The sequence below is a fragment of the Occallatibacter sp. genome, assembly GCF_049582745.1.
Lineage (GTDB): Bacteria > Acidobacteriota > Terriglobia > Terriglobales > Acidobacteriaceae > Telmatobacter.
The window spans coordinates 1-50,838 of the sequence record NZ_JBAUUO010000173.1; the positions used below are offsets into that span (position 1 = coordinate 1).

47 protein-coding genes are annotated in these 50,838 nt (G+C 58.5%); 19 read left to right on the plus strand and 28 right to left on the minus strand.

The features are described from left to right. Positions 1-122 precede the first annotated feature (122 nt). The 5 genes from WCA10_RS24590 to WCA10_RS24610 all read right to left on the minus strand — a co-directional run bounded on the left by WCA10_RS24590 (position 123) and on the right by WCA10_RS24610 (position 6,976). Complete coding sequence (locus tag WCA10_RS24590; RefSeq protein WP_472825191.1) at positions 123-1,553, minus strand: glutamine synthetase family protein; 1,431 nt, start codon at positions 1,551-1,553, stop codon at positions 123-125. Between the two features lie 98 nt (positions 1,554-1,651). Further along, positions 1,652-2,626 (minus strand): serine/threonine-protein kinase, encoded by a 975-nt coding sequence (locus WCA10_RS24595; protein ID WP_472825192.1) that lies wholly within the window; start codon positions 2,624-2,626, stop codon positions 1,652-1,654. A 90-nt stretch (positions 2,627-2,716) separates the two neighbouring features. Beyond that, positions 2,717-3,520, minus strand: coding sequence for a PP2C family protein-serine/threonine phosphatase (locus tag WCA10_RS24600; RefSeq protein ID WP_472825193.1), 804 nt, complete (start codon positions 3,518-3,520; stop codon positions 2,717-2,719). Positions 3,521-3,730: 210 nt separating this feature from the next. Continuing rightward, on the minus strand, positions 3,731-5,536 hold the full coding sequence (locus tag WCA10_RS24605) for an APC family permease (RefSeq protein WP_472825194.1): 1,806 nt from the start codon (positions 5,534-5,536) through the stop codon (positions 3,731-3,733). Positions 5,537-5,785: 249 nt separating this feature from the next. Then, on the minus strand, positions 5,786-6,976 hold the full coding sequence (locus tag WCA10_RS24610) for a porin (RefSeq protein ID WP_472825237.1): 1,191 nt from the start codon (positions 6,974-6,976) through the stop codon (positions 5,786-5,788). Between the two features lie 698 nt (positions 6,977-7,674). On the opposite strand from WCA10_RS24610, the gene WCA10_RS24615 reads away from it, so the two are divergent. Further along, complete coding sequence (locus tag WCA10_RS24615) at positions 7,675-9,111, plus strand: sensor histidine kinase (RefSeq protein WP_472825195.1); 1,437 nt, start codon at positions 7,675-7,677, stop codon at positions 9,109-9,111. After that, entirely contained in the window at positions 9,108-9,872 is a 765-nt protein-coding gene (locus WCA10_RS24620) for a response regulator transcription factor (protein ID WP_472825196.1), read from the plus strand. Before WCA10_RS24615 ends, WCA10_RS24620 begins: the two co-directional genes overlap by 4 nt. Positions 9,873-10,011: 139 nt before the next feature. On the opposite strand, the gene WCA10_RS24625 is transcribed toward WCA10_RS24620, so the two are convergent. From WCA10_RS24625 to WCA10_RS24635, 3 genes are all read right to left on the minus strand, one after another. Continuing rightward, the gene (locus WCA10_RS24625; RefSeq protein ID WP_472825197.1) at positions 10,012-10,377 is read right to left on the minus strand and encodes a VOC family protein; all 366 of its coding nucleotides are present in this window, start codon (positions 10,375-10,377) and stop codon (positions 10,012-10,014) included. 69 nt (positions 10,378-10,446) lie between these two features. Further along, positions 10,447-10,998, minus strand: a complete 552-nt coding sequence (locus WCA10_RS24630; protein WP_472825198.1) for a DUF4199 domain-containing protein — start codon at positions 10,996-10,998, stop codon at positions 10,447-10,449. A gap of 165 nt (positions 10,999-11,163) precedes the next feature. Beyond that, positions 11,164-11,628 (minus strand): helix-turn-helix transcriptional regulator, encoded by a 465-nt coding sequence (locus WCA10_RS24635; RefSeq protein ID WP_472825199.1) that lies wholly within the window; start codon positions 11,626-11,628, stop codon positions 11,164-11,166. Between the two features lie 174 nt (positions 11,629-11,802). Between WCA10_RS24635 and WCA10_RS24640 the strand changes: the two genes are divergently transcribed. Further along, complete coding sequence (locus WCA10_RS24640; RefSeq protein WP_472825200.1) at positions 11,803-12,186, plus strand: nuclear transport factor 2-like protein; 384 nt, start codon at positions 11,803-11,805, stop codon at positions 12,184-12,186. Between the two features lie 143 nt (positions 12,187-12,329). On the opposite strand, the gene WCA10_RS24645 is transcribed toward WCA10_RS24640, so the two are convergent. Both WCA10_RS24645 and WCA10_RS24650 read right to left on the minus strand, forming a co-directional pair. Beyond that, positions 12,330-12,878 carry an adenine phosphoribosyltransferase gene (locus WCA10_RS24645; protein ID WP_472825201.1) on the minus strand — a complete coding sequence of 183 codons (549 nt, stop codon included), beginning with the start codon at positions 12,876-12,878 and terminating at the stop codon, positions 12,330-12,332. Positions 12,879-13,143: 265 nt separating this feature from the next. After that, on the minus strand, positions 13,144-13,452 hold the full coding sequence (locus tag WCA10_RS24650; RefSeq protein ID WP_472825202.1) for an acylphosphatase: 309 nt from the start codon (positions 13,450-13,452) through the stop codon (positions 13,144-13,146). Between the two features lie 127 nt (positions 13,453-13,579). On the opposite strand from WCA10_RS24650, the gene WCA10_RS24655 reads away from it, so the two are divergent. Beyond that, positions 13,580-14,170: an anthranilate synthase component II gene (locus WCA10_RS24655; RefSeq protein WP_472825203.1), complete on the plus strand. Its 591-nt coding sequence runs from the start codon at positions 13,580-13,582 to the stop codon at positions 14,168-14,170. Between the two features lie 5 nt (positions 14,171-14,175). Next, positions 14,176-15,204 carry a hypothetical protein gene (locus tag WCA10_RS24660; RefSeq protein ID WP_472825204.1) on the plus strand — a complete coding sequence of 343 codons (1,029 nt, stop codon included), beginning with the start codon at positions 14,176-14,178 and terminating at the stop codon, positions 15,202-15,204. 153 nt (positions 15,205-15,357) lie between these two features. On the opposite strand, the gene WCA10_RS24665 is transcribed toward WCA10_RS24660, so the two are convergent. The 4 genes from WCA10_RS24665 to WCA10_RS24680 form a co-directional block, all read right to left on the minus strand. After that, on the minus strand, positions 15,358-16,458 hold the full coding sequence (locus tag WCA10_RS24665; RefSeq protein WP_472825205.1) for an acyltransferase family protein: 1,101 nt from the start codon (positions 16,456-16,458) through the stop codon (positions 15,358-15,360). Between the two features lie 371 nt (positions 16,459-16,829). Then, the gene (trpE, locus tag WCA10_RS24670) at positions 16,830-18,359 is read right to left on the minus strand and encodes an anthranilate synthase component I (protein ID WP_472825206.1); all 1,530 of its coding nucleotides are present in this window, start codon (positions 18,357-18,359) and stop codon (positions 16,830-16,832) included. A gap of 161 nt (positions 18,360-18,520) precedes the next feature. Next, a complete protein-coding gene (locus tag WCA10_RS24675) occupies positions 18,521-20,515 on the minus strand; it encodes a serine hydrolase domain-containing protein (protein WP_472825207.1) in 1,995 nt (664 codons plus the stop codon). Between the two features lie 117 nt (positions 20,516-20,632). Next, complete coding sequence (locus WCA10_RS24680) at positions 20,633-21,823, minus strand: EAL domain-containing protein (protein WP_472825208.1); 1,191 nt, start codon at positions 21,821-21,823, stop codon at positions 20,633-20,635. Between the two features lie 567 nt (positions 21,824-22,390). On the opposite strand from WCA10_RS24680, the gene WCA10_RS24685 reads away from it, so the two are divergent. Next, a complete protein-coding gene (locus WCA10_RS24685; protein WP_472825209.1) occupies positions 22,391-23,662 on the plus strand; it encodes a Glu/Leu/Phe/Val family dehydrogenase in 1,272 nt (423 codons plus the stop codon). A gap of 94 nt (positions 23,663-23,756) precedes the next feature. Here the strand turns inward: WCA10_RS24685 and WCA10_RS24690 are convergent, their stop codons facing one another. From WCA10_RS24690 to WCA10_RS24700, 3 genes are all read right to left on the minus strand, one after another. Continuing rightward, positions 23,757-24,152 (minus strand): PIN domain-containing protein, encoded by a 396-nt coding sequence (locus WCA10_RS24690; RefSeq protein WP_472825210.1) that lies wholly within the window; start codon positions 24,150-24,152, stop codon positions 23,757-23,759. Continuing rightward, on the minus strand, positions 24,149-24,406 hold the full coding sequence (locus tag WCA10_RS24695) for an AbrB/MazE/SpoVT family DNA-binding domain-containing protein (RefSeq protein WP_472825211.1): 258 nt from the start codon (positions 24,404-24,406) through the stop codon (positions 24,149-24,151). The genes WCA10_RS24690 and WCA10_RS24695 overlap by 4 nt, the downstream gene beginning before the upstream one ends. 120 nt (positions 24,407-24,526) lie before the next feature. Next, complete coding sequence (locus WCA10_RS24700) at positions 24,527-25,939, minus strand: PP2C family protein-serine/threonine phosphatase (RefSeq protein ID WP_472825212.1); 1,413 nt, start codon at positions 25,937-25,939, stop codon at positions 24,527-24,529. Between the two features lie 43 nt (positions 25,940-25,982). Here WCA10_RS24700 and WCA10_RS24705 point away from each other — a divergent pair, with 43 nt between their 5' ends. Continuing rightward, positions 25,983-26,447 (plus strand): NUDIX hydrolase, encoded by a 465-nt coding sequence (locus tag WCA10_RS24705; protein ID WP_472825213.1) that lies wholly within the window; start codon positions 25,983-25,985, stop codon positions 26,445-26,447. 208 nt (positions 26,448-26,655) lie between these two features. Next, positions 26,656-27,309 carry a CDP-diacylglycerol--glycerol-3-phosphate 3-phosphatidyltransferase gene (pgsA, locus tag WCA10_RS24710; RefSeq protein WP_472825214.1) on the plus strand — a complete coding sequence of 218 codons (654 nt, stop codon included), beginning with the start codon at positions 26,656-26,658 and terminating at the stop codon, positions 27,307-27,309. Positions 27,310-27,493: 184 nt separating this feature from the next. Here the strand turns inward: pgsA and WCA10_RS24715 are convergent, their stop codons facing one another. Then, the gene (locus WCA10_RS24715; RefSeq protein WP_472825215.1) at positions 27,494-28,321 is read right to left on the minus strand and encodes a class I SAM-dependent methyltransferase; all 828 of its coding nucleotides are present in this window, start codon (positions 28,319-28,321) and stop codon (positions 27,494-27,496) included. A gap of 453 nt (positions 28,322-28,774) precedes the next feature. Between WCA10_RS24715 and WCA10_RS24720 the strand changes: the two genes are divergently transcribed. After that, positions 28,775-31,192: an ADOP family duplicated permease gene (locus WCA10_RS24720; protein WP_472825216.1), complete on the plus strand. Its 2,418-nt coding sequence runs from the start codon at positions 28,775-28,777 to the stop codon at positions 31,190-31,192. 85 nt (positions 31,193-31,277) lie between these two features. On the opposite strand, the gene WCA10_RS24725 is transcribed toward WCA10_RS24720, so the two are convergent. From WCA10_RS24725 to argJ, 3 genes are all read right to left on the minus strand, one after another. Continuing rightward, positions 31,278-33,128: a capsule assembly Wzi family protein gene (locus WCA10_RS24725; protein WP_472825217.1), complete on the minus strand. Its 1,851-nt coding sequence runs from the start codon at positions 33,126-33,128 to the stop codon at positions 31,278-31,280. Positions 33,129-33,223: 95 nt separating this feature from the next. Continuing rightward, positions 33,224-34,177: a thiamine pyrophosphate-dependent enzyme gene (locus WCA10_RS24730; RefSeq protein WP_472825218.1), complete on the minus strand. Its 954-nt coding sequence runs from the start codon at positions 34,175-34,177 to the stop codon at positions 33,224-33,226. A 91-nt stretch (positions 34,178-34,268) separates the two neighbouring features. Then, positions 34,269-35,498 (minus strand): bifunctional glutamate N-acetyltransferase/amino-acid acetyltransferase ArgJ, encoded by a 1,230-nt coding sequence (argJ, locus tag WCA10_RS24735; protein ID WP_472825219.1) that lies wholly within the window; start codon positions 35,496-35,498, stop codon positions 34,269-34,271. A gap of 85 nt (positions 35,499-35,583) precedes the next feature. Here argJ and WCA10_RS24740 point away from each other — a divergent pair, with 85 nt between their 5' ends. Continuing rightward, positions 35,584-36,411 carry an ABC transporter ATP-binding protein gene (locus WCA10_RS24740; protein WP_472825220.1) on the plus strand — a complete coding sequence of 276 codons (828 nt, stop codon included), beginning with the start codon at positions 35,584-35,586 and terminating at the stop codon, positions 36,409-36,411. Positions 36,412-36,513: 102 nt separating this feature from the next. On the opposite strand, the gene WCA10_RS24745 is transcribed toward WCA10_RS24740, so the two are convergent. The 5 genes from WCA10_RS24745 to WCA10_RS24765 form a co-directional block, all read right to left on the minus strand. Next, positions 36,514-37,203, minus strand: a complete 690-nt coding sequence (locus tag WCA10_RS24745; RefSeq protein WP_472825221.1) for a DinB family protein — start codon at positions 37,201-37,203, stop codon at positions 36,514-36,516. 119 nt (positions 37,204-37,322) lie between these two features. Continuing rightward, complete coding sequence (locus WCA10_RS24750) at positions 37,323-37,790, minus strand: LIC_13387 family protein (protein ID WP_472825222.1); 468 nt, start codon at positions 37,788-37,790, stop codon at positions 37,323-37,325. Positions 37,791-37,861: 71 nt separating this feature from the next. Then, positions 37,862-38,365: an SRPBCC family protein gene (locus WCA10_RS24755; RefSeq protein WP_472825223.1), complete on the minus strand. Its 504-nt coding sequence runs from the start codon at positions 38,363-38,365 to the stop codon at positions 37,862-37,864. Next, entirely contained in the window at positions 38,325-38,684 is a 360-nt protein-coding gene (locus WCA10_RS24760) for an ArsR/SmtB family transcription factor (RefSeq protein ID WP_472825224.1), read from the minus strand. Before WCA10_RS24760 ends, WCA10_RS24755 begins: the two co-directional genes overlap by 41 nt. 77 nt (positions 38,685-38,761) lie before the next feature. Further along, positions 38,762-40,348 carry an amidase gene (locus WCA10_RS24765; RefSeq protein WP_472825225.1) on the minus strand — a complete coding sequence of 529 codons (1,587 nt, stop codon included), beginning with the start codon at positions 40,346-40,348 and terminating at the stop codon, positions 38,762-38,764. A 160-nt stretch (positions 40,349-40,508) separates the two neighbouring features. Here WCA10_RS24765 and WCA10_RS24770 point away from each other — a divergent pair, with 160 nt between their 5' ends. From WCA10_RS24770 to WCA10_RS24800, 7 genes are all read left to right on the plus strand, one after another. Beyond that, on the plus strand, positions 40,509-40,925 hold the full coding sequence (locus tag WCA10_RS24770) for a hypothetical protein (RefSeq protein ID WP_472825226.1): 417 nt from the start codon (positions 40,509-40,511) through the stop codon (positions 40,923-40,925). Between the two features lie 112 nt (positions 40,926-41,037). Further along, entirely contained in the window at positions 41,038-41,502 is a 465-nt protein-coding gene (locus tag WCA10_RS24775) for a C39 family peptidase (protein WP_472825227.1), read from the plus strand. Beyond that, the gene (locus WCA10_RS24780; RefSeq protein ID WP_472825228.1) at positions 41,463-43,217 is read left to right on the plus strand and encodes a tetratricopeptide repeat protein; all 1,755 of its coding nucleotides are present in this window, start codon (positions 41,463-41,465) and stop codon (positions 43,215-43,217) included. The genes WCA10_RS24775 and WCA10_RS24780 overlap by 40 nt, the downstream gene beginning before the upstream one ends. Positions 43,218-43,436: 219 nt before the next feature. Then, positions 43,437-44,318, plus strand: coding sequence for an aldo/keto reductase (locus WCA10_RS24785; RefSeq protein ID WP_472825229.1), 882 nt, complete (start codon positions 43,437-43,439; stop codon positions 44,316-44,318). A gap of 88 nt (positions 44,319-44,406) precedes the next feature. Further along, positions 44,407-45,630: an acyltransferase family protein gene (locus WCA10_RS24790; protein WP_472825230.1), complete on the plus strand. Its 1,224-nt coding sequence runs from the start codon at positions 44,407-44,409 to the stop codon at positions 45,628-45,630. Then, complete coding sequence (locus tag WCA10_RS24795) at positions 45,618-45,890, plus strand: DUF1905 domain-containing protein (RefSeq protein WP_472825231.1); 273 nt, start codon at positions 45,618-45,620, stop codon at positions 45,888-45,890. The genes WCA10_RS24790 and WCA10_RS24795 overlap by 13 nt, the downstream gene beginning before the upstream one ends. Before the next feature lie 487 nt (positions 45,891-46,377). Further along, positions 46,378-46,872: a ferritin-like domain-containing protein gene (locus tag WCA10_RS24800; RefSeq protein WP_472825232.1), complete on the plus strand. Its 495-nt coding sequence runs from the start codon at positions 46,378-46,380 to the stop codon at positions 46,870-46,872. 52 nt (positions 46,873-46,924) lie between these two features. Here WCA10_RS24800 and glgA read toward each other — a convergent pair whose 3' ends face one another. Continuing rightward, on the minus strand, positions 46,925-48,379 hold the full coding sequence (glgA, locus tag WCA10_RS24805; RefSeq protein ID WP_472825233.1) for a glycogen synthase GlgA: 1,455 nt from the start codon (positions 48,377-48,379) through the stop codon (positions 46,925-46,927). A gap of 157 nt (positions 48,380-48,536) precedes the next feature. On the opposite strand from glgA, the gene WCA10_RS24810 reads away from it, so the two are divergent. Both WCA10_RS24810 and WCA10_RS24815 read left to right on the plus strand, forming a co-directional pair. After that, positions 48,537-49,292 (plus strand): GNAT family N-acetyltransferase, encoded by a 756-nt coding sequence (locus tag WCA10_RS24810; protein WP_472825234.1) that lies wholly within the window; start codon positions 48,537-48,539, stop codon positions 49,290-49,292. Positions 49,293-49,705: 413 nt separating this feature from the next. Then, on the plus strand, positions 49,706-50,245 hold the full coding sequence (locus WCA10_RS24815) for a hypothetical protein (RefSeq protein WP_472825235.1): 540 nt from the start codon (positions 49,706-49,708) through the stop codon (positions 50,243-50,245). Between the two features lie 13 nt (positions 50,246-50,258). On the opposite strand, the gene WCA10_RS24820 is transcribed toward WCA10_RS24815, so the two are convergent. Continuing rightward, complete coding sequence (locus WCA10_RS24820; protein ID WP_472825236.1) at positions 50,259-50,561, minus strand: TIGR03435 family protein; 303 nt, start codon at positions 50,559-50,561, stop codon at positions 50,259-50,261. Positions 50,562-50,838: the final 277 nt, after the last annotated feature.

Here is a 50,838-nt window from a genome sequence, read left to right on the forward strand (position 1 = left end):
GGGGAAACAGAAGCGTCTGGTTGACCGTGTCAGGTATGAAGTTCTGGCCCATGGCTCGAACATAAAACAGAACCGGCTCCCTACGCTATAGGCTCCGTCACGAATCTATGCCCGACACACACCTAGAACAGGTTCCAGAGCGACTGGTTGTAGACCTCGTGGTGGAATTGCACTTCAGGCGCCTTGACGAACGTGCCCAGGTCGCGGGCGCAGCGATTGGCAGCGGCCTGCTTCAGATCCGCAAACCGGCCCTGCACGTCTGAACCAAGGATCTCGGCGATCCACTTAGACCCCTTGAAATCGTCGATGGCTGCCTGGATATGATCGGGCAGGTAGCGCTCGGCCTGGCGCAGGTTTTCAATCTTGGCGGTCGAGCCGTCCACGCCCGTCTTGAAGATCGAATAGAGAGCGAGGTAGGGATTCGCATCCGGCGCGACTGAGCGCACTTCCACGCGCATTGAGCGGGAGTTTCCGATCGGTACACGCACCATCGAACCGCGATCGGTGGCAGACGCCTTGATCTGGTTCGGCGCTTCAAAGTGCGGGTCGAGACGACGGTAGGCATTCACACTGGGATTAAGGATCAGGCAAATGTCCAGCGCGTGCGTCAGGATGCGATCAATAAATTCCCAGCCGAAGGTGGAGAGCATCTCCTGGCCCTTCGGGTCCCACATCAGGTTGACCTTGTCTTTCGAGACGGAGACGTTGGTGTGCATGCCGCTGCCGTTGACACCGACGACCGGCTTGGGAAGAAAGCATGCGGTGTAGCCCATGTTGTTCGCGATCTGGCGGCAGAGCAACTTGTAGAGCTGAATCTGATCTGCGGCCGCGACAACTTCGCCGTAGCCGTAGTTGATTTCAAACTGGCTGGGCGCAACCTCCGGGTGATCCTTCTCGTTCTGGAAGCCCATGGCGCGCTGCACTTCAGCAGCTGTGTCGATGAATTGACGCAGCGGATCGAGGGGCAACACATGATAATAGCCGCCGGTGTTGATGAAATCGAATTTGAGCGTCTCGTGGTATCTACGTTCCGCGTCTTTGCCGGCAAAAAGAAAGCCTTCAATCTCGTTGGCAGCGTTGAGCGTGTAGCCCTTCTCTTTGTAAAGCCGGTCGGAGTAGCTCTTCAGCACACCGCGGAGGTCGCCGGAATAAGGCGTGCCGTCCTTGTCGATGACCGTGCCGAAAACCAGCACCTTGCCGTTGCCGAACACGTCGGCGGGCACCCAGTAGAAGGCGCTCCAGTCGATGCCCAGGCGCAGGTCGCTTTCTTTCTGCGCGGTAAAGCCGCGAATCGAGGAGCCGTCGAAGGTCAGATTCTCATGGGCGCCCAGCAGAAACTTCTTGTCATAGTCCAGCAGGTGCAGACGGCCTTCGAGGTCTGAGAACAATACCGTCACTGCTTTGATGTGCTTTTCGTCCGTCAGGTACTTGATCCGCTTATCGCGAACCTCCTCGAGCGGCAACCGGCTGATGCGGTCTGCCTTGGCTTGCAGGTTCAGTTCTTCAAGCTCCTCGTACGAGAGGGCAAGAAAATTCCGATAGTCCGATGACATAGCTCTCCTTCCAACTGACACGTGTGCTGTTGGGCATTCAGTGATAAGTCTAAGGTTCCCCGTATAAGGAATCCGTGAAGATTGCCGCGTGGAGTTGCCTACCGGTGCCGTGCAACAAGCACCATCAATAACAGGATAACAACTGGAATCAGGGCGAGAGCACTATAGTAAAGGACCTGGCGCGTCGTGTGCGATTTCCGCTTGTTCCAGTCTCGAAATTCAGCGCGGTCTTCGACGCCGACTCCGTCCAAATGCTGCAGATCATGTGCAAATTCCTTGGCACGCGGATATCGGTTCTGCGGGTCGCGTTCGAGCGCCCGATACAGCACCTCCTGCAATTGCGGCGAGATCGACGGATCGGCCACAGAAGGGGGCAGCGGATGGTTTAGCATCCGGTCGTTCATGATCTCGATCGGAGACGATCCCGAAAAAGGCAGCCTGCCCGTAAGCATCTCGTACAGGATGACGCCCATGGCATAGATGTCCGAGCGCCCGTCGCCCCGCTTGCCCTTCACCTGCTCGGGCGAGATATAGTCCGCGGTCCCCAGTGTGGCAGTGAAGTTCGCGTAGGTAAGGCGTCGAGCCCCCGCATCTCCGGCTATTCCAAAATCGATCAGCTTGATGTTGTCGTTCGGGTCGACCATGATGTTCTCCGGTTTCAGGTCCCGGTGAACAACGCCCTGCTCGTGAATGTATTCGAGCGCTTCAAGCACTTCGACGGCGATGCGGACGGCGCGGTCTTGCGGCATGCGGCCCTCGCCGAGGATAGTGCGCAGCAGCCTGCCGTCGCACCACTCCATCACCATGTAAATGCGCGACCGTTTCTCTCCGCCGTAGACCCGCATCACCATGGGGTGGTGGAGCTTTTCGCCAATGTCCGCTTCGCGCTTGAATCGATCGAAGAGGATCGGATCGGCTTCCATGTCCGGGTGCGGAATCTTCAGGGCGACCACACGATTATCGCGCGTATCCACAGCACGAAAAATCGAAGCCATGCCGCTCCGCGCCACCGGCGCTTCAATGCGGTATGCGTCGATTTGCGAGCCGGCTTCTATGGTGTCGAGTATGCCCATCGGGCGGCGTTCTCCAATGCATGCGTTTCTTCTACTCTAGCGGGATTTAGCGGCGTATCTCTAAGGATTTCGTAGCTTTGACGAAGGGATTTACGAGGGCAGCCGGTAGGGACGGCCACGGTACATGCCGACCTGTTCGACCGAACGGATGCGAACAACCTGCGCGGAGGTGTTGTCGTTGCCGTCGATCTCGACAGCGCGCGCAACCAATTCCTGCGCGATCTCATCGATCGGCTTGTTTTGCGACACGATGGAGGCGATTGTCGCTTCGGGCATCTCATCGTGTAGGCCGTCGGAGCAGAGCACCAGCACGTCGCCGGGCATAACAGTCAGCGCCGAGGTGTCGGGCGAGACAAACATCTCGGGTCCGAGTGAGCGGATCAGCACGTGGCGCGAATCGGATGTCGCGACCTCGGCGGCTGAAATCACACCCATCTTTCGTTGCTCGTTGACCCACGTATGATCCTGCGTGATCTGCTTTGCGACGCCCTTGCGCACCAGGTAGCAGCGCGAGTCGCCCACGTGCGATACAATCGCCTGATCGTGGCGCAGGGCGCATGCCACGGCCGTCGTCGCCATCTTCTTTCCCCTGAATTCCTGGGCCAGCGTTCGGTCGTGGACAGCGGCATTCGCATGCTGCACCAGGCGTGGCAGCAGGCTGATCAACATGGCGCCGCCTTGCGCCTTTTCGAATTCCTGTACAAGAACCGAGACCGCCGTGGATGAAGCGATTTCGCCCAGGTCCATTCCCCCCACCCCATCGGCTACGACAAAAAGATAACCGTGAGAACGGGCCTGGTGGCGGGAACTTGGAATAAAAGATCCCATCGCATCTTCGTTGTTCGTGCGTACTTTGCCGGGATCGCTTGCCTGACCAAACACGATATCCAACATGGACCGGTCGCCTCAATTGGGGGTCCCCACGAACGGGTCCTTTGTTCGTGGGGTGATCTTACGCATCTTGCGCAATGGGGGATTCTTTAGTTCAGAAGTTCAAGTCCTACAGAAACGACCGGGTGGTTTCCCATCTGCGGCCTTCTGAATCGAGCCGAGAAGAATATCCACCCAGTGTCTGCATTTCGTTGATGAACGACGGCTCCCTGCCTACGTGGTGACGTTCTTGGTTTCCAGCAGGACAGCCTTACCTTTTGCCTTAGACGATCGAAGGAAATAGACCGCTCCGTAGAGGCCCCAGACACCCGCGATGCCAAGTGCTGTGAGCGGTTCCATTTTCGTACCGAGGTTAAAGAACGGCCCGGCCACGTAGAAGCCCATGCATACCAGGTTGGCTATCAGGCCGAATCCCGGAATCAGAGTGTGTTTCAGGAAGCTATGGTCGGGCCGCTTGTGAAACGCCACGATGCACAGGAAGCAGCTCAACGCATAGAGAATGAACGTGCCGAAGTTCGAGGTCAACGTAATCGCCAGCAGCGAGTTTGGCAATGCTGCCATCTTGTCATGCGTCGAATATCCAAAGCTGGAAAAGATGCCGTGCGGCAACGCCGCAATCGTTGCATCGGTCGGCGCGCTGGCATCTGCAAATACCAACGAAACAGCAATGACGCCGATCACCGCTGAGATTACGGCCAGGGTCCAGATAGCCTTGCGAGGCGACAGCGACTCGGCATGAAGGATGCCGAAGTGCTCCGGAGCTTCGTCGTCTTTGCCCATGGCATAAGTTACGCGGGCGCCGGTATTCATGCAGCTCAGCGTGGTACCGATGAGCGCCAGGAACACCGTAATCGCCTCGGCGAACATGAAGTACTTGCCGTGGCCCGGGCCCAGCAGCCAATCGCCCACAATGATCATCATGTCGCCGATGGGGGCCGCGGAGCTTGCCGCGCTTTGCATGGTGTAACCAGAATTGAGGAAGTAGTTGGCGCAGAAATACTCAATCAGATAACAGACCAACCCCTGGATCAGCAGCGAAGCGATGACTGCGATGGGAATATGTTTGGTTGGATTTTTGGCCTCGCCGCCCATCGAAGTTACCGATTCGAATCCGACCAGGATGAGGATCGCGACAGTAGCCTGAATGAACATCCAATTCAGGTTGTGCGGCACCACTACCGAGACAGCCGAGGTATGCGTCAGCATGTTTCCGCTGGCATCCTTATCGGGATAGGTAATCACGTAAGGCACTGGCTTGCCGGCCGAATCCAGCAGAGGCTGCGGCGTGCCGCTCGCATCGCGAACGGTTGCACCCGTCTTATCGGTGGCGAACTGATACGTATAGGTCGAGAGCGTCTGCGTGTCGTACTGGAAAGCCGTGGGGCCGGTTGAGCCCGTCGGGTGGCTCACGCGATATCCCAAAGCAAGCACGCTGAAGACAATGAGGGCCGAGATCTGTACGACGTTGATAGCGATGTTTACCGCTGTCGATGCGCCAGCTCCCTTCGCGGCGATCCATGCCACAAAGAACGAGAACACGATTGCAACCAGTCCCATGAAGACCGGTCCGGGGTTTGCGCCGCTGATGAAGCTCGGATAGAAGAAGCCAACCACGTAACCCACAAATACGCCGGTGACGCCCACCATCACGCCGGGATAAACCCAGTAGTAAAGATGCGAACCCCAGCCCACGACGAACTTGGCAACGCGGGCATACTTGAACGCCTTGTCCTTCGATAGCAGCGCTTGTTCCGCGTAGTAGTAGCTCGAGCCAGTGCCCGGATAGAGCTTCGAAATCTCGGCATAGGCTACCGCGGTAGCCAGGCAGAGCAGCAGCGCGGCAAAGATGCCGGCCCACATTGCCGGCGCAGTGGAAGGCTGACCCGCCACGCCCGTCGTCGCCTGGATGAAGAACGTTAGCCATAGAAAGGCGCCCGGAGCAATCAGCGCCATTGCGTTACTGGTCAACCCGGTAAGTCCCAGAGTTGCCTGCATCTGTGGTGCTTTCTGATCTGCCATAAACATTCTCCTGGAAATTGAAATTCTGAGAGTCTGTTCCCGTCGCTTGAGAGGCGGGATGTTTTTAAGCCTCGCCAGTTGAGAATCGGCTGAGAAATTCATGTTTCTGGATGACTTGAATGCTATGGAAGCACTGATGAAGATGAAATGAAGAACGATTCAAGAAGCCCCCATTCTGAGGCGGATTGGCGCTCAGTTCGGGGGCCTCATCAATTACCAAAACTCCTCCGTTGCTCGTGCCGGCGCAACCTATCTCTTGGGCCCGAAGAAAGCCACGAATCCAACCGTTGCGGTTGCCTGACCCTTCACAAGGTTTCCGTCTCCCTTGTGAAAGAAATCGGTATCCGACCAGTCCTTGCGGATTTCAACCCGCGAAAGAAGTCCCTCGGCCCACTTGTACTCGTAGGTGCCCGTGAACTCCTGCACATGCTGGATCGCGCCCGTCGAGTATCCATTAGGGTCGTTGAAGTACTCGTAGCGCCCAGAGAAAGCCGATGTGCCGGTAGCCTGTTCGCGAACGGCGAACGCCACGCCCTGCCAGTGATTCAACGAGCTATCGATTCCTTCGCCCGTATCGAAATGATTGCGATTCTGACCGTAGTCATAGTTGATATAGGCGCTCAGTTTCGTGCTAGGCGTCAGCAGCAGGGTGGTGTCGATCAGGTTGCGATACCCACTCTGCGTGTTCACATTGGACGGACCCGTGTAATAGTTCACGTTCCACGTGTACTTGGGCTTTACCAGCGCATTCGTAAGCCCGATCGTCACTCCGCCGTTGCTGGCAGTCACGCTATTCCATCCGTTGACCACCTGTACTCCAATGGTGTCGACCTTCGAAACGGGCATCGACGTGCGCAGACCGAAGTGGAAGTACGGGATCGCCCACGCGAACAGAATCGAACGCGAGTAATTCCAGTTGTCCTTTGACTCGATCACTTCAGCGCCTGCCGAAGTTACAAACTTGCCGAAATCGAGTTCAAGACCCTTTGTCTTCGGCGGTTTCAAGCTCAAAAATGCCTGCTCGATATAGTCCCCCTGATCGTGCGATCCGCCATTGACGAGGGTGTTCGCCCGTCCGAAGAAGAGGTCGACGTGCGCGCCCACCGGATCGGGATCGTGGTTCAGGGTCAGACGCGCTTCACTCAGGTTGAACTGGTCGGTCTTGTCGTTGAAGTTATAGAGATCATTCGCCTGGCCATTTGCCAGGGCGCTCGGACGATTGTAGTTGTATCCGTAATAGCCATCGATCAAGCCGCTGATGTCCATGGGGCCCACGCTCCACGTTGGAGCGGCAGGCGCAGCCGCTGGAGCCTGGTCGGCTGGTGCTGCGGGAGCAGATGCCGCTGCCGCCGGCGCTGTCTGAGCGCCCGCCACGACGGCTGTAGCAAGCACCGCGGCGCTCAACGATTGGAGAACGATGTGATTCACCTTGCTGAACATCGACACAATTCCTCCTGAACAAGATTTGGGTATGAATCGAATGAGGCTTTATGTGAGAAGTGAGGTTGTTGACTCAATCTCTTTGCTGCGGATTACCTTTCAGTCGGGTAGGGAAAGTCGCAAGACGATTGCGCTTTCGGCAAGAAAAAGATCGTGAAGTCGCGCGCGTTGAGCGCTGCTCCCTTTAGGGTTCCGAATCGCTGCGGCTTGTTATTAGTAATGCAAACAATGCATAAAGAAGAGATGAAGATTACGGAAAGAAATCATATAGAGACGGCGCATCTGCGGTTGCAGAGCCCGGATCGACTCTCCGCTCGATGAGGCACGGACGGCGCGTGCGATGCTCTCTATTACGCCTGGCCGGATAAAAATCAAATGAAGAACTGTTAATATCGTAGAAACAATCTTCCCGCGCAAGATGCCCCCTTCTGGGAACAAAAGGTGCACGCGGGAAGGCTCTCTCTGAATCGGCAGTTCGTTGCCCAATGGTTGCAACGCCGATGGAGAGAGTCACCTTTCGAGCGAAGCCATACAGGTCGAACTTCATCCCGATCTACTGGCGTTGTTTGTGCTCAGTTGCTGCCAGAGCGATTCCGCCTCATGGCGTTCGATGGAAAGGCCGGTAACGGTTGTCTGGAACCTACATCCCGCTCCGCGCAGGGTTTGCGTCACGACGTTCCCGAGGCTCCGGGCTGCGGGTGCTCCTGTTCTCCACGGAGTGCGCCCTCGGCATCCTCTCCGTGGTGCTCGTCGGCGTCTTTGCGCACTGGCTCCAATGGCTGCTTCCGGTCGCCGTAGTGCTCTATCTGCTTATCATCGTGCCCACCGCTCTCTGGTGTGGATTCTGGCAGGCGGTAATCGTCTCCCTTTCCGCAGTGTTCGTGCAAAGCTACTTTGCCGCGCGTCTTGGCAGGCTGAATCCAGCCACCGATCCAGCCAACTCCGTCGCCCTCGTGGCGTTCATTCTCACCGCCCTGGTCATCAGCCGCCTTTCTGCGCGCGTCACTGAGCACGCACGCGAAACCGATTCGTGGGGCGGCCAGATGCAGGACCTCTACGAGTTCACGCGGCGCACGCTGCAGATGAATCTCCACGTCGAACCCGGCGCACAGCTCGTCGAACTGGTGCATGAAATATTCGCTCTCGAGGCCGTCGTTATCTTCGACGCGGATCTGCACCAGACCTACCAGGCCGGCTTCTGGAACCTCGATCCGCAGGAACTGGCCCAAAACGTTTATTTTTTTGAGACATCCGACGACGATCCGGAGACAGGTATTGCGCGCCGCGTGGTTCGTCTTGGAGCAGCACCCATCGGTGCGGTTGTCCTTCGTGGCGACACCAGTCCGTTGACCAACAATGCAATTGCATCGCTGGTTGCCATCACCTTCGACCGCTACCGCGCCTTCGCCAACGAAAGCCGCATCGAGACTGAGCGTCAGACCGAGCAGCTTCGCTCCACAGTGCTTGACGCGCTGGCGCATGAATACAAAACGCCGCTCACCGCCATTCGCGCCGCCTCCACCGGACTCTCGGAGATGGGCAAGCTTTCCGCAGGCCAGGGCGAGCTTGTCTCCCTCATCAATGAGCAGGCCGACCTGCTCAACGATCTGACGACGCGCCTGCTGACGACCGCGCGGCTCGATGCCGGCGAAGTCACCGTTCACGCATTGCCCGTCGGCGTCGCCGCCCTGATTGACGAAGTCGTTGCCAGCCTCAGCGAGCGGCTGGCCTCGATGAAGGTCGCGATCGATCTCCCCGACGACAACCTCGTACTCTGCTGCGATCGCCGCCTGATGACGATGCTTTTGTCGCAATACATCGACAACGCCTGCAAGTACGCGATCTACGGCACCACCATTACCATTCGCGCCGTCCAGGCGAAGGCCGAGGTCATCTTTTCGGTTCACAGTTTCGGCCCGGTCATTCCCATTGCCGATCGCGAACGCATCTTCGACCGCTACTATCGATCTTCGGGCTCAGCCAATCGCGCCACCGGCACCGGCATCGGTTTGTCGGTGGCCAAGCGCGCGGCCACCATCCACGATGGATACGTCTGGGTCACCAGCGACCATGATGAAGGCAACGCGTTTTACGCGGCTATCCCATCTCAGGCACGAAAGAGGGAATCCAAATGAACCAGAACCCAATTCGCATTCTGATCGTCGATGATGAAACCTCCATCCGCCGCGCGCTCAGGCCTCCCCTCGCCGAGCTTGGATTTCAATTCAGCGAAGCGTCGCGGGGAGAAGAGGCACTCCAGTTGCTGCGCGCCAGCCCCTACGACGTGGTGCTTCTCGACATCAATATGCCGGGCATCGGCGGAATTGAGACCTTGCGCCGCATCCGTGCATTCGCGCCCCGGCTGCCCGTGCTGATGCTAACAGTGCGCGACGGCGAAGGTGAAAAGGTGGAAGCGCTGGAACTCGGCGCCGACGACTACATCACCAAGCCCTTCAGCACCCGCGAGCTGATTGCGCGCATTCGTACGGCGGTCCGCAGGGTGCATGCCCCGGCACGCGCCGAAGATGCGCCCATCGAAATCGGAGAGATTCGCCTCAACCCCTCGAAGCGCAGCGTGACCCGGCGTGGCCAGCCCATCCACCTCACACGCAAGGAGTACGACATTCTCTACACCATGATGAGCCGCGCCGGCCGTGTCGTTTCCTACGCCAAGCTGCTCACCGCCGTCTGGGGCGCCGACTGCCGTGAAGAGGTGGAGTATCTGCGCACCTTCATTCGCCAGCTGCGCAAGAAGATCGAGGACGATCCATCCAACCCCGTCTACCTGCTCACCGATGTCTACGTCGGCTATCGCTTCGCCGACGCGCAGATGTTGCAGGTCGAGCTCGAGGCCGGCGGAACGGACGCGCGCGAAGAAGTCCCGGAAAGCCGCTGATCAGACTCGCGGCAGCCGGCATCAGTGAGATTCGTCCGGCAGGGGACATGAGCGAAATCATGAAAGCAAGCGATCAGCGGCGACGAAAGAACACGGCGCGTTGAGAGCCAGCCGATCTGAAGCTGGATCGGCCTCTGCGTTATTCGGTTGCGATAGGCTGCCAAAGCTCGACGCGGTTTCCCTCCGGATCGGTGATCCAGCCAAACTTTCCGAACTCATAGCTTTCGCGTTTTGGATCGACGGTGACACCCTCGCCTATCAATCGATCCCGCACACCATCCAGGTCGTTCACCTGGAGATTGATCATGGCTTTCTGCGACGGAGGGAAGTAGTCATTGTCTTGCTTGAAAAGGGCGAAGACGATTTTGGGATGTTGCGTCGGGGCAGAAAACGCGTATGCTCCCTCGGACTTCACCAGACCGAGATGCTCCTCGTACCACTGATACAGAGCCTTTGGATCATTCGCCCGCAGAAATACACCGCCAAAGCCAGTGATTGAAGCCATGCGATCTCCTTGTTGAACTGACAGTATAGAAGACAGAAGGTCGGGCTCTCGCCCCCGGCCTTTTTTGATCTATGTGGTCATGACTGCGCCAGCGGCAGCGGGTTCGACAGGGACTTTGCGCCGGAGCACTGCAGCGGAAATGAGCGTAATGATAAGGCCGACGGGCAGGGGCTCCATGAAGGTGTAGGCCATGTTGACGAAGGGGTTCTGGTAGAGCCGCTGAGATCGCTCGATGTCAGCGACCTTCGCGGCGGCGGTGGCGGGGTCAAGTCCGGACGCCTGCACCTTGTGAATCTGCGCGGCGAAGTAGCTGTCCATGAAGTGAGGCATGAAGTTGAAGTAGAGGACCTCCCACGTGGCGACGTAGCAGGCGGTTGTGATGAGGGCGATCAGGATGCCGCAGGTGAAGGCGCGGCCGAAGGAGATTTGCCCCTCGAGGGTATTGTCGCGGTAGCTGCGGATGCCGAAATAGATCAGCAGGAACGACGCCACCATGATGGTGTAGCCGAGAACCATGCTGTGGCCGGAGCCGATCTTGTGGGCGAGCAGAAGCGAGCTGTCCATAAGAACGGAGATCATGACGCCGGAGATGAGGCCGAAGGTGAGGACGGTTTTTTTCATGGCTGGCTCCTGGTGCGAGTTAATGTGACTGACGATGGATTCACGATGCGGTCGAACGGGGCCGGATGTCGTCACCCTTTCGAATGATTTTTCGACAAATGGAGTGGAAATCATGCTTTCGAGTGACGCAGTTGCCCGAAGGGCGTCCGCCCGGACGGCCAGTCCTCACGGCAGCAGGCCTAGTTCTTTGCCGCGCCGGACAGCCTGAGTCCGGCGGGCGGCTCCCAGCTTGTCAAAGGCGCGCGAACAGTGTGTCTTGACCGTGTTTTCTGAAACGAAAAGCTGCGTGGCAATCTCGCGATTGCTGAAGCCGCGGGCTACCAGGGTGAGGATTTCAAGCTCGCGTGCCGTGATGCCGAGGGTCTGCTGCTGGGTGGTATTGGGAGCAAAGGGGGCGGGGGCTTCCGCGGGGACAAGCACTTCCTTCACCACGACCGTCTCCCGGATTATTTCGCGACTGCGCGTGATGCGGAGGCCGAGCCAGATGCCGAAGGTCGCGAAGAGGATGGCGACGAGCGCACTGTAGAGTTCGATCGAGTGCTCGATGATGACGAAGCGGTATTCAGTGTATTGGAGGGTGGCGATAAGGAGGCCGCCGACCAGACCGAAGATGAGGACGTGCCGCTTCATGATGGGTTGTGAAAAAGTATATCCTTGCCTGCTGCTGACTCGGCTCTCGCCTGCAGTTCAAGAATCGGCAGTTCCAGCGGAGGCAAAACGCGCGTTTTTCGGTTCCGCTCATGTGTGATATCAGTCATACGGGCGAAGATGCTTATTTAAGCCGAGAATTCGGCAGGAGCGATCATGCGTGACGAACAGATCCGTGAAGTCTTAAATGCGCATTGGCATGCGTCTGCAGTCGGGGATCTAAACGCGGAGCACGAAATCTACGACGACAATGTCCTATGCGATTATCCCCAGTCGGGCGAGCGAATCCTGGGAAGAAACAATCTGCAGGCCTTGCGGAGTCACCATCCCGGAAGGCCGTCGGGCTTCAACGTCAGGCGGATGCTCGGGTACGGCGATCTGTGGGTGACGGAGTACATCATCACCTACGAGGGGCGGCCGGCGTATACCGTGAGCATCATGGAATTCCGCAACGGCAAGGTCGTGCATGAGACGCAGTATTTCGCCGACCCCTTTGAGGCGCCAGATTGGCGAAGCCAATGGGTTCAGCAGATCGCGTGACTGCCCTGATCGCGCTTCGTGCCGGACAGTCCATTTGCCGTAAATGACCTGCTTCAAAATGCTGATAACCTGTTTAAATCCGGGATCCTGCACCCATAATCCGCGATTTCTTAATCATCGCGATCTTTCGAATCCGGCCGAGTCTATTCGTCGTAGTGCAGCAAGCTGAAGACGTCGTACGCCTTGAAGCGGTCGCGGCCCTTCAGGAAGTCCAGCTCCACGGCAAAAGCCAAGCCGGCAATTTCGCCACCGAGTTCATTCACCAACTTGACCGTAGCCTCCATGGTGCCCCCGGTCGCCAGCAGATCGTCGACCAGCACCACGCGCTGCCCCGGCTGGATCGCGTCCCGGTGAATCTCCAGCGTGTCCGATCCATATTCGAGATCGTAGGTCACGCGCGCTACGGGCGCCGGAAGCTTGCGCGGTTTGCGTACCGGCACGAAGCCTGCATTCAGCCGATAGGCGAGCGCCGGCCCGAAAATGAACCCACGCGCCTCGATGCCCAGCACCAGGTCGATATTGTGTTCGATGTAGTGCGCGGCCAGCAGGTCGATCAGCTTCGCGAAGCCGGTCTTGTCCTTCAACAACGTGGTGATGTCATAAAACAAAATCCCTGGCTTGGGAAAATCCGGCACCGTGCGCACCAGCGCCTTCAGTGCTTCCACATCAATCGGCTTGATCGCTTCGGGCATGCGTTCGCTTGCTCCTCGAGACTGTCGAAGTTGTCAGTTCTCAGTCTTCAGTTCTCAGTCTTGCCGACTGGCAACTGGTAACCGACTTCTGAAAACTGCGTGAAGTGCTCTGATGAATTGTTACTGTCAACTCGAATTATAGAAGGCAGGTCTTCCGTTCACGTCTTCAGTCCCCAGTCTCGCTGATCGCCCAACGGGAAAAACTGAATACTGACAACTGATGACTGAGAACTGACCACTGACAACTGCGCAGCTTCGCTGCACGTCACCACGCCCCTTCAATGCGAAACGCATCCAGCCCTGCTGCCTCTTTGTCATCCATATAGTGCTCGATAAGGCGATCGACCCGGCTTCCGCGCGGCCCTTTACGTAGGCTCGTGCGCAGTTCGGCAAGATCTTCGGCAGTGCCTGAAGCCACCACTTCCACATCGCCATCTTCGGTATTGCGCACCCAGCCGCGCAGGTCAAGCTCGCTGGCTTCGCGATGAACGAACCAGCGAAAACCCACCCCCTGCACACGTCCCTGAATCAGAAAGTGAAGAACCATCGTTGAAGACCAAGGCCAGTCTTTCAAAACTGCCGCATGTCCGCAACTATCGCCCCTTCACCGCCTTTGCGACCTGTTCGCTGCGAAGCGAGGGTGTTGCCTCCGTCTTCCCGCCGCCGGCTCGATTGCCGCTCGCGCTACACTGGTTTCACCCATGGTTTTTGTCCTCGATAACTACGATTCCTTCACCTACAACCTTGTTCAATACCTGGGCGAACTTGGGGCGGACGTGCTGGTCCGCCGCAACGACGAGCTCACCGTCGAAGAGGTGGAGGCGCTGAAGCCGGAACGGATCCTGCTGTCGCCGGGGCCATGCACACCCGGGGAAGCGGGCATCCTGGTTCCGCTTATCCGGCACATGGCAGGCAAGGCTCCGATCCTCGGCGTATGCCTCGGGCACCAGGCCATCGGCGAAGCCTTTGGCGGTGAAGTGGTGCGCGCACAGAACCTGATGCATGGCAAAACCAGCAAAGTAAATCATGACGGCAAAGGCGTTTTTTCCGGATTGCCGTCACCGCTTACCTGCACCCGTTATCACTCCTTGATTGTGGCTGAGAATTCGCTGCCTAAGGAGCTTGAAGTCACAGCCCGCACGTCCGAGGCAAACGGCGCGGGCGCGAAGGGCAGGTCTGTCATCATGGGGCTGCGCCACCGCACCCTGAAGGTCGAGGGCGTACAGTTTCACCCCGAGTCCGTGTTGACCGAAGGTGGTCACCAGATGATCCGCAACTTCCTGGAAATGTAGGCGCGATGCAAGACTCTCAAAGGCCCGCGAAACACACGCTGCATCGAATTCTGTTATGCGGAGCGTGCTGCGCCAGCCCTCTTCTATGGTCGCAGGCGCCCAAGTCCCGGCCAACGCCTCCCTCGGAAACACAGCCGACTCCGGCGAGCGCACCCGCGGACAGCAACCCGTCCTATGGACCCACGCAATCGGGACCGATCGCGATCGTTCCACTCGACAACAAGGACCCCGCCAGCGCAGCCATGGTGACCGGAGCTCTGCAGGTTGCGAATGGACGAGCGATGATTGCCTCCAACGGAGCCATCACCTCCGGCGCCGGCACGACTGAAGTGACGCTGCCACGGCGTGGCGTGCTGCGCGTATGCGCTTCGACGACGGTAAAGCTGGCTGCCGACGCCAGCATTCCCAAGGACGAGGTTCCGGGGCTGATGATGGTGCTCGATCACGGAGCGCTCGAGGCAAGCTTTGCCACCGGCCGCAATTCCGACGTGCTGCTTACTCCCGACTTCCGCATCCTGATCGGCGGTCCCGGGGCGGCGGATGTGAAGGTGCGCCTTGGCCAGCATGGCGACACGTGCGTCGACAATGCAGGCGTGAACGCGCCTTACGTGCTCGTAACAAGCGTTTTTGATGGCGGCATCTATCGCGTGCAGTCGGGACAGCGCGTGATGTTCCAGCACGGCAGCGTGTATTCGGTCGTCGACCAGGAGAAGGAGTCCTGCGGCTGCCCGGCGCCGTTGCATCCAAACACCAATGAATTCCCAGAGGCACAGAGCGCAGGCCTCGCGCCGCTTGCCCCGCCCGGTCCGCCGGGAGTGACTCCCGCCGCCGCGCCGACTGAAGCTACAGACACCTTTGTGCACAAGAGCGGCGAGCCGCCGCCGGAGACCGACACCATCACCGCAAAGGGCGGCAACCCTGCGCCGCACGTGCATGTAGCGAAGCACAAGCCGCCCAAGGTCAAAGGTGATAAGAAGCCTGGATTCATGGCCCGCATGGGGCACTTCTTCCGGCGGCTGTTTGGCGCGGAGTAGATTGCGCTCTCGATCCTTTTTCGCCGGAACGTTCCCGTCGATGACCTGACCATATTCCAGGTTCGTCACCCGGCAGATGCCGCCGACGATGTTGCCCGCCACCGCCGGAAAGTACCACTGCGCGAAGGCCATCCGCGGCGCGATGATTCGGAGCTAATTCCAACCCATTTCGGGAGCCGGTTCGGAGGACGGCCATGCGGCTTGCGCCTCAGGCGAAGTAAGTCTCTGGGGAGCCGGTTCGAGCAGGTAATGGAAGAACGCGGAGATGGCGAAGGTGACCACCGCACTTGCGCATCCCAGGGCAAGTTGAGACAGAGGCGTATTCGCAAACGCGATGAAGGGGACCCTTATGAATCCGTTCACGAGAAAGATTGCGAGCGAGTAGCCGCCGATTATTTCGAGGACGCGGAATCGTCTCAACCAGCTGCGTGTCTTGACATAAAGCCATAGACTGAAGACGGCGAATGCGAGAGAAGATAATCTCGCGATCGAAGCATACTCGCTCCCGAGGAGGAGGATTGCCAATGCCGGAATCGCGAGATATGCGTTGATGCGTATCGGATATCGGGCAGCAATGATTCCCAGGCAAAAAATGCGCATGCGCCCGATCGGGTTCAATGCCGGGTTGATAGACCAGTGGGCGAGTATCGGCTCTGCTGCGAATGTCATCAGGAAGCAAATAACGGAAAGCGCAACCAAGCCGGGCCAGCCGAACTTCACCGTGAGCTTCCGCAACATCGGCCAGATCGCGTAGAACTGTATGATAAAAGGGACAAACCACCAAGGCCCTACGATGGGCAGTCCCACTCCCGGCACAATGTTGGAGACTCCGGCCAGCAGGAGAAGGAGCCCGGGACCGGCATCCTGGATCAACCATATTGGTCCGACGAATATCGCCGCTAGCAGAGCCCAAAACAAGAGGGCCAGCCCGAACATCGGATAGAGCTTCTTCACCCTGGTCCACATGAACGATGACCAGGATGACGTGTCATTCCAGTGGCTCTTGGCGAGGCCGTAAGCTGAGACAAAGATGAAGATCTGGACCCCGAGATGTCCATAGAACGCGAACAGTGCCTGGATAGCCATTGAGGGGTGAACGACCGTTTGCAGGAATACGGAGAACCTCGCGGGATCGAAGGTGAATTCGTTCTCGCGGACGGGGCTAACGATATGAAAGTAGTTGTGGAAGACGATGGCCGAGATCGCCAGCCCCTTGAGAATCGCAGTGTCTTTTTTATCCAGATCCCTAAGCAAGGGTTTGTAACCTCCCGGATGCAGTTCCAAAAGAAGGCCCAGTCTTGCTCCCGCGCTGCAGATACTGTGTTTCTTTGTTACTCCGTCGTTCTCATAGTGCCAACCATGAGCGACACCCAGTGGAAGAGTTGCCGTTTGAGAATTTGTGTTTTCTTCGTTAAGCCCCCAGGGAATTACGGTAAGTTGTGCGCCAGGGGAACCGACCAAAGGGCTTAATTTTCCAAGCTAGAAAAATGTAGCAGTCAATAGTCGCATTTACAAGTTGCCGAAAGTAATGGTTGGTAATAGGGAATAGACTGCATTCGGACGTGCCAATTTTACGTGCGATCCGGTTAATGTTCATTCGGCAGGGCGGAAAATCGGGGTTGCAGCTAGAGTTCGCGCGCGCGCTCGATCGCGCGAATCACCGCCTGGGCCTTGTTAAGCGATTCCTGGTGTTCGAGTTCCGGGACTGAGTCCGCGACAATGCCGGCTCCGGCCTGTACGTATCCTTTGCCTCCGGTGGTCAGCAGCGAGCGGATGGCAATGCAGGAGTCGAGATTGCCGGAAAAGTCAGCGTAGAGCACGGCACCGCCGTAGGTGCCGCGGCGCGAGGGTTCCAGTTCTTCGATAATCTCCATGGCACGAACCTTGGGCGCGCCAGAGAGCGTGCCGGCAGGAAAGCATGCGCGAAGCGCGTCTACCGCAGTTAGCTCCGGCTTCAGCTTGCCTTCAATGGTGCTGACGATGTGCATCACGTGACTGTAACGCTCGACAAACATCAGGCGATCGACTTTGACGCTGCCAAACTCGCTCACCCGCCCAACATCGTTGCGACCGAGGTCGACGAGCATCACGTGCTCGGCGCGCTCCTTGTCGTCGTGCATCATTTCTTCTTCAAGGCGAAGATCTTCGGCTTCGGTTGTGCCGCGCGGACGCGTCCCCGCGATCGGCCGGTATTCCACTTTGCGATCATGTACGCGCACCAGCAGTTCCGGAGATGATCCGGCGAGTTCGACGCTGTTTGCCGGCTTCGATTTTTTCGCGGTCCCGAGCGGCCCATCGGGTGTGAAGCGCAGGAAGTACATATAGGGACTTGGATTCACTGTGCGCAGCGAGCGATAGACCTGGAAGGTATCCATGCCCGTCGATACGTCGAGTCGCTGCGACAGCACTGCCTGAAAGATGTCGCCCGCGGCGATGTACTCCTTCGTGCGCTCAACTGCGACGAGGAAGCTCTTCTTGCTGGTGCGTCGCTTCACCTGGACTGGCTTGGCTGCGCGGGCTTGCGGCAGCTTCGGCAACGGCGTGGCCAGGCGCTTTTCAAGCTTTGCCAGCCGCTTTACCGCCTTCGCGTAAGCTTCCTCGGGCCTGGCGAGCGAAACGTCGGCGGTGGCCACCATCCAGATCTGTTTGCGCACGTGGTCAAAGGCCAGCACTTCATCGAAGAACAGCAGGCATGCATCGGGAACGCCGAGTTCGTCCTTGGCGTGATTGGGCAGGCGCTCGATCTGGCGAACGGCGTCGTAGGCGAAGAAGCCGACGGCGCCGGCGGTGAACGGCGGCAGTCCGGCAATGCGCGCGGGCTTGTGGCCGCTGAGGGCCTCGCGCAGCACGTGGAAGATATCGCCCTCGATGCGGGTGGTGCGCCCGCCTTCGGTGATGTCGATCTGCTGGCCGCGCGCGACGATGCGCTTGTACGGGTTTAGCCCGATGAAGGTGTAGCGGCCCACTTGCTCACCGTTCTCGACCGACTCTAGCAGAAAGCATTCGCGCTCCTGCCAAGCCGCGCGCAGAAAGGCCGAAACGGGAGTTTCGAGGTCGGCCGTGAGCGTGCGATAGACGGGGACGAGCGTGTGCTTTTTGGCGAGCGCCAAAAATTCTTTGCGGCTGGGTTGGATGAGATTAGATGAAGGCTTCACAGCTTCCAGTGTAATGGAGTAGTGAAGGAGCAAATGAGTCAACGAGTGAACAAAGTGAAGGAGTGAAAGAAAGTGAAGGAGTGAAAAAAGTGAAAGAGTGAATCAGTGAACGCGCCTTCACTTTTTCACTTCTTCACGGGTTAACTCATTACTTCTTCCCGCTATATCCGATGTGTCGGCCCAATGATGTGCCAGTGAATGGCAAACCAGCTCAGGAAGGCGCATGCGAGCGCAACGAAGGCAAACTTGAGCTTGGTAATCACGCGAATGTTCCGGCTCCAGGCATCGATTCCGGCGACGACGGCGAGCGTGCTGATCACGATGGCGAGCATGGCGATGAAGTTCATCGCGACAAACCACTTGAACCATGCCGGAGTGGGAGGCATGAGGTCGTTGCCCTTTATTAGGAAATAGCCCAGCAGCACGCCAAGGAAGATGACCCAGAGAAAGGCGGCCAGCCGCGGCGCAGCAGTGAGCCAGATGGTTCCGTGCTGTGGCTCGGGGCGCGGACGCTTGCGCTGGAAGAGGCGGCGCCAGGTTCGAATGAGACTCGCAAGAATCACAAGCACGAGGATTCCAATGCTTGACCAGAGAGCGATCATTATCCAGGCCTGATTCTCATACCAGGGCACGCGCTGCAGCTGCACTCCCGGAAAATCGACGGCGAGGCGCACCACTTTATTGTCAGCATTGCGAATCGCAAAGAGGCGCTCCTGCTCGCCTTCGGCCTGCCAGAGATCTTTGCCGATCGGCTTCCATTTGATCGGATGATCGCGCAGGTCTCGCACGCCATTGATCGTGAGAACCCCGTCTTTGTCGACCGATGCACTGCGCTGGCTGAAGAGTGTCGAAAGCTTCAATTTGGTGGTGTCGTCGCGGCGCGTGGACTCGTATGTTCCCGCAATATCCTTCAGCTGATTCGCGGCAGTCTTCAGATACTGGACGTCGGGTGCGCCGGGAAAGTAGCGATCGGAAAAGAATTTGATGATCTCCGGCCTCGGCTCTGAGCCGCCGCCTGCCGAGTTGTAGGAGACAAAGAGCACAATCTTCTGCGTCGGTTCCACAAAGAACAGGCTATGAAAGGCGATCAGATCGCCTTCATGCCCGATCCAGTGCAGATGATTGCGCCAGTCCTGGTAGAAGCCCATGCAGATTGGCGGCAACTGATCGCTGGCGCGAAACTGCGGCGTCCACATCAGGGCGAGCGTCTCCCGCTTGAGGATGCGCCTGCCGTCGAGTTCGCCGCCATTCAGCAGCGCCTGTCCAAAGCGTCCCATATCAGCAGCGCTTGAGGAAACGCCGCCTGCGCCGACGGGGTTGAAGATTTCAAAACCGACGGGTGGCTTGGTGGTGTTCGATCGATAGCCATCCGACGGCAAATCCGCCAAACGTTTCTGCAGCGGCTGATAGAACGACGAGTGCGTCATGCCGAGCGGCCCGAAGATGTGCTCCTGCACGTATTGTTCGAAAGGTTCTCCGCTGATGCGCTGAACGATGTAACTCGCCAGGCCGACGCCATAGTTGGAATATGCCGGAATTTCTCCCGGCGGATAGATGCGCATCGGCTGATTGGCGATCAGATAATCGCGCAGCGAGACCGCCTGTTTGGGATTGGTGAGGATGATATCGTCAATGGTCTCTTCAAAACCCGCTGTGTGCGTCATCAGGTTGCGCAGCGTGATCGGTTTGTTGAAGGCAGGGCGGATCGGGAAGTCGAGATCCTGATTGACGTCGGTGTCGAGGTTCAGCTTGCCTTGCTCTTCCAGTTGCATCACTGAGACCCATGTAAAGAGCTTGGAGATCGAGGCCAGTCGAAAGATCGTCGAGGCTGGATCGACGGGCTTTTTTGATTTGATGTCAGCGTAACCGTAGCCCTTCTCGAGCAGGACATTGCCATCCTTCATCACCAGCACCGAAGCTCCGGCAATATCGCTTCGCTCAAGCTGGAGAGGAAGAATGCCGTCGAAAAATGCGGCGAGGTCACTCTGGTCGAGAGAGTGGGAGGGTGTAGGAGTGCTTGTTCCGGGTTTGTTGGCTGGGGGCTGTGCGATATGGCTGGTATCCGGCGGAGCCTTCACGATGGGAGCCTGGGCCAGAGCCGGAAACACCATGAAGATCAGTGCGGCCACCAGCGCCGCGCCTGCAAATCTGCGCATAAGCCTCTCCAATCGCCGTGGCGCCCTCCGCTGACCGCGAAGAACGCACCACCGGATTGATCTGACTAAAGTGGGGTTTTGATTAGATCTTTTCGATCCCTGTGAACGACGATGGGACTACTGTACTTGGTGGGCTCGATGGGTTTCAAGCCAGCGAATTATATCGGCGGGCGGAAGGGCGCGGCTGAAAAGAAATCCCTGCACGCCATCACAGCCTTTTTCGCGCAGGATGCTGAATTGCTCCTCCGTTTCCACTCCCTCGGCAATCACTTCCATGTCGAGTTCATGGCCCATTTCAATGATCTTTTCCACCATCACCAGGTCCGCGTGCCTGGCGTGCATGTGCTGCACAAACGTCCTGTCGATCTTCAGTTCGATCGCGGGTACGTTCTGCAACTGCGTCATCATGGAGTAGCCGGTGCCGAAGTCGTCGATGGAAAGCTGGAAGTTGCGCATGCGGAGGCGGGTGAGTACATCGAGCGCCAGCGAAAACTCCATCAGACCCGACTCGGTGATCTCAAGCACGATCCGCTCGGCCGGGAAGTCGTATTTGCGCGCAAGGTTCAACAGGATGTCGGGGAACTTGAGGTCGCGCAGAGAACTGACGGAAACGTTGATGGCGAGCCGGGGCAGATGGCCATTCGCGGTCGAAAACTGCTTGACCTCGTTGAGCGCGCGTTCCGCGGTGATCCAGCAGAACCGGTCCATGAGCCCCAGGGCCTCGATTCTGTAGATGAAATTGTCCGGGAAAACGAGTCCGAGTTCGGGATGCTCCCATCGCGACAGCGCTTCAACCCCGGTTACGACGCCGGTAGCGATGTTGATTTGTGGCTGATAGTAGATCACGAACTCGTCGCGATCAAAGGCCCGGCGAAGATCCTCGTCCAGAATGGCGATGCGTTGCTCGCTCTGGTTGTCGGCGGGTTTCTCCGGCCCGATATTGGCGAGCAGCAATTCCTGCAATTGTCCGATCGGGAAGGGCTTTTGGAGGTGCCCGACGACAGAAAGACCCAGCGATTGAGCCAGTTTTTTGGCGGTTTCAATAACACGGATGTTGATTCCGCTCATCAAAACGATGCGCGCTTTGCAGTTGTGTTCGCCAAGAAGCCGAAGAATCTCGATCCCATCCATCTCCGGCATCACCAGATCAAGCAGAATCAAGGTCGTTTCAGGCCCGATGAGGTCGAAAAACTCATCTGAAGTCCGCGTCACATCGCACTGCAAACTCATCGCCTTCGCCAGGGCCGACACGATTTCGCCGACGACCCGATCGTCGTCAATCAGCAATATCCTGTCTCCAGCTGGCATCTGTTCTCCAGATAGTGCGGCAAAAACGGCTTCCGGCGCAAGTGCTGTCGGAAAGTTATGGTTGGAGTAGGACATGGGGCTCAACGTCAGTCTAGCCCAGCCTTGAACCAGCCAGCCTTTTCCCCAACAAGAGCTCCATTACCAACGTTGTAGGGCATAGCTATCTTATCGTTAGTGGTCTACATCCAAGTGCCTATATGCGAGACAGAAACTCCCTTCGTACCCAGAGAATCACCGAAGATTACCCACTCGCCTACCGGAGTGTCGACCAGCAAGTTTGAGACTCCCTCCTCGAAATCGGTCTCTCCCCATTCGGAATCCGTGCGGTACCTAGGGGTTCCCAGGCTGGTTCTCACCGGCTTGACGCGGCTGTGTGTGAGGCCTAGACTCACATGGGTTTGGGCGATTGCCGGCAACGCCGGCGCCCAAAGAAAGCTTCAGGGGAATCCTGGTGCTCGGCATGAAAGGGAATGCTCCGGAAACCGGAGAAATCCTGCTGTGTCTATCAGTTGGCTCGTGAAAGGGCCTCAGGCCTTTCCGCGGCAGGGGAAAAGAATTGGAGATGGTATGGTACCCGCAACAATGACGTTGGACCAGGAGATCAATCCCTGGGAAGCGCAAAGCGCGCGGTTCGACTTTGCAGCACGCAAGCTCAATCTGGACGAAGGGCTTTGGAAACTGCTGAGAACACCGGCGCGCGAAATCATCGTTCACTTTCCTGTGACCATGGATGATGGTCGCATCGAGATTTTTACCGGATTCCGGGTTCAGCACTCGATTGCACGCGGCCCTGGAAAAGGCGGAATCCGCTACGCCCCTGAAGTGACCCTCGACGAGGTGCGCGCTCTGGCAAGCTGGATGACCTGGAAATGCGCGGTCGTCAATATTCCGTTTGGCGGAGCCAAAGGCGGAGTCATTTGCGATCCCAAGAAGATGAGCCAGGGCGAACTGGAGCGCATGACCCGCCGCTACACGTCGGAGATCATCGACTTCATCGGTCCGGAAAAGGACGTGCCCGCCCCAGACGTAAATACCAACGAACAGACCATGGCCTGGATCATGGATACCTACTCCATGCATATGGGTCATACCGTGACCAGCGTTGTCACCGGCAAGCCGCTGAATATCGGCGGTTCGCGCGGACGGGTCGAAGCGACCGGACGCGGCGTCATGGTGGTTTGTGACGAGAGCCTTCGCTACCTGAACCTCCCCATCGACGGCTGCCGCGTCATCATCCAGGGATTCGGCAATGTTGGCTCAAACGCAGCGCGCCTGATGATGGAGCACGGTTACAAAATCATCGGCATCGCCGAAAAAGACGGCGGGCTGTCGAATCCCAATGGCATCGACATCCATCAGCTGGTCGAGTACAAGTATCGCAATGGATCGCTGCTCGGCTTCCGCGGCGCCGAGGCCATGCCGAGCGAAGAATTGATCGTCTCCGATTGCGATGTGCTGATTCCGGCGGCCACGGAGAACGTGATCACGAGCCGGAATGCCGAGAAGATCAAGGCGCGCATCATCGTGGAAGGTGCCAACGGTCCCACCACCGCCGTCGCGGACGAAATTCTTGCCGATAAGCGCATCTTTATCGTGCCCGACATTCTCGCCAACTCCGGCGGCGTCACGGCCAGCTATTTTGAATGGGTGCAGGACCGGCAGGGCTATTTCTGGAAGGAAGCCATTGTCAACGAGCAGCTGGAGCAGATTCTGCGCGACAGTTTCGATGACGTGGTGCGTTACGCCGAGGCCCATAACGTGAACAACCGCATCGCAGCCTACATGCTGGCCATCGATCGCGTAGCGTTTACCATCAAGCAGCGCGGCATCTACGCATAGCTGCAAGCTGATCGTCACTGTAGGGCGGGACGGGCTTCGTGCCTTTCCCGCTCTTGTTTTGTTTAGGTTCCAAAAATTGACGCGCCGCAATGTCTCACGCCAGCTCAAAGTCCTTCAACCGCGCAGCTTTCCGGTCGAAAGTGAGTGTCGATGAACAACCAGCCCAACTGCCCAGAGCCGCGATGAGCGCGTCTGAAAATGAGGCAACACCTGTCCTGAGGGAAATCATTGCGGTGAAGACCTCCTGCTCGTTCTGGATGAGAAGTGTGTCCGCCTGAAGCATTCGTTCGACCGCAGTGGCGATCTCACCCTCGGACGTGCCATAAATCCTGTCCAGAACCCAGACGGTCTCGGCGATGGTCACCAGGCTGATAAATCCCGGACGATCCTCGGTAAGACGCTGCTCGATGATCTGCGTGGCGCGAGGCGATTGGACCGGGTCGTCCTGCGCAAGGTACCGGACAAGGATATTCGTGTCGATCCCAATCAACGGAGTTTGCCTCGCCGAATTCCCTCACTGGCACCGAGTGCGATTGCGGAATCCATCTCCCTAAGAGAGACGCGACGCCGTTTGCGGCCGGGAACCACACCTTTCAGAGTGGAGGTCCGCAGTTTTGGGAGGATCACGACGCTTCCGTCCGGATGAACAAAGAACTTGATCCGGTCTCCCGGTTCAAGACGAAGGTGATCTCGAATCGCCTTCGGTATGGTTGCCTGCCCTTTAATGCTAAGCGCTGACTCCATATCGCCCTCCCTTTACATTTTACAAAAAGTAATACCGAACATACAAGTGACACTTCTCACTGAAAAGAGAAAAGGGGCCTGCGTCAAGATCCGTTTGGAGTTCCATCCTGCTTTAGGCGATTAGTCCGCGGCGGCGAGTTCGGGTGCGCCGACAAAGTCGCAAACCAGCACCGTCAGGTCGTCGTCCTGCGACAAGGCCCAGCGCTGCACAGCGCCGATGAGGTGGTCAGCGGTCTCAGAGGGTGTCATGCGGGCACTGGTTTTCAGTTCCGCGGCGAGAGATTCTTCTCCGAAGAGCCTGCCTTCTGCGTTGCGCGCTTCGACCAGCCCATCGGTGTAAAGTAGCAGGCGATCGCCTGATTCGAGCGGCAAAGTCTTGCTCTCGTAGTTCGCGCCTTGAACAGCAGCCAGCAGCATTCCGTTTTCCGCAATCTCGGTCACTGCGCCATCCCGCAGGAGGAGCATGGCCGGGTGGCCGGCTGCTGCGTAGTGCAATTCTCGCGCATGAGCATCCAGGTACACGCACGCAGCGGTTACGTATTGCCCCTGCGTATTGCCGCAGAGAGCGGAGTTCATCCCGGCCAGCAGCGCCGCGGGTTGCCGAGCCTGCGCGCGCTGCGAAATGGCCGCCATCTTTACCATTGAGGCAATGAGCGCGGCGGGAACTCCATGGCCTGAGACATCAGCGATGAAGAGACCCGCGTGCTGGTCGTCGGCGATGAGGAAGTCATAGAGATCTCCGGCCACCGAGGTCATTGGCACGTATTTTGCCGCAACCTGGAAAGACCGGGAAGCAGGAAAGGCGCCAGGCAGGATGGAGAGCTGGATGCGCCGGGCCAGATCGAGTTCCTGTTGGATCTCGTCCAGTTCCTTGTCGCGACGCAGCGTGCGGCCGGCGGCAACGTAGCCCATCGAGGCAAGGAAGATCGCGAAACCGTAGGGTTCGGTCTCCGACATGTTGAGGTAGTTGCCCGCAGTGTTGTCCCAGAGTGCAAGCGCTACGAAACAGAGAAGGCCGCGGCGCAACACCACGTAGTCGCGGTCCTTTGAGCCCTGACGAACCGAATGCACAAGCACGGCAATGAGGGCGATGATAACGAGAGTGTTATTCAGCGCATGCAGGACAGGAATGCGGCCATAGAGAAATGTCGTGACAGTGATGCCGAGAAAGATGGCAACCAGAGAGTAAGTAAAAATCTTGCCGCGTTTGGGCAGCAAGCCCGCGACCTGAAAAAAGATGAACCCCGGCACCGGAATCAGCGGGTTGACGGCCGCGCGAAGGCGATGGAAGAACTCGCTCGAAGGAACGGTCATGCTTAGGATGCTGGAGTCCAGCCAGAGTCGCTGACCGTACAGGTGGGCAAAGATGGCTAGCCACACCAGCAGCGGATCGAAACGCCGACGGATAACGCATATGCCAATGGCGATCACTGCAACCGTGGTAAATGCCGCGCCCAGAATGAGCTTTGGCTCATCGTGATGAAAAGCCCGCAGCACTTCGCCGGCTGTGAGTTGTGCATCGAGCGCGAACATTTGACCCTCATGGTAAACGATGAGTGAACTTATACTGTTCCCAATGGAAAAACGAAGCGCGGGCCTTTTAATGTTTCGTCGCAGAGACGCAGAACTGGAGGTGTTCCTCGTCCATCCCGGAGGGCCCTTCTGGGGCAAAAAGGATGCGGGCGCGTGGATGATTCCCAAGGGCGAATACACCGACGGCGAGCTTCCTCTCGATGCGGCGCGGCGCGAGTTCCACGAAGAAACCGGGTTCGGAGCCAGCGGCGAATTCATCGATCTGGGTACGGTAAGACAGGCCGGAGGCAAGCTGGTCAGCGTATGGGCGTTTGAAGGCGATTGCGATCCAGATAAGCTCACCAGCAATCTCTGCATGCTGGAGTGGCCGCCGCACTCGGGGCACATGATCGAAATTCCCGAAGTGGATCGCGGCGCCTGGTACGCGCTCGCAGTGGCTAAATCGTCCATCTTGAAGAGTCAACAGCCGTTTCTTGATGTCCTTTCGGCAAGGGTGCTCAAGCGGTAATCCATGACAGACCCGATTTGAAAAATGCTGTGTGCGGTTCGCGACATCCAGGATCAGCGGTTTGAGAGGCCCGTGCGATGCGGTCTATAGTTGTAGTGGCACCTGCAAAAATCGCCGCACGCGGGTACAAAAGTCTGGAACCGCCTCAACAACCAGGTTCCGAACGGGTGCGATTTCAGAAAGACTCAACTGGACTGACGAAGAGACAGTGAATCTCCCTAACTCCATCACGCTGAGCCGGATTGCCATGATCCCGCTCCTTTTGTGGATACTGTCGCCGCATTTCCCCTTGCAGGGACCGAACGGCGAACAGGAGATTCTGGCTTCGGTCCTGTTCGTTCTGGCCTCGATTACCGATGGCCTCGACGGATACCTGGCACGCAAGCGGGCGCAGATCACGACGATGGGCATGCTGCTGGACCCCATCGCCGACAAGATCATGGTCACCGGCGCGCTGATTGCGCTGGTGGCCTACAACCCTCACGTGGTCAAAGTGTGGATCGTGGTGGTCATCATTGCGCGCGAGTTCCTCATCTCCGGCCTCCGCTCCATTGCATCCACTGAGGGCTTCACCATCCAGGCCAGCGAGTTGGGTAAGCTCAAGACCGTGGTGCAGATCGTGTGCGTCGTCTCTGCCGTGCTCGCGCATCGCTGGTTCCAGTGGCAGTTTGGCGTGGTGGTTATTCCTGTGGAGTGGATCGCCATCGCTGCGATCTATTTCACAGTGCTGGTCTCGACCATTTCGGCTATCGACTACTTCGCTGCGTTCTGGAAGCAGATCGACCACGCGTCAAAGGACCGGCGCAAGTCCTATGTGCTGACGCGCCAAAAGGGCACGGGAACCCAGGGCGCGAATCCGTAACCGCATCACGGTAATCGCGTTCGGCGGTCCAAACGGCAGTCTGAGATGGTGTTTTGCGAGGCGCGTCGTTCGACGTCGCCCCGCGCGCTGTTTCGTTACTTCTTCGGTTTGCGGATTACGGCCAGGTCCTGCATCCGGTCAATCACTCCCGGCGCAATCGCCTCCAGTTTTAACTCAAGGTCCTCTACAAAAACTTTCGCGTACTCCGGAGAAAAAACATATCGCCGGTGGGCCGCGTCGCGCCGGTGGTATTCGATCCAAACTCGGAAACAGCTTCCTCTGCCTTGCGCCGGTACCAGCTCGCTTCGTCGACGTAATACCAGTGTCCATCCTGCGTGAGTTGTTCTGCCGAATAGTTCCGGATGCCTCCACGGTCGTGGGTCCATGCGATCGAGGTGTAGCTGTTAAACGTGAGGCAAAGCAAGCCGCCCGGCTTGGTCACGCGGCTCAGCTCCCTCAGCCACAGCTTCGCGTCGTCCAGGGAGAAGTGAGAGAACGTCGAGACGGAATAGACCAGATCGAAGGTATCGTCGGCGTACTTCAGCGGTGGATCGAAGTTGTTGGCATACACATCGGCATTGGGGAAGGTGCGCTTTACATAGGCAACGTTGTCAGGATGCGCGTCGCAGGCGTGGGCCTTTACCCGGGGGTATTGCCGGTTAAGCTGCAAAAATTGCCGCGCAACGCCACAGCCGAAATCCAGAACGTTGACCGGCTGATCGAGATCGACACCAAAGATCCGTGCCGCCGTCACAATCGGCATCATTGTTGTGACGCCCGACTCGTAGTAATGACGGAGCGTGTGGCTCGACGTGCGCCGCAGGCAGTGATTCGGAGGTACGGGGAAGTCGATGATGCCGAAGGTGCGTAGAAACGCGCACTTCGTGGCGAAATAAACGTCGATGCCGCGCTTCGCGGTGCTTTTTCCGATCGCTTTTGCGCGATCGAATGCGCCAAGCCGCGGAAGTGCGGGGGAATACTCTAAAGCCGGACGGTCATTCACCTTTTCCATGTTTCTGGTTGCCTCCATTGTGTGCGTTGCGTTTCTTCATCGGGACGAGCGTAGGTATGAGGTGCGGGAACGAGGGGCGAGCGGAAGAGGCGTCAATCTCCTCATGATCCACGATATCAAAGACTGCGAATCCAACAACGGTTGCTGAGGGTTAGTCCGATTTAGCGAATAACGACTGGCGTCTCATCCGCTCATGCTCCCATGCGTGCTGGCAGCCTTCAGTCTGTAAAGGAGTTAGCCCCCTCCTCACAGTGACTTTGTACAAAAAAGTGTATCGTCATTTGGGATCAAGCGGCGTGCATGTTCCTTGATCTCATTTGCTGTGCAAGTTGGGTCACGGCTTCGTCTTTCCACGCGGCCAAGAGAAAACCGCCGAAACGCCGTTCAAGTACAGCGAATTCAATCGGAACCATTGATTGCGCGCAAACGTATTTCCCGACAAGGAAGTCCACCATGACGAATAACCTGCGCATTGCGTTTCGGAAGTTGAGGAAGTCTCCGGGGTTTACGTTGACGGCGATTGTGACGCTCGCTCTTGGGATTGGCGCCAACGCCGTCGTGTTCAGCGTGCTGAACGCGGTAGTGATTCGCCCGGTCAATCTCCCCAATGCCAGGAGTCTTTACGAGGTGCAGCGCTTCAAGTATCCATCGCACTCCTATCCCGACTACGTGGATATGCGGGACCGCAACCACACGTTCGAAAGCATGGTGATGACCCAGATCATGGGGCCGGTGGGAGTGGACATGGGAGGCAGTCCCTCGACTGCGTGGCCCTACCTGGCCAGTGGAAATTACTTCGATGCACTGGGAATTCAGCCCTACCTCGGCCGTTTCTACCACGCCGCGGATGAGCAAGGAGCTGGCAGCGCCCCCTACGTCGTGCTGAGCTACGCCTACTGGCATGGCCATTTTCACGGCGATGCAAGTCTGGTTGGCCGAACGGTGCAGATTAACAAGCACCAGCTCACGATCATTGGCGTGGCGCCTCCTGAGTTTCGCGGAACCGAACTATTCTTTGCTCCCGCAATGTGGATTCCGATGGTGGAGCAGCCCACGATCGAGGGCTACGACGTGCTGAAGCAGCGCGGCAACCACAACGGCTTTGTCGTCGGAAAACTGAAACCCGGCGTGACTCCTGCCCAGGCGACGGCGGACTTGAATGCTGTCGGTGTATGGCTTTCCAAAACCTATCCAAGTGACGACGACGGTCTGACATTCACTCTGGCACGGCCCGGGCTGGTCGGTGACATGCTTGGCGGCCCGGCGCGTGCGTTCATGGCTGGCCTGATGCTGCTCGCTGGCCTCATCCTGCTGGCCGCATGCGCCAACCTCGGCAGCCTCTTCGCGGCTCGCGCGGCCGATCAATCAAAAGAAACAGCAATGCGCCTCGCGCTAGGCTCGCGCCGCGGAATGATCCTCCGCCAGATGCTGACTGAAGCGGTACTGGTCTCGTTGGAAGGCGGAGCGCTGGGGCTCGGCGGCGGTGTTGCCGTACTGCGCTTGCTGAGCACTTGGCAGCCGATTCCGGATACGCCCATCAATGTGCCGGTGAACCCAGATTTCCTCACCTATTTCGTAGCGCTGGCATTGGCACTGGCCAGCGGCCTGCTTTTCGGAATGGTGCCGGCGCGTCAGGTGCTGCGGTCGGATCCGTGGCAGGTGATTCGTACCGGGGCGGCGGGTGTGGGCGGGCTGCGGCGCTTCACGCTGCGCGATGTTCTGCTGGCCGTTCAGATTGCCATCTGCGCTGTGCTCGTGACGTCTTCGCTTGTAGCGGTGCGGGGGCTTGCGCGATCAATGCACAGCAATTTCGGATTTGTGCCACAGAACGTGATGCTCGGGGGAACTGAGCTGCATATGTCGGGCTATACCGACGAGCGAATGCCGCAGATGCAACGCCGCATGCTCGATGCAGCGGCGGCCATTTCGGGCGCAACGGCTGTGGGCTATGTCGACCACCTGCCGCTCGGAATAGAGGGCGGCGACTCCTTTGTCTATTCCGATGCCACCACAGATTTTCGCCCCACCAACTTTGCAGCCGACGCCATGGGTTACCACATCTCGCCCGGCTACATCGAGGCCGCGGAAACCCGTCTGCTGGCCGGCAGAGATCTCTCCATGCAGGACGATGCCAAGGCGCCGAAAGTGGCCCTCGTCAACCGGCAATTTGCCGTCAAGGTCTTCGGATCAGTGAACAAGGCGATTGGCGGGCATTTCAAGTTCTGGGGCGGACAGCGGGCGGAAGTGGTGGGCGTCGTGGAAGACGGAAAATACCGCACGCTTACCGAAGATCAGCAGCCGGCGATGTTCTTCTCGTTCCTGCAGCAGCAGTCGAGCAACACCTGGCTGCTTGTGCGTTCGAGCCGCGATCCGCAGGAGATCTCCGCGGCGCTGGAGAAGGCTCTGCACGGGCTTGACGCGGCCATGCCCATCGTCGTGAGGCCGTGGAGCCAGACAATGGATTCGGCGCTGTTTGCCGCACGGGTGGCCACCGTGGCTCTCGGAGTGCTGGGCCTGCTGGGCGCAATGCTCGCCGTCACCGGAATCTTCGGTATGGCGTCCTACACCGTAAGCAAGCGGTTGCGCGAACTCGGCATTCGCATGGCGCTTGGCGCCCGGCGAAAACAGGTTCTGCGGACTGCGCTGGGACGCGCGTTCGTGCTGCTGTCGGTAGGTTCTGCTGCTGGATTGCTGCTGGGCCTTCTGGCGACGAAGGTCTTGTCGTTCATCGTCTACCAGGCGACACCCAATGATCCAGTGGTGCTGGGAGGCGTAATCCTCTCAATGCTTGTGATCGGGCTGGTGGCCGCATGGATTCCTGCGCAAAGAGCACTGGAAGTGAATCCTGTGATCCTGATGCGGGAAGAGTGAGCACGAGAAGGGCCAGATCCATTCTCCCCGCGCGTTGGACGCTCACGATGACAGCTATGTCCGATGTGCCCAGTCTGTCGAAAGTTTAGAAGCTGACTTTGCGCTCGGGAAACCAGGTGAGCTTGATCGTAGTAGTCGTCACGGTCTGCTGGCCCGGCAGGTAGATCGGCGCCTTCCAGTGTTCGAGCGCGAAGCTCCCGTTAATCTCAAAATCCTTGCCGATGCGCTTCACGGCCTGGATGTTGAAATCGTTCAACGTCGTGCCGCCGTAGATCAGTGATCCGGTTCCGGGTCGCGTCAGCGTAGTTGAGCCGGGGATGAAGTCCTTGGCCACTTTCTGATTTCTCACGCCTGCCTGGATCCACTCGTTGCCGCTGAGGTGGTAGGTGATCCACCCCTGGCCGCCCTTGCCTTCGCGGCCGATCCAGTCCCCAAACATCTGGCCGTTGTTGGTGTAGCCCTGCACCTGCACGGATTCCCAATAAATGAAGCGCCCCGAGACGCTAGTGGATACGGGTGGGTCGGTATACACAGCTTCGGCGCGAAGATCGAGCTTGGGTGCTCCCGGCACATGCGAGAGATACAGGCCCGGGCGCCAGGCCGCTCGGCGCGGAGCGTCGATAGGCGAGACGTCGTCGTGTACTTCTCCGTCGGCGTAGAGCGTAAGCCAGTTGCGCAGGTAGGGCAGGCGATAAGAAAAGTCGAATGATCCGAACCGCGCACCTGGATCGTTGCGGCTGAATTTTTCGGCCGCGGTTACGTTGGCGAAGCTGAAGAAGCTCTTAAGAAAGCTATGCAGCGTGATGGGGACGTGTCCTTTGCCGCCCCAGATGACAGTGCGCTCGAAGCCGAATTCAAGATTCTCTGTCGGACGAAAGCTGATTTTCTCCACGTGTACCCACGGGTCGTTGGGCGCCGTGTGTCCTTTGAGAGACCCGATCAGGAAATCGTAACGAAACGGTCCGGTGAGATAGGAAAGCCCCGGAACGTGCAGCGGTTCGATGCGATTGATGCGGAAGGAATAGATATTCTCGGCGTTATTGGAGTAGGCGAAGGCGCCGCCTTGTCCGGGCCCGGTCCAGTCGTCCTGCTTGCCAAAGGAGATTTCGTGATTGAGAACGTTCGTTGAGACATACGCCTCAACGATCCGGCCATGCGTAATGGCGCCGATCGGCCCCATCGGAATCGTGGCCTGAGCATAAGGAGTACCGGTCGCCGGGTCGATGAACGGTACGCTGTCGAGATTTGAGAATGTTTGCGCGAGTAAGGTGGAATACCCCGTTGCCGAGGGAGCTGCCTGAAATTCGCCGCGCGCGTAAAGCAGAAAGCGGCCGGCGGATGCATAGCCACTTACGCCGGAATAGTTGTTGAACCCGTTTTCGTAGGGGCGGCCGTAATCGTTGATGACCGTCTGGCCGAGGTGAAAGCTGTCGTGCAGCGGCGTGCCGGTGATGGCGCGCGACGTGGAGTAGATGGATTCAATCCGCGTCTTGCCTCTGAACACGCCGCACGGCCCCTGCATGTCGGGATGAAGCTCGCGATCCAGGGCTTCGTAGATTTCCTGTGCCTCGGCTGTCGCTGCGTCCGGCGTGTCCTGCGCGTCTTCGATGCGTGCGCCGGCATCTTCAAGCATGTGCTCAAGGCTTGCGCGGGTCCACGGGCGCAACCCGAGGAAAACCGTGTCGACGTAGCCGAGGCCGTAGAGGCGCATGACAGCGGGATATACCCAGCTGTCCACCGGAATATAGGGCGAATCGAGCGTCGATGGCTCGCAGACCGGGACCGGACGACCGCTGTCGGGAACTGCTTGGGCCGCGCCTCCATCTGCTGCTGATGATTCGGCTGCGAGTGGCGCTGGACTGAGAGCGAACAGTCCTGCCAGCACAATCGCACTTGAAAGGACAGAAGGAATGCTTGCGCGTTTACTGACGCTCATTTCCTCACTTTACCATTCTGGTTGAGCCGGACTCAGCTATGTGCTCTGTTATCCGGAGGATAGAAAAAACCGAAATGCGGCAATGTTCGTTGGACTTAAGGACCGAGGAATCGGGTAGCGAGGTCAAGTTCAAGGTTAAACGCAGCCACGATTTGTTGATTGTTCTGCGCCGGCTCAATGCCTTTGCTTTTGAGGTAGGCCTCCAACGTGGATACGGCCGGCAAAAGAGGAGCAGCGGATGGCTCGCCCTCTGTTGCGCTTCCGGGGAGCGATATTCCCGCATGCGCGGTGCACTCCAGCAGCGTCGCTCCGCGCCCCTGGCGCGCGCGCGCGATCGCTTCGTAGGCAACGCGATACACAGCAACGGCGTCAAGCGCATCGACGGTGATGGCAGGCACACCGTGAAATAGGGCATCGGGATTTTTGCTCTTGCGAAGGGGCTTCACTGCGCCGGCCAGTTCGGCGGCATCGGCGTAATGCACAAAGACGATGGGGAGCCTTTGCGAGGCGGCGGCGCTCAGGATGTCGTGCCACGGCCGAAGCGACTGCTCGTTTGAGGGAAGAATCGCGGCCACGATGGAACTCTGTTTTGCAGTCTGCGCGGCAAGGGCGCGCTCGCGAATGGAGACTGGGCGCAGCGCCTTATCGCCTGCAGGAAGAATGTTGTTTTGCTCCATAGCGGAGGCGAACGGTGCGGCAACGTCGCCGGGAGTCGCCGATCCCGGAGCCAGTGCGCGAAAGAGGCTCTCGAGTGCCATTCCCTTAACTATCGCGGGCAGCCAATCGTCGGCTGAGAGGCTGAGCGAATCGTTTGGCTGCAGATCGATCGCGATGGCAGCGGCCGTGGCCTCGCGCCCCGACGACGCATGGAGATCGGTTGCGAGCTTGCCCTGTTGAAACAGAATCTCCGCACGCTGCTGCACCATGCGGCACTTCACCATCGCTGCGTAGATCGCGAGCAGCTTCTCATTGGACACAAGCGAGAACGTCTCCTTCGGAGTCGCGGGCTTTGCTTTGTGCTGGGGCTTTGATTTAGGAATGCTGGCCATGGTTGAATTGCCGCGTCTCTCGAGTTTGATTGGTCAGCCCGGGTCGGGCTGGTTCAACGTAAGTCTGGTTCAACGTCAGTTTCGTTAGATGCTAAGTCGTGTAGTCGGCGTTGATGCGGATGTACTCGTGGGTGAGGTCGGTGGTCCAGAACGTGCATGAGCCACTGCCCTGGTGGAGATGGATGGCGACGGAAAACTCCGGTTGCTGGATGTAGGCATGTGCCGCATTCTCATCGTATTCAGTGGCCCTGCCGCCATTCCGGCAGATGGGAAGCTCGCCGAAGGAGATGTCGATAGCGTCGGGGTTGATCTCAGCGTCGGAGTAGCCGATGGCGGCCATCAGGCGTCCCCAGTTCGGATCGCAGCCCGCCCATGCCGTCTTCACCAGCGGCGAATGCGCGATCGCCTTGGCCACGCGCACCGCGTCGGCATCCGACGCGGCGCCCTCGATGCGCAGTTCGACGACATGCGAGACACCCTCGCCGTCGCCCACGATCTGTTTGGCGAGCGATCGGCAGACGTGCTTCAGCCCCTCGGCAAAGGGCAGATAGAATTGACCGCCGAAATCGACCCCGCTCGCGCCTGACGCCAACATCAGCACCGTATCGTTTGTCGAAGTGTCGCCGTCAACCGAGATTCGATTGAAGCTGACTTCGATCGCTTCACGAAGGTACCGATTCAGCAAAACAGGTTCGATCTTTGCATCGGTCATGATGTAGACCAGCATCGTAGCGTGAGGCACGAGCTGCGGATGAATCATTCCGGAACCCTTGCAAAGAGCGGCAATATGCACTTCGGTGATATTGCCGTTGTCATCTTCCATGTGGAATGGCAGAAAGGCCGTCTTCTCCACGGTATCGGTTGTGAGGATGGCCTCGGCGACCTGCTGAAAGTGATCGGACTCGGAACCAATGGATTTCGCAAGTTCCGGCAACGCAGCGATGAGTTTTTCCGCGGGCAGGGGAACGCCGATAACACCCGTTGAAGAAGGAAAGACTTCTTCGGGCTTGCAGGCAAACGTTGCGGCCGCGGCCTTGCAGGTGGCGCGGGCCGCATCGATGCCTGCCTGACCTGCCGCGCAGTTGGCGTTGCCTGCATTGATGGCCACCACGCGGACCCTGCCGCCCGTCGCGCGGAGATGTTCTGCATCAACGAGCAGCGGCGCGGCCTTCACGCGATTGCCCGTGAATGCAGCTGCGGCAGATGCGAGCTCATCGGCAACGATCAAAGCGAAGTCGGTGCGGCCGCTCTGCTTCAGGCCTGCCTTGGCGGCTCCGAAGCGAAAGCCGCGGGGAATCACAAATTGAGAAAGGTCGCTCATCGATAATTTCGGGCAGGATCTTGCGTGTCGGATAGTTTGCCGGAACAAAAGAGTCAATCCATTTAATCTAACAAATGGAGGCTGGATGACCGAGAGCCGAATGCAGGCAGCGGCCCATCACGAAGAGCATTTTCTTGAGCTGGCCCACGTGAACGTGGCGCGCGGCGATCGCGTAGTGCTGCACGACATCAATCTTTCAATTCGGACCGGCGAACACGTTGCGATCCTCGGCCCCAATGGGTGCGGCAAATCGACGCTGATCTTCACCATGACCTGCCAGATTTATCCCATCGTCCAGCCTGGCATGCAGGTACGCATCTTCGGGCGCGAGCGCTGGGACCTGACCCAACTGCGTCGCCACTTCGGCATCGTAGCCGCTGGGCTGACGGGCACGGAACTTCCCGGCGAACGTACCGCGGTAACCACCGGCCTGGATGCCGTGATCGCAGGATTCTTCTCTGCCTCGACGCTCTGGCCAAACCTGCATGTGACCGGCGAGATGCGTGAGCGCGCCGTGGAGGCACTGGAGCGGATCGAAGCCGCGTACCTTGCGACCCAGCTGGTGGGCGAAATGTCCGCGGGAGAGAAGCGGCGGATTCTGATTGCGCGGGCACTTGTGCATCGGCCGCGTCAGTTGTTGCTCGATGAGCCTTCGAATGCGCTCGATCTCGCTGCACAGCGCGAGCTGCGCGAAACCTTGCGGCGCCTCGCTCAAGAGGGAACGGGGCTGGTGCTTGTCACCCATCACCTCGGCGACATACTTCCCGAGATCGAGCGCGTAATCCTGATGCGCGGCGGACGCATCGTAGGCGATGGCCCGCGCACCGAAATGCTCACCGCGCCAAAGCTAAGTGAGCTCTTCAATACGCCCGTCTGCGTCGGACGCGACGAAGAGTGGCTGCACAGCTGGTGACAAAAACCGGATCAGGTGCGGGGAACAGGAGCCTTGGGCGCCCCATTCATGACGCAGCCTTATGGCGGCATGAGTGGGAAAGCACAACTTCATCGAACCCGCTTAGGACGCGCCGCCCGATCCGGTGCCGGGTTTCGTTCCGGGCAGGCGTTTGCGTAGCAGGGCGATCTGGCCCGTGTGGTGCGCCTCGTGCTCGCAGACGTGAAACCACTTGCAGAGGTTGTTCGTAGGTCCCCACGGCCAGCCCTTGTCGGCGGCCAGAAACCACGCATCATCTTTCTTACGGAATTCGGCCAGGGTCTTCTCCCGCACTTCATGCAGAATGCCGACGTAGTATTCGCGATCGTGGCCCTTGATGGTGGTGCGTCCTGCATCGCCAAGGTTCATCGCCGGATCCCACTTCTTCTTGATGTCTGCAGACCACGAATCCCACTTCATGCCGTCGAAGGTGTTCATCTGGTAGTACGTCTCCGTCGCGGCAAGGTGCAGCATCAGCGCGCCGATGCTGTTGGCGTTCTTGTCGAAGAGATAGTCGAGATCCGCCTGCGAAAGTCCCTTCGTGGCAACCAGCACACCGTTGACCTCGCGCAACCACGTGAGCTGCGAGACGAAGGTCCCGATCTGCGGCGCATAGCCCGGCAGCGGGCCAAGCATGTTGGGGCTGCTGGTGTCGGCGTACGCCCCACCAGGAAGCGCCTCGCAGAATCCGACCGCAAGTGCGGCGGCTCCGGCGCCCACAAAGGTTCTGCGCGTGGTACGTCGATTGGCGGGTAATACTTCAGGAAGGCTCATAGGACTGGTCACCTCCGGGAAAATGAATGGCCTGCCGCGCGCGATCTGGTGCGCTGCGGAAGGCCAGTGTACATCACGATTCGCGGCTCCTGTCGAAGTCCAAAAAAGCCGCGCGGCACTCAGGACTGCGCGACCTTCAACTCCGATTCCGCATCAACCTCACCGCGCCCATCAGCCCGCCCTGCCGTGAAAATCGCCGCCCCGATACACAGCACAATCAGGATTTCTGCGATCACCGGACCAGAGAAAAAGAAGGTAAGCGAGTTCAAGGTTAACGCGATATAGCCCACGCAGAAAACGGCCAGTATGGGACGCAGGCGCGCCGACTCCGACCGTGCCATCGAAGCCAGCACCCACAAAACGGCTGCATCCATGGTCAGGGCGATGGTAATGCCAAGCCCCATGCCGCGATAGAAATCAGCGTAACTGCGCATCACGCCAAAGACCTCGAATCGCGTGCGCATGGAGGCCGCAATCATCGCGGCCTGTCCTGACACTGGTTTGCCAAACACCCCGCCGACCGTATGCAGAATGGCGTGGATCAGCGTGAGGAGGGATGCGATGCGCAAATAGACAACGGGCTTCATGGTGTCTCCGTATCAAATCGATTGAATGCGGCCGGCGTGGACTTCAAACCAATCCGGCCATGTACGCAGCGTTAGAGCGTTTCGATCCGTTTGGCGAGGCATTCGAGGATACCCGACCATGCTCCGGGACCATCGAAGAGAGCGCGTAGCTGCTCGGCGCCTTCCCCGTGGCGTTCAATCTTGCGATGTTCAAGCTCAACGAGCGTTTGGTTCGGTCCCTCAGAACTGAAGCGAATCTCGACCTCGCTGGCCTTCGACTTGTCTCCGTCGAACACCCAATCAGGCGAGTCGTGGCCGGGGCCGACATGCCATGACAGGCAAACCGCATGAGGCGGATCCCACTTCAGAACCGTGCCCCAGTCGCACTGCCCGCCTTCGACATTGCGCTCATACCAGCGGCCGCCCACGCGGGGCTCGATGAAGATTGCTTCGAAAGCCGTTTTGCCGATGTGATGCGTCGACGGCCACCAGCTCTCCATTTGCTCAACAAAGACCGAAAAGGCGCGCTCGATGGGCGCTTTGACGAGAATGCTCTTAAACACCCTTAGGTCGAGTTCTTCTGCCTGGTTTCCCATGATGCCCTCCTCGGGTGGGTTTTTCCGCGGTTTCCTGAAAGGCGCCCAGCGCCCTGGTCCACATCTGGTCGAAGTGCGCGCGCAGACGGGCCACGCCCTCCGGATCGAGTTGATAAAGCCTGCGCGTGCCTGTCTTGGTATCGGTCACGAGCCCCACATCCTTCAGCACCTTCAGGTGCTGCGAAACAGCAGGACGCGTAACCGGCAGCATCCGCGCCAGTTCGTTCACGGCAATAGGCCTGGCTGAGAGCTTCTGGAAGATCGCCATCCGGGTTGAATCGGCGAGTGCATCGAGTCCGGCTTGAAGGTAAGCATCCACTAACCGTAAGTTAGCACGAACCGTTGCAGTGTCAAGAGGGATTTTTCAAAAAAAATCAATCGGACGTCGACCTTGCCTTACTTGCTGTCGGGGAGCGGCGGAAAGAGCGGCGGATCCTTGCGCTGGTGGACCGTCTGTTCAAAGTCATACGCATAGCGAATCAACGTTGCCTCGCTGAATGCGGGGCCGACAAACGTGAGGCCGGCAGGCAGCGTTTCGTGCGTGAAACCCATGGGAACTGTAATGGCCGGGAATCCCGTTTGGGGCGACAGTACCTGGCTGTTGTCGCCTGCGGGGCTGGAAACATCGCCCACTTTGCGCGGCGCATTGCTCCAAGTGGGATAAACAATGGCGTCGATATGCTGCGCGGCCATCGCGGCGGTGAGTGCATTGCGGAAGGCGATTTTCGGTACATCATGGTAGACATCGGGGCAAGGCGTGCGGCGATCGTCGGGCTTGGGCGGGGCCACTGCGCCGCGAATTTCATCTCCGATATAAGGCAAATAGAGGCCGCTGGCCACGATGGATTTCAGATCGTGATAGGGCGCGTTGGGGTGTTGTGCGAGGTACGCGTTCAAATCGGCTTCAAAGTCACCGCACCAGAGATTCTCTTCAAGCGCTTTTTCGTTGGGGATGGTGAAATTGTCGACGATCGTGGCGCCTTCATGCTGCAGCACATTGATTGCCGCTTCGGTCAGAGCTTTGATTTCAGGCTCGGTTTTCGGGGTACTGAAGTATTCGCGATAGACACCGATGCGCGCGCCGCGCAGTCCGTGGCGATCGAGCGATTGCGTGTAATCGACGTGCGGGTGCTCGGCAGCGAGCGCGGTAACGGGATCGGCGGGATCGGGACCCGCAAGCACGGTCAGCAATGCGGCAGCGTCGGCGACAGAGCGCGTTATGGGGCCACCCACATCATTGTGCGCGAACAGCGGAATGATCCCCGCGCGGCTCGTCAATCCAATGGTCGGACGGATACCGACGAGATCGTTGTGCGATGACGGGCCGCGAATAGAGTTGCCTGTATCTGTGCCGAGGCCGGACTCGCCGAGGCTGGCCGCAACCGCCGCTGCTGTTCCGCCGCTTGAGCCCGCGGGTACACGCGTCAGGTCGTAAGGATTGCGCGTGATACCTGCGATGGAACTTTCGGTGACGTAGGGACTGAATGCCCACTCGGCCATATTGGTTTTGGCCAGGATGATTGCGCCGGCCGCGCGCAGTCGCGTCACCATCGTGGCATCGGTCGTCGGCGCAAAGTCTTTCATTGCCAGAGAGCCGCCGGTGGTTTGCAGGTTCCGCGTGTCGTAGTTGTCCTTGATGAGGACCGCGATTCCGCTGAGCGGCGGAAGTGAGTGCGTGGCTCTGAAATTGCCATCGCAGGCATCAGCCTCCGCCAGCGCATCCGGATTGACGGTAATGATGGCGTTCAGTCGAAGTCCGTTGATGGGCTTCTGGTCGTATACGGCGATGCGTCGCAAATATGCCTCGACAACAGCGCGGCAAGTCGTTCGTCCATCGCGGATAGCCTGCTGGGTTTCGCTAATGGTTGTGCCCACGACATCGATGGGCGCTGAGTTTGATTGCGCAGCGGCAACGTCGGCAGCGAAACAGAAAGCCAGAAGGAAATAAGCGACTGTCCGGCGGATGGGCATGGCGGTGTCCATCGTTATAGCACGCCGAAGGCTGGCTAAACAGAAGCATGGTTACAGAAGGCCATTGATTCTGCTCGACCTTGGTGGAGATTCTACAGCGGAGAGGGCAACCGGATTTTCACGGCGTGGCATCCTATATTCTTGAGCAAAAATCCCCTAACTCGGAGTGTGTATGAAACTTGCAAGAATTCCCACGCTGTTTGCGCAGGCCGCCGTTCCGGCAGTGCTCATTGTGCTGCTTTCTTATCCTGCCGGGCTTCTGGCACAGTCGCCGAAAGAGCACATCGTAAGTTCGCAGACGCTGCAGCAGAATCTTGAGACCTCCAGCGCAACGCGACAGGCGAACGTCCAGACACTGATGAATTTCATGAGCACGCCGACAGCCGAAAAGGCAATGCGGGATGCGAAAATCGATCCCGTACAGGTGCAGAAGGCGATTCCCACGCTGTCTGATCACGAGCTTGCAGACCTGTCGGCACGCGCCACCGACACGCAGCAGAAATTTTCTGCCGGTGTCCTGGGCACCAGCATGCTCACCCTCATCATCGTGCTGATTGCGATCATCATTATCGTGGCCATCATTCACTGACGTGCCAAAATCCGCCCGGCCAAAATCCGCCCGGTCAAGATGCGCGTGGTTAATTCTGCTCGCGGCTGCCTCTGTTTTGTGGGCGGAGGCGCCGCGAGCGCTTTGGATAGATGTGCCGTTTGTGGGGCAGCCGCGTGAGGGCTGTGGGGCAGCATCTCTATCGATGGTCATGCAGTACTGGGCCGGAAAGCAGGGAGTGTCCGCTGCCACTGACAGCGATGTGGCGCGGATTCAGCACGCGCTCTATGTTCCGCGCGAGCATGGGATTCCGGCAGCAGCGATGACCGAATATCTGCGGCAACACGGTTTCAAGGCGTTCGCGTTTGCAGGCAAGTGGAGCGACCTGGAGGAACAACTTGCCAACGGACGTCCGTTGATTGTGGCGCTCCGACCGCAAGGGCAGAGCGAACTGCACTATGTTGTCATTGACGGTATCGACTCCGCGCGCGGACTGGTCACCATGAACGATCCTGCGGAGCGCAAGCTGCTGAGCGAGGAGCGTGCAAGATTCGAGAAAGAGTGGAGCGCCACGCACAATTGGACTCTGCTTGCCGTGCCGGCCGCGGACCAGCGCTAGCCGCTTCTATCCTGAGCCGACATTTCATTCTGATCGGAGCGCTGGCTGTTGCGCTTCTATCCTTCGGGCTCCGCGCGACGGGGCAGTGCGCCGCAGGGACTACGGGCGATGCGGGTGTGCGCGCGCTCTATGACCAGCACAACTGGACCCAGGTTATTGCGGCAGCGCAGCAGATCTCGCTGCGGTCCCCGGATGTGAATTTTGAATTTGGCATTGCGCTCGCCCATCGTCAGCGCTGGGATGAGGCGCGAGCAGCGCTCGTTGCAGGTTATCGGGCGTGTCCAAAGCAGAAGCGATTCCCCATCGAGCTGGCCGGCGTTGCGTTTCAGCAAAAGAAATATCCTCACGCTGCGCGCTGGATTGAGAAAGCCCTGCGCCTCGACCCGCACGACGAATATGCCAATGACTTCGCCGGAACGAACTTCCTGCTGCTCGGAAATCTCGACGCGGCGCTGAAGTATTGGAATCGGATTCAAAAGCCGCAGATCAACGCGCTGAACATTGATCCGCAAATACACGTGCAACGGCTGCTGTTGGAACGAGCGTTCGTCTTTTCGCCGCAAGCTGTGATGCGACGTCCGGACTTCGTGGCAAGCGAGGAGCGGCTTAATGGGCTAGGTGTCTTTCCCGCTTACAACCTCACTCTGAACGCGAGACACGACGGGAAATTCAACGCCGAATTTCATGCGATTGAGCGTGACGGTTTTGGAGACGGCTGGATCCAGTCGCTGGTGTCGGTGTTTTCGGGGCTTCCGTACGAAACGATTTATCCGAGCTATTTCAACATCTGCGGATCGGCGACGAACTTCGATTCGCTCCTTCGAAGGGATGCGCAGAAACGACGTGTGTGGCTTTCGCTGTCCGGGCCGCTGCACACCTTGCCACAATGGCGCTGGCAGGCTGCGCTCGATGGTCGCGATGAGAATTGGGCGATTCGCAATGCGTTCACTGGAACAGCTCCCGAGCTCGGATCGTTCAAGTTGAAGAGGGAAGTGGCCAGGGTCACGATCACTTCGATCCACAGCGCACGATTTGGGTGGACCTCGGGCGCTGAACTCTCGCATCGCACATACAGCAACGTAGTCAACGGTTCAGCGCTCACCGCAGACTTGGTAGCGCCTGGATATGAATTGAAGCACCTCGCAAGTCTGCATGCGACTTTGCTTGACGTGCCCGAGCGTCGATTTACGCTCGGCGCAACCGCAGGCTCTGAATTCGCGCGCCTCTGGTCGAGTCCTCCGCACCTTTTTGAAAGACTGCAGGGTGGCGCAGCAGTCCGCTGGCTGCCTCGGGCCGAAGGGGACACATACGAGTTCATGCAGCGCGTGCGCGGCGGCGGAATCGCGGGAACGGCTCCAGTGGATGAACTATGGATGATTGGCGTCGAGCGCGACAACGACCTGTGGCTGCGTGGGCACATCGGAACGCGCGACGGGCGCAAGGGTAGTTCGCCGATCGCAGATCGGTATTTTCTGTCGAATACAGATTTCTATCGCAGCGTGTGGGGCAACGGACTCATCAACGTAAAAGTGGGGCCCTGGCTGGATGTCGCGAAGACTTCGGCTCCAACGAGCGCACTGGCGTCGCGCCAGTGGCTCGTAAACGCTGGCGCGGAGCTCAAGCTGTCGGTGCTGGGAACCGGCGTGGTGCTCACATATGGACGCGACCTGCGTACGGGAAACAATGCGTTCTACGGCTCGGCGATGCAGAGATGAGTTGGCAGCAACACTAGTCGCGCGTCATAGAGAAGCCTGTGGGGTCTTTTCAAGGCCCAGGATAGGCCCACACCTGCGCGCGGCCACTGGGCCTCGCTTTGAGTTCAGTCCAATCCCGGCAACGCGGACTCCTTAGCCAGACCCTGCGAAATGGACGTGGATCGTGCTACCATCTCCGCTAATGGCTGCGCGCGCAGCTCCCCAAATACGGAGATCCCCATGAGCCCATTGAATCGACGCGATTTTCTCAAAACCACGATCGTGGCAGGCGCTGCCGCAAGTGTTGGCACCCTGCCGCTTCATGCTGCCCGCCGCACCGCGACGGACATTGTGACCCTGGGCAATTCAGGGATGAAAGTGACGCGGCTTGCCTTCGGCACCGGCAGCAACAATGGCTACGTGCAGGCAGCACTGGGACAGAAGGAATTCTCGCGGCTGGTTGCTTATGCATACGACCACGGCATTCGTTTCTTTGAGACGGCCGAGTCGTATCAGACCCCGGGGATGCTCGGTGAAGCGCTCAAGCCCTATCCGCGCGATAGCTATCAGCTGATGAACAAGGTGACGACGGATACGGGCGTCGATCCCATGAAGCGTTTTGACCAGATGCGCCGCATCTCGCAGACAGAATACTTCGACATCATGCTCCTCCACTGGCAGCATACCGGCGACTGGATGGAAGAGACGAAGCCATGGCAGGAAGGGATGCTGGCGGCCCAGTCGAAGAACATCATCAAGACGCGCGGCGCTTCCGTCCACGGTCTGCCGGCCCTGCGCCAGGTGCCCGGCAACAAATTCCTCGAAGTCGCGATGATTCGCATGAACCACAACGGCACGCGCATGGACGGGCCAATTCCTGACGGCCCCGAGCGCGGAAACGTCCCTGAAGTCGTCGCGCACGTAAAGCAGGTAAAGAGCGAAGGCATGGGCGTCATCAGCATGAAACTCTGCGGCGACGGCACATTTACGAAGCACGAAGATCGCCAGGCCGCAATGCGTTTCGCGTTCCAGCATGCGGGCATCGATTGCGCGACCGTTGGCTTCAAGTCCACGCAGGAAATCGACGAAGCCATCGACAACATGAATCTCGCACTCGCGTAAGGGGCGAACCCGCGCAGCCAATTCCGCAATTTCATTACATCTGTTTAACTAAACGGGAAGAGCGTTTCGCTCTTCCCGGAGTTCTTGTTTGCAGCAACCAAATGCGACCGAGGCCAGCGCGCTCGCGCGCAATGCCGGAATCGATTTTCTGCGCGGGCTCTCGATCGTGCTGGTTTTGCTCAATCATATTGGCCTTCGCCTGCGCCTCACCCAGGGCATACTCGGCGCTCACCTCCCGCATGAGTCTCTGAACGACCTGAATTTCAACGGGTCTGAAGCGGTCTACATCTTCTTCGTCATCTCGGGATTTCTCATCACCTCGAACGCCCTCGCGCGTTGGGGCAGTCTGGGCGCAATCAACTTGCGCGGATTCTACCTGCGCCGCGCGTCGCGCATTTTGCCCTGTCTCGTGCTCTTGGTCGCCGTTCTTTCCGTTCTGCACCTCTCTGGTCTTCACGATTTCGTGATTCATCGGCAGGGGCAATCGCTGCCTGGTGCTGTCGGGTCCGCATTCGGCCTCTATCTCAACTGGTATGAAGCGCACAACGGCTACCTGCCCGCCAATTGGGACGTTCTCTGGTCCTTGTCCATTGAAGAAGTCTTCTACCTGGGATTCCCGCTCATGTGCATTCTGCTGCGCAAGGCCTGGCTCCTTGCGCCCGCCATGGCTCTGCTCGCGTTGTCGCTGCCCTTCTCGCTGGCGGGCATCGTGGGCAATCCCATCTGGAAAGAGAAGGCCTACCTGCCCGGGATGGCCGCGATTGCAATGGGTGTGCTGGGAGCGCTCGCCGCGAAACATTTCCGGCCGAAAGGAAGCAAGGGGATCTGGCCCTTCTATGCGGTCGGCGTGTGCGGCCTGGTCGGGGTGCTGGGATTCGAAGATCAACTCTCCATGCTCTTCCGCAACGGCACCATGCTGCTTCTCACCTTCTCGGCCTTGTGCATGGTGCTTGCGTTCCACTGGAGCGCAACAATGGGCGCGCCCACAAAAATGACCGGCATGGGCTGGTTATGCGCGTGCGGGCGCCTGAGCTATGAGATCTACCTCACCCACATGTTCGTCGTGATCGCCATGCTCAACATCTTCAGCGCCGTTGGCGCGAGCATGCGGTGGGGCGTTCTCTGGTATGTGCCAACGATCGCAGCGTGCTGGCTGCTCGGGTGGGCCGTCGCGAAATACTTCTCGATTCCATGCGACAAGGCGATCAGGCACCAGCTGCTCGTGCCCCCCCTGCAGTCGCAAAGCCGGCAGCGATTTAAGCTTTACTCCGGCGTAAACTGTAACGGCAAGCGGAAATCATGCGCAGGTTGAACAAGCACTTCACAGCGAAGCTCGAAAAGAGTCCCAACAAGGGTGGATGGACTTACGCCATCTGGCCTGACTCTGTTGAGTTCTTCGGAACCCGCGGGCTGGTGAAGGTGCGCGGCAAAGTAGGCGGCATTCCATTCCAAAGCTCCTTCATGGCGCTCGGTGACGGCAGGCACAAACTGCCGGTGAAAAACGAAATTCGCCGCAGAATCGGCAAAAGCGCTGGCAATAGCGTGAGTGTCGTGCTCGAAGAACGGATTTGAGTCCGACTGCTTGGGCGAGACATATATCTTCTCATCTTCGACGCTGACCAGACCGCGCGCGCTGCGCTTGACTGCACGCGCGCTCCGCGTTAGCGTGAATCTACACGGGAAAGGAGGTTGATCCAGCCTATGCAAAATGACTGTTCCAGTAGTTTCTTACGTGAGGTGACTGAGGCCTAGGGCATCGCGCCCAAGACCCCAGGTTTGCCCCGGCGGGCGAGAATCTACCAGCCGGGTTACTGGCACTCGCGGCAGCGCGATGGCCTTAGTCCAATCCCAACAGATCACCGGCAGCGGCCTGGGAAACACTCCCGGGCCGTTGTTGCGTTTGGACGGTCTTCAATGGACGTCGCGCATCTTCCACGAGCGAAGTCGCCTGCAACTTCCGGACTCCTGCGCCTCGTCAAAGCCAACATAGAAGCTGCTTCCGGCATCTCATGGGATTAGCCGTAGAGTTCCACTCCCGACCCCAAGCAAAGGAAGTCTCATGCCTGAAACGAAAAACCAGACTCAAAACACGAATCACGAAAGCGACAAGGCCGTCCGGGAACTAATCAATGCGCTTAATGAGGATCTGGCGCGGGAATACCAGGCGATCATTGCCTACACCGTCTACAGCAACGTGCTCAAAGGCGCGCAATGGATGAACATCGCGGGCGAGCTCAAGCTGCATGCTGCGCAGGAGCTGCAGCACGCGCTGATCATCGCCGACCAGATTGATTATCTCGGCGGGATGCCCACCGCGACGCCGAAGGAAGTGAAGCTCTCCGAAAAGCCGGAAGAGATGCTTCGATTCGATTTGGATAACGAGACGGTGACCATCAAGAACTACCGCGAACGCGTACGCCAGGCTGAGGCGCTCGGCCATTACGCGCTCTCTGAGCAGCTGCGCTCGATCATCTCGCAGGAGCAGGAACATCAGCACGACCTGGCCACGGCGCTCGGCATCGACGTGCCAAAGGTGCTCAGTCAGGGCGCATAGCGCACGTCCGATCAAAACTCAGAGACATATTTGTCGCAATCGCAGACCAGTTTCAGGCCTTCTTCCGCGCGGCTTCTTCGTAGACCCCCATGTATTCCCGCGCGGGCTTTTCCCAACTGAAGTTCTGTGCCATGCCGTTCTGCATCAGTTTTGACCACTGTTTCTTGTCGTAGAACGCCGTCACAGCGCGGTCGATCGCGTCGAGGAGCGCCTGCGCATCGTACGGAGCGAACTTGAATCCAGTGCCCGTATACGAGCCGGAATTCCATTCTTCAACGGTGTTATCCAGACCGCCCGTCGCGCGCACCACCGGCACCGTTCCGTATTTAAGCGCATGAATCTGGTTTAGTCCGCACGGCTCAAACCGGCTGGGCATCAGGAAAATGTCTGCCCCGGCCTCCACCTTGTGCGCCAGTGCATCGTCATGCCGGATCTGTACGGCGAATCGGCCCGCGTTGGCGTACGCGAAGTCGCGAAAGAATTTCTCGTAGTAAGGCTCGCCCGTTCCCAGCGCCACAACCGCGACATCGCGCTCGGCAAGCCGCCCCGCAATCTGCTCCAGCAGGTCGAACCCTTTCTGCGAGGCAAACCGCGAGCAGATTCCGATCACCGGCGTCTCCTCCGGCGCCTCCAGCCCGAAGCCGTGCAGCAGGTCCTTGCGACATTCGCGCTTGCCCGCGAGATCGGCGGGGGTATAGTGCGCGGCAAGGTTGCCGTCCACTGCCGGATCCCACTCCGTGTAATCAACGCCGTTCAGGATGCCATGAAGGTCGGCGCTTCGCTTCTGCAGAGCTCCGTCCAGCCCGTTGCCGAACTCCGGCGTCTGAATCTCTTCGGCATACTTCGGGCTCACCGTGGTCAGCGCGTCGGCGTAGACAATTCCACCCTTCAGAAAGTTGAACGTGTTGTAATGCTCGAGCTTATCGTACGTGAAGATCTCCCACGGCAGCAGCAGTTGCTCCGTCGTCGACGGCGGGAACCAGCCTTGGTATCCCGCGTTGTGGATGGTGAGCACCGAGGCGCATTTTTTGAGGTCGGGGTCGGCGCCATACACGGTACGCAGCAGCACAGGAATCAGTGCCGCCTGCCAGTCGTGCAAGTGAAATACGTCGGGAACCCCGATCAGTTTCGTCGCTTCCAGCACCGCCCGGCAGAAAAGCCCGAAACGCTCGGCGTTGTCCCCGTAGCTGTCGCCGTTGTTTCCATAAAGTCCTTGGCGATCAAACATCTCCGGGCAATCTACAAAGTAGAACTTCACCCCGTCGCGTTCGCCCCCGTCCACGATTCCGGCGAAACGATTGCCGTGCGGAAAAGGAATCGTAATCGAACGAACCCGGTACTTCAGTTCGCCCTCGAGGTGAGAACGAACTGCCGCATAAAGGGGAAGGTAGACCGTAACTTCGTGACCCAGCTTGAGGATTTCCCTGGGCAAGGCGCCCACCACGTCCGCCAGTCCGCCCGACTTCGCAAACGGTACGGCCTCTGACGCGGCAAAAACTATCTGCATCGCTCTTCTCCTTGCGGTCCAGGCATCGCCGAATCGGCGAGTGCCACGACAAGTTCAAGTTCCGCAACCAACCGCCAAGTTTACACGCTTCACTTTGACGCTCAGATTCGATGCGAGGTTTCCGCATCGCACTGCGCCGCAGCGTCATCTCTCACTCATGCCCAATCCACCTGTTGACTCTGATGTTGCCGACGAGACCCAGGTTCACCAATCCAGCGCTCGCGAGGAGTTTCTCGACAATCCCATTTTGAATGCGCTTCGCACGGATCACCATTCGCTCGCGATGGGCGAAGGGCTGGCTCGCCGCTACCCGGCGCCAATCGGCCCGCTGGCCGGCGCGCCTGACCAGTCACAGGCGAACTACGATGCTCTGCGGCGGCTTGCAGGCCCCGCGGGCCTCATCGGACTTTTCTTGCACGATCCACCATCGCTGCCCGCAGGCTGGAGCCTGTTTCGCGGCGGAATCCTGACGCAGATGATTTGCCTCGAACCGACCCTCGACGCCGCGGGCACACTTCAGGAAGGCGTAACCCTGCGCAGGCTTGGCCTCGCGGACGTGCCGGCGATGATGGAACTTGCAAAGCTCACAGAGCCGGGCCCCTTTCGCGAAAGGACATGTGAACTGGGAAACTTCTACGGCATCTTCGCGAGCGACCGGTTGCTGGCCATGGCGGGTCAACGCATGCGCGTACCGGGATTTGTTGAAGTCAGCGCGGTCTGCACGCATCCCGACGCGCGCGGAAGAGGCTACGCCGGCATAGTGATGCGCAAAGTCATGCGCGATATCGCCGATGAGGGCCGGACGGCGTTTCTGCATGCCTTCGACGACAATCCCGCCGTGCGTCTCTACCAGAGACTCGGCTTCACGCATCGTCGCAATTTCCACCTCGCCGTGATCAGGAACGAGGAGTAGCGGATCGCATATGCGGTTTGCCGGATACCGAATACCCAGCCTTATCGCGTAGCTCGCAACTTCTGTGTTGGCGGGCATCCGAGTCAAACTGGCCCGGTTGAGCAATTCTGAACAGACCGTTTCTGCCTTTCTCCCCCACAATCATTCCAGTAACCGGCGGCCGCTCTGCGCTGCCCTGGCACACATTCAACGGAGAACTAAAGGGGCTACCACTTGACGGATTCAGGCATCTTCTCGCAATGAAAATACGGCGGACCACGCTCCTGCTGTTGATCGCGACTGTGTGGGTTGCGGTTCCAATGCAAGCTGGATCGCAGTCAATTTCGAATGCCGGACCTCTCCCGGAAGATGCGTCCACAGCAACTTCAGGGAATCTCGACCCGACATACATACGTCCTCCGCCGGGAACAACGTTGAAGAGCTTCACTTTTGACGCATTCGGTCCCTATGCATTTTCGGGCACTGCTCTCATTGCTGGTCTCGATCAGGCAACCAATACGCCTCCGGAATGGAAGCAAGGCTTTGTCGGCTACAGCGAACGTTTCGGTTCCGATTTCGGCATCGCAGTTGTCGGGACAACCACGCGTTACGGGCTTGCAGCAGTCCTCAAAGAAGATACCTCGTTCTATCCCTGCGTATGCAGAGGTCTGTTCCCACGGCTCCGCCATGCGGCAATCTCAACATTGACGGCGCGCCGCGGCGATGATGGACATCGTGTCTTTTCTATCCCAGCGCTTATCGCACCCTATGCGGGTTCAACGGGCGCAGTCTACGGGTGGTATCCAAATCGCTTCAGCGCCAGGGACGCGTTCCGGATGGGCAACTACAGTCTGCTTGAATCTGTCGGCGGCAACATTGCTCTGGAATTTCTTTACAGCGGACCCCACTCCTTGCTTTCACGCATTCATCTGAAGACTGGACCCCACGCTCCAGTCCCAGTCTCAAGCCAGTGAATGAATTACTTCTCTATCGGCGGCGTAAGAAATCTCTTCTCTGCAACTGCTGCAAGACGGGCTTCAATTGCTCTCTGGTCAGAGGAATGTCGCCCGACGGTTTGACTGCAACATCGAAAAACTCCGAGTCCATCCACTTGGCATTGCCTACGATTTGGTCCTCATCGATTCCGTAGCCCATGTGGATCAAGGAAGGCAGAGTCACACAATGCGCAGAAAACCTTCCGAACCCGGGTGGAGTCCAAACTGACCCTCCAATCTGGACCTTGGGTGTGGGACGTATGGTTGCTACTTCCAGCGTGCGTGGGATAACCACTCCAGGTGAACTGTCTCACTGCAGGGGTTCACCCCAACGAGGTGTCAATCCCTCCACCCGTAGAAAAGTTCCACCCCCCTGAAAACAAACGCTAAAAGCTTTCCCGGTTTTTGCAGGTTATTTCGCACATAAGCCTAAGCTGGATCTATGGTAAGCGTACGGCCAGTCCCTGTTGACAGTTGGAGAGTGTGTCATGAGGTGTCCGCTTGTTTTTTATGGTGGACACCTGATGAGTGTGTCTTAGGCGGCTTCAGATGTGCGGGTTTGGAGTGAGGGC

Excerpts from the sequence above, each read along its gene's own strand:
- WCA10_RS24765 (WP_472825225.1), bottom strand. The coding sequence starts at position 40,348 with ATGGACACCGCCATGCCCATCCGCCGGACAGTCGCTTATTTCCTTCTG.
- WCA10_RS24725 (WP_472825217.1), bottom strand. The coding sequence starts at position 33,128 with ATGAGCGTCAGTAAACGCGCAAGCATTCCTTCTGTCCTTTCAAGTGCG.
- WCA10_RS24695 (WP_472825211.1), bottom strand. The coding sequence starts at position 24,406 with ATGGAGTCAGCGCTTAGCATTAAAGGGCAGGCAACCATACCGAAGGCG.
- WCA10_RS24810 (WP_472825234.1), top strand. The coding sequence starts at position 48,537 with ATGCCCAATCCACCTGTTGACTCTGATGTTGCCGACGAGACCCAGGTT.
- WCA10_RS24660 (WP_472825204.1), top strand. The coding sequence starts at position 14,176 with ATGCAAGACTCTCAAAGGCCCGCGAAACACACGCTGCATCGAATTCTG.
- WCA10_RS24680 (WP_472825208.1), bottom strand. The coding sequence starts at position 21,823 with ATGCCAGCTGGAGACAGGATATTGCTGATTGACGACGATCGGGTCGTC.
- glgA (WP_472825233.1), bottom strand. The coding sequence starts at position 48,379 with ATGCAGATAGTTTTTGCCGCGTCAGAGGCCGTACCGTTTGCGAAGTCG.
- WCA10_RS24590 (WP_472825191.1), bottom strand. The coding sequence starts at position 1,553 with ATGTCATCGGACTATCGGAATTTTCTTGCCCTCTCGTACGAGGAGCTT.
- WCA10_RS24610 (WP_472825237.1), bottom strand. The coding sequence starts at position 6,976 with ATGTTCAGCAAGGTGAATCACATCGTTCTCCAATCGTTGAGCGCCGCG.
- WCA10_RS24605 (WP_472825194.1), bottom strand. The coding sequence starts at position 5,536 with ATGGCAGATCAGAAAGCACCACAGATGCAGGCAACTCTGGGACTTACC.
- WCA10_RS24685 (WP_472825209.1), top strand. The coding sequence starts at position 22,391 with ATGGTACCCGCAACAATGACGTTGGACCAGGAGATCAATCCCTGGGAA.
- WCA10_RS24705 (WP_472825213.1), top strand. The coding sequence starts at position 25,983 with ATGGAAAAACGAAGCGCGGGCCTTTTAATGTTTCGTCGCAGAGACGCA.
- WCA10_RS24640 (WP_472825200.1), top strand. The coding sequence starts at position 11,803 with ATGCGTGACGAACAGATCCGTGAAGTCTTAAATGCGCATTGGCATGCG.
- WCA10_RS24755 (WP_472825223.1), bottom strand. The coding sequence starts at position 38,365 with ATGGGAAACCAGGCAGAAGAACTCGACCTAAGGGTGTTTAAGAGCATT.
- WCA10_RS24795 (WP_472825231.1), top strand. The coding sequence starts at position 45,618 with ATGCGCAGGTTGAACAAGCACTTCACAGCGAAGCTCGAAAAGAGTCCC.
- WCA10_RS24655 (WP_472825203.1), top strand. The coding sequence starts at position 13,580 with ATGGTTTTTGTCCTCGATAACTACGATTCCTTCACCTACAACCTTGTT.
- WCA10_RS24750 (WP_472825222.1), bottom strand. The coding sequence starts at position 37,790 with ATGAAGCCCGTTGTCTATTTGCGCATCGCATCCCTCCTCACGCTGATC.
- WCA10_RS24600 (WP_472825193.1), bottom strand. The coding sequence starts at position 3,520 with ATGTTGGATATCGTGTTTGGTCAGGCAAGCGATCCCGGCAAAGTACGC.
- WCA10_RS24625 (WP_472825197.1), bottom strand. The coding sequence starts at position 10,377 with ATGGCTTCAATCACTGGCTTTGGCGGTGTATTTCTGCGGGCGAATGAT.
- WCA10_RS24785 (WP_472825229.1), top strand. The coding sequence starts at position 43,437 with ATGAGCCCATTGAATCGACGCGATTTTCTCAAAACCACGATCGTGGCA.
- WCA10_RS24800 (WP_472825232.1), top strand. The coding sequence starts at position 46,378 with ATGCCTGAAACGAAAAACCAGACTCAAAACACGAATCACGAAAGCGAC.
- WCA10_RS24635 (WP_472825199.1), bottom strand. The coding sequence starts at position 11,628 with ATGAAGCGGCACGTCCTCATCTTCGGTCTGGTCGGCGGCCTCCTTATC.
- WCA10_RS24630 (WP_472825198.1), bottom strand. The coding sequence starts at position 10,998 with ATGAAAAAAACCGTCCTCACCTTCGGCCTCATCTCCGGCGTCATGATC.
- WCA10_RS24620 (WP_472825196.1), top strand. The coding sequence starts at position 9,108 with ATGAACCAGAACCCAATTCGCATTCTGATCGTCGATGATGAAACCTCC.
- WCA10_RS24715 (WP_472825215.1), bottom strand. The coding sequence starts at position 28,321 with ATGGAAAAGGTGAATGACCGTCCGGCTTTAGAGTATTCCCCCGCACTT.
- WCA10_RS24770 (WP_472825226.1), top strand. The coding sequence starts at position 40,509 with ATGAAACTTGCAAGAATTCCCACGCTGTTTGCGCAGGCCGCCGTTCCG.
- WCA10_RS24740 (WP_472825220.1), top strand. The coding sequence starts at position 35,584 with ATGACCGAGAGCCGAATGCAGGCAGCGGCCCATCACGAAGAGCATTTT.
- WCA10_RS24745 (WP_472825221.1), bottom strand. The coding sequence starts at position 37,203 with ATGAGCCTTCCTGAAGTATTACCCGCCAATCGACGTACCACGCGCAGA.
- WCA10_RS24720 (WP_472825216.1), top strand. The coding sequence starts at position 28,775 with ATGACGAATAACCTGCGCATTGCGTTTCGGAAGTTGAGGAAGTCTCCG.
- WCA10_RS24675 (WP_472825207.1), bottom strand. The coding sequence starts at position 20,515 with ATGCGCAGATTTGCAGGCGCGGCGCTGGTGGCCGCACTGATCTTCATG.
- WCA10_RS24595 (WP_472825192.1), bottom strand. The coding sequence starts at position 2,626 with ATGGGCATACTCGACACCATAGAAGCCGGCTCGCAAATCGACGCATAC.
- WCA10_RS24645 (WP_472825201.1), bottom strand. The coding sequence starts at position 12,878 with ATGCCCGAAGCGATCAAGCCGATTGATGTGGAAGCACTGAAGGCGCTG.
- WCA10_RS24700 (WP_472825212.1), bottom strand. The coding sequence starts at position 25,939 with ATGTTCGCGCTCGATGCACAACTCACAGCCGGCGAAGTGCTGCGGGCT.
- WCA10_RS24730 (WP_472825218.1), bottom strand. The coding sequence starts at position 34,177 with ATGGCCAGCATTCCTAAATCAAAGCCCCAGCACAAAGCAAAGCCCGCG.
- argJ (WP_472825219.1), bottom strand. The coding sequence starts at position 35,498 with ATGAGCGACCTTTCTCAATTTGTGATTCCCCGCGGCTTTCGCTTCGGA.